Genomic DNA, 43,128 nt, shown 5'->3' with positions numbered 1-43,128 from the left:
CCCTCTGGCCTGCCGGCCATCTCCCCCACAAGGGGGGGGGAGAAAACAAGCCGCCCCGCCTCCGTCCCCATCGGCACGGAAAACAGCGCGGCAGGTTAAGCCCCTCCCCCTTGTGGGGAGGGGTTGGGGAGGGGAATGCCCTCACACATACCGGTTGACGACGTTCTCCAGATATTCCTGACGGCCGGAGACCGGTTCCGGATTGATGTTTTCGCGCTCCACCATGGCGGCGATCTCATCGAGCTTGTATTCGCCGCGCAGCATCTTCTGGGCTTCCGGGCTTTCCCACTTCTCGTAGCGGGCATCGAGCGGCTTCTTCAGCGCGCCGTCCTCCAGCATCCGGGCGGCTGCCTTCAAGCCCCGCGCGCAGCAATCCATGCCGCCGATATGGCCGATCAGCAGATCCTGCGGATCGAGCGACTGGCGGCGCAGCTTGGCGTCGAAATTGGTGCCTCCGTTCTTGAAACCGCCGCCCGCCAGCACGTGATAATAGGCAAGCGCCATTTCCGGCACGTTGTTGGGGAACTGATCGGTATCCCAGCCGGACTGGTAGTCGTTGCGGTTCATGTCGATCGAGCCGAAAATGCCGAAGGCGTTCGCCATGGCGAGCTCATGCTCGAAGGAATGACCGGCCAGGATCGCATGGCCCTGCTCGATATTGACCTTCACTTCCTTCTCCAGCCCATGCTTCTGCAGGAAGGCATAGACGGTGGAAACGTCGTAATCGTACTGGTGCTTGGTGGGCTCCTGCGGCTTCGGCTCGATGAGGATCGTGCCCTCGAAGCCGATCTTGTACTTGTATTCGACGACGAGGTTGAGGAAGCGGCCCATCTGGTCGAGCTCGCGGGAGAAATCCGTGTTGAGGATGGTTTCATAGCCCTCGCGGCCGCCCCACAGCACATAGTTGGAACCGCCGAGGCGCTTGGTGGCATCGAGGCAGGTCTTCACCGTCGCCGCGGCGAAGGCAAAGACGTCCGGATCCGGATTGGTAGCCGCGCCCGCCATATAGCGGCGGTGCGAAAACATATTCGCCGTGCCCCAGAGGAGTTTCACGCCGGTTTCGGCCTGCTTCTTCTCGAAATAGTCGACGATCTCGTTGAGGTTCTTCGTGTTCTCCGCGAAATTATTGCCTTCCGGGCGAACGTCCGCGTCGTGGAAGCAATAGAAAGGCGCGCCGAGCAGCGAGAAGAATTCGAAGGCGACATCCGCCTTCATCTTCGCCGCTTCCATCGTGTCGGAGAACCAGGGGCGCTGGAAAGTCTGGCCGCCGAACGGATCGCCGCCCGGCCAGGTAAACGAATGCCAGTAAGCGACCGCGAAGCGCAGATGATCCTCCATGCGCTTGCCGGCGACGATCTCGTCCGGATTGTAGAAGCGGAAGGCCAGCGGATTGGTGCTGTCCGGTCCCTCGTATTTGATCTTCGAAATATCGCCGAAAAATCCTGTGCTCATGGTCATATCCTCCTTGGCAACTCGTTAAACTACGAAAAGTCCCCCTCTGCCTGCCGGCATCTCCCCACAAGGGGGAGAGGACCAGAGCATCGCCTGCCCATTCGGGAAAGCGAAGTTCGGGGCACTGGAGCCCCTCCCCCTTGTGGGGAGGGGTTGGGGAGGGGTCTTCACCCTTCCCGATCAGGATCAATTCAATGCGCCAGCGCCTTCAGCGCCGGATAGAGCGCCCGGTAGCGGGCATAAGCCGTCTCGTAGGCTTCCGAGAGCGGCCCGACCGGCTCGATCGTCTCGGCCGTCTCGGGTGCCGAGCACACCGCGAGCGGGTGCGCACCTGTCGCCGCGATGAGGCCGAGGCGTGCCGCGCCGAAGGCCGCGCCGAAATCGCCGTCCGCCGGGATATCCACCGGCACGCCGAGCGAGGTGGCGATCGAGGCAAGCCAGTAGCGGGAGCGCGAACCGCCGCCGATCGCCGTAACGCGGGAGATCGAGGTGCCGGCGGATTTCAGCGCTTCGAGATTATCCCTGATCGCAAAAGTGACGCCTTCCAGCACCGCCTGGGTCAGCACCGCGCGGCTCGATTCGTGCTCGAGCCCGATGAAGGCGCCGCGAATGGCGGCATCGTTGTGCGGCGTGCGCTCGCCGGAAAGATAGGGCAGGAAGGTGACGCCCGTCGGCGCTTTCAGTTTATCGCCGAGCTCGGCGGTAAGATCGGCGGCGGATTTGCCGGTCACATGCGAATGCCAGTTGAGCGCGTCGGTTGCCGACAGGATGACGCCCATCTGATGCCAGGTCTTCGGGAGCGCATGGCAGAAGGCGTGGACGGCGCTTTCCGGCTTCGGCAGATAGGAAGCGTTTGCGGCAAAGAGCACGCCGGAGGTCCCGAGCGAGACGAAGGCATGCCCCTCGCCGACCGTGCCCATGCCGCAGGCCGAGGCCGCGTTGTCCCCTGCCCCGCCGGCCACCACCACGCCTGCGCCCATGCCCCAGTTAAAGGCGAGTTCGCCGCGCAGCCTGCCGGCCTGATCGGTACCCTCGACCAGCGATGGCATCTGCCTTTCGGAAAGGCCGGTCGCAGCGAGCAGTTCGCCGGACCACTTGCGAGCCCCCGTATCGAGCCAGGAGGTGCCGGCCGAGTCCGACATTTCCGAAATGTGCTCGCCGGTCAGCCAGAGGCGCAGATAATCCTTCGGCAGCAGGACCTTGGCCACTTTTGCGAAGATTTCGGGTTCATGCTTCTTCACCCAGACGAGCTTGGGCGCGGTGAAGCCCGGAAACACGATATTGCCGGTGATCTGGCGGAACCGGGAATCGGCGTCGAGAGCCGCCGCCTCTTCATGGGAACGCGTATCGTTCCAGAGGATGCAGGGGCGCAGCACCTTGTCCTCGGCGTCGATGAGCGTCGCGCCATGCATCTGGCCGGAAAGGCCGATGCCCTTCACGGCGGCGAGCTCCTTCGGGAACTTGGCCTTCAGCCCGGCGACAGCTTCTTCGGTCGCGCGGATCCAGTGCGCCGGGTCCTGTTCCGACCAGCCCGAATGCAAGCGCGAGACTTCCAACGAGCCGCTGGCCGAACCGACGATCTTCTGATCGCCGTCGATCAGCATGGCCTTCACGCCGGAGGTTCCGAGGTCGAGCCCTAGATACATGGTGCTTCTCCTAATGGGATGCGCTGCCTCACGGCAGATTGTCTTTCAGGAATATGTCGATACGAATGCGCTCCTGCGCGGCGATCACCGGCAGGCCGTCCGCCTTGGCTTTCAGCACGCGGATCGCGCTTCTCACTTCGTGGCCGGCATCCTGATTGAGCACCGCATCGATCGTCCCATCCATGAGAGCGGCGCGCGTGGAGGCCGTCAGTTCGTGGGCGATCACCACCGGCCGCTCCCGCCTTGTCTGCACAGCCCGGATGAGACCGCGATTGCCCGCTCCGAGGCTGTAGATACCGGCGATATCGGGATGGTTCGCGAATGCTTCGGCAAGCGCCGTTTCGGCAAGCGTCGGGTCGTCCCTGCCCTCAAGCACCGGCAGGATGTCGAGATCGGGAAAAGAGCCCCCGACAACTGCCGAGAAACCTTCCAGCCGCTCGCGATGGTCGCGCACCAGCATGGAACCGGCAAGCACCGCGACCTTTGCCTTTCGGCCGGAGAGGAAACGTCCCATGAGGCCGGCGGCGGTGCGGCCGGCGGCGATATTGTCGATACCGGCATAATGGTCGCGACCCGAATCCGGCAGGTCGGAAACCAGAGTGACGACGGGAATACCGGCCGCCTGCAGCCGCTTGGCCGCCGCGCGCACTTCGGGCGTATCGATCGCCACGAAGGCGGCACCGGCCGGCCTGCTCTCCACCACCGCGTCAAGCGCGCAGACCAGCGCTGCCGGATCGAAGGGCGGCACCTCGATGATGCGGATATCGGTGCGCTCCGCACTGGAGCGGGCGATCGCCCCGCGTACTTCCTCGGCCAAACCGATCATGAAGGAATTGTCGTTGGCGGGAAGGATGAAGGTGAAGGCATAGGTCCGGCCCTTGGCGAGATTGGCGGCGGCGAGATCGCGCACATAGCCAAGCGTCGAGATTGCTTCCTCCACCCGGCCGCGGGTGATCTCGCGCACACCGGGCCGGCCGTTCAGCACGCGGTCCACCGTGGCGAGGCTGACGCCCGCGATCTTCGCGATGTCGTGGACAGTGGGCTTCATGTCTCCTCCGCCGACCTTCGTAGCCGAATTTCTGAGGTACGTAAATCAGAAATCTGAGGTACGCCCTTCAAAAATTGCGGGACGCGCAAAAGCAAAGGGCCGTCGCTTGCGCGGCGGCCCTCCGGCGGTGGATTTCCTTGAAATTCAATGGCCTCCGCCACCGCTTCCGGCCGGCGGCGCCGCGGGTTTGGAGATCAGCATGACGAGCAGGATGAGGCCTGCGAAGAGGCCGGTCAGCGTCAGGAACACGTCGATGAAGGACATCAGCCAGGCCTGCTGGGTAATCATGCCCGAGAGCCTCTGCATGGCCGCGGTGGCGCCGTCGAGGCCGTAGGAATCGAAATTGGCGCCGACGCTGTCGAGCCAGTCGAGAGCAGCCGGATTGCCGTAGTTCACGTGTTCGGAAAGGCGGGCATAGTGCTCGTCGCTCCGCTGGGTCAGCATGGTGTTGATGATCGCAAGACCGACCGCGCCGCCGAGGTTGCGGGTGAGATTAAAGAGGCCCGACGCATTGCGGATGCGGGCCGGCGGCAGCGTACCGAGCGCGATGTTGTTGATCGGCACCATGCACAGCATCATCGAGCAGCCGCGCAGGATCTGCGGGATCAGGAGTTCGTAGAAATCCCAGTCCTGGGTCAGCCCGGTCATCAGATAAGTGCCGAGCGCGAAGCCGCCGAAGCCGATCGCCATCATCAGGCGCGGATCGAGCTTGTTCGACAGAAAGCCCGCGACCGGCGCCGTGAAGAACATGGCCAGCCCCGAGACGAACATGGTCTCGCCGATCATCAGCGAATCGTAGCCGCGGATGCGTCCGAGATAGAGCGGATAGAGATAGGTGAGGCCGTAGAGACCGATGCCCATTACGAAGGAGAAGAGCGAGCCGAAGGCGAAGTTGCGGTTGGCGAAGGCGCGCAGATCCACCACGGGGAACTCCACCTTGAAGGCCCGGAAGAAGAACACCACCGCTCCGATCACCATCACGACGGAGCCGACGACGATATGCTCGTCGCTGAACCAATCCTTGTTGTTGCCCTCTTCCAGCACGTATTCCAGCGAGCCGAGAAAGAGGCCCATGGAGATGAGGCCCCACCAGTCGAACTTCTTCCAGAGGCTCATCTCGGGTTCGTCGAAATCGATCAGCAACCAGGCAAGCGCGGTGACGATGATGCCCGGCACGATGTTGACGAGGAACAGCCAGTGCCAGGAAAAGGCATGGCTGAGATAGCCGCCGACCGTCGGACCGATGGTTGGCGCAAGCGTGGCGACCAGGCCGATGATCGGTGAGACGATGGCGCGCTTGGAGGGCGGGAAGATGGTGAAGGCGGCCGCGAAGACCGAGGGGATCATGCCGCCGCCGATAAAGCCCTGGATCGCCCGATAGACAATCATCTGCTCGATATTGGTCGCGGTGGCGCAGAGCGCCGAGGCAAGGGTGAAGCCCGCCGCGCATATGGAAAAGAGCACGCGCGTGGAAAGGATGCGCGCAAGCGTGCCCGAAAGCGGGATCATGATGACTTCGGCGATCAGATAGGACGTCTGCACCCAGGCGACCTCATCCGAGCCGGCGGAAAGGCCGGCCTGGATTTCGGCGAGCGAGGCCGAGACGATCTGGATGTCCAGGATCGACATGAACATGCCGAGCACCATCGCGAAGAACGCGATGAGCTTGCGTCTGTCCATGGGTTGATCGGCGGAGCCTGCCTGAGAGGGGGCGCCCGCAACGGCCGTCGTTGCCATGGCCGTTCTCCTTGAAGCTTCGTCCGGTTACTTTACCGCCGCCACGGCATTGCCGCCGGCGGGCGCGGTACGGGTATCGACATCGACGACGACGCTCAGGCCCGCGCGCAGATGCTGCTGCTCGAGATCGTCCTTCGGAATGGAGATCCGGACCGGAACGCGCTGCACGACCTTGGTGAAGTTGCCGGTGGCGTTTTCAGGCGGCAGCAGCGAGAAGACCGCGCCCGAGGCAGGCGAAACGGATTCCACCGTGCCGATGATCGGACGATCCTCATAGGCATCCACATGCACGCGGACCTTCGAGCCGACCTCGATATGGCCGAGCTGCGTTTCCTTGAAATTGGCCGAGATGTAGAGTTCGGTCAGCGGAACGAGCGCCGCGAGACGCTTGCCGGCGGATACGAGATCGCCGGTCTGGACCGCCAGATTGCCGACGATACCGTCATAGGGCGCCTTGAGAACCGTGAAGTTCAGGTCGCGCTCGGCCTTGTCGCGGGCGATTTCCTGCACCCGGATGGTGTTGTCGGCCTCGTTGCGCTGGGCATGGAGAAGCTCGATATTGGCGCGAGCGGACGCGACATTCGCCTGGCCGGCGACAAGATTGGCCTTGGCCTCATCCAGCGCGATATTGGCCTTGTCGAGATCGGCCGTGGTGCCGACCGACTTGGAGGCGAGTTCGCTGGCGCGCTTCTGAGTGATCTCGGCGCCGCGGAGAGACGCTTCAAGCGCGCCCTGCTGCGCCTCGGCCTGCTTCAGCGTGGCCTGAGCGCCGACGATCTGGGCATCGATGCGGGAAACGGCGAGCCTGGCGCTCTCGATATTGGCGTTAGCCTGTTCGAGCGCGAGCCGGTAATCGCCGTCGTCCAGGGTAACGAGCGGATCGCCGGCCTTCACGGCCTGGTTCTCGACCACGTCGACCTTCGCGACATAGCCGGAAACCTTCGGCGAGATGATGGCGATATCGCCTTCGACATAGGCGTCGTCGGTGGTCACAAGGAACCGCCCGTCGGTCCACCAGTTGTAACCGTACCAGGCCGCCCCGCCGAGGAGCGCAACGACAAGGACGGGCAGAAGAAAGCCGCGGCGCTTCTTCTTCTGGGGTGGGCTGACGGCCGGCGCCGCGATTGCATCCGCCGGCGGTGCTGCGGTAGGCTGTTCGGCCGCCGGAGCCTGCTTGCGGGCTTCGACTTCAACAGATTCCGCGCTATCATTCGTCACGGCGCGCAGGGCGCCCGTATTATGGGAGGACGTCATTTTGGTTTACCGTCGTCGGAGGTGCTATCGTCTGTCGAACCGCTTGTCTCAATCGAACCGTTCGGTTCAGCGCCGCTTGACATAGGCCCTTCGGTACCACATATCAAGGGCAAATCGAACCGATCGGTTCGAAAAAGTTAAAGGGGCATGAAACATGACCAGAACGAGAAAGGACGAGCTCTGCGGGCAGGGCCCGCCGGGCCGTTTCGCCGCAGGCGAGGACCCGGCCAAACGCGAGCAGATCATTGACGGCGCCAAGCGCATATTCATGAAACTCGGCTTCGATGCCGCCAGCATGAACGACATCACGCGCGAGGCGGGCGTCTCGAAAGGCACCATCTACGTCTACTTCCAGAACAAGGAAGACCTTTTCGCGGCGATGGTGGAGCGTGAGCGGCAACGCATCACCTCTGCGATGCAGGACGTGCTGCAGGGCAGCGAGGAAGTCGAGGACGGCCTCTTCCGCTTCGGCATGGGCTTTGCGGCTCACACCACCTCGCCCGGCGTCATCAGGGCGATGCGGACGATGACCGGAGTGGTCGATCGCATGCCGGGGCTCTGTCAGCAGTTCTTCAGCTCACCGGCGAACATCCGCACAGTGCTGCAAGCCTTTATCGAGCGGCATGTGATGCTGGGCACGCTGAAGGTCGAGGATACGGACCTGGCGGCGCGCCAGTTCATCGAGCTTTCCAGCGGCATGTTCTTCAAGTTCCGCCTGTTCGGCGAACTCAACGACGTGCCGCCGAAGGAAGAACTCGAACGGGTGGTGAGAAGTGCCGTGAAGGTCTTCATGGCCGCCTATGGCACTGTCGAGAAACCCGCAATGGTGAAAATGGCGGAACCAGCCTGAATTCAGGCGGTTCCGCCGCAACTTCCCCTTGTCTTATTCACGCCGATCCTTAAATCGGACGGGGCAATATGCCTTGTGATCGAGAAAGGGACATTGGATGGATATCGCAGCGCTCGTCGCAGACCCCACCGCCTGGGTGGCGCTCGTCACCCTGGTGGTGATGGAAGTGGTACTGGGTATCGACAACCTCATCTTCATATCCATCCTCACCAACAAGCTTCCGCCCGAGCATCGCGACAGGGCACGCAAGATCGGCATCGGGCTTGCTCTCATCATGCGCCTGGCGCTTCTCGGCACCATCGCCTGGATCGTCCAGCTCACGCAGCCGGTCTTCACGCTGTTCGATCACGCCTTCTCCTGGAAGGACATGATCCTGATCGCCGGCGGTCTCTTCCTCGTCTGGAAGGCAACCAAGGAAGTTCATCACACCGTCGATCCCGTCGATCATAAGGAAGACATGGTCGGCGGCACCGCGGCCATGACCTTCGGCTCGGCGATCACACAGATCCTGATCCTCGATCTCGTCTTTTCGATCGACAGCATCATCACCGCCGTCGGCATGACTCCGCATGTGCCGATCATGTTCGTCGCCGTGATCGCGGCGGTCACCGTGATGCTGCTGGCGGCAACCCCGCTCGCCAACTTCATCGAGCGTAACCCCACCATCGTGATGCTGGCGCTCGCCTTCCTGCTGATGATCGGCACGACGCTGATCGCCGAGGGCATGGGCTTCCATGTGCCGAAGGGCTATGTCTACGCCGCTATGGCCTTCTCGGCGCTGGTCGAGGTCCTGAACATGTGGGCGCGCAACGCCCGGGAGAGAAAAAAGAAGGCAGGGCAGACGACGGTGCATTGATGCCTCTCACCTCCCCTTGAGGGGGGAGGTCGCCGCAAAGCGGCGGGTGGGTGACAAAACCCATAGACCGCTACTCGCACATATTACGGGTCACCCCACCCCGGACCTCCGGTTCTCAGGGGCGAGCCGCGTGTCTCGCCCCGTCCTCCGGACCCCACCTCAAGGGGAGGGTAAAAGCCCTTATCTCCGCGCCAGTTCCCGGTCGATCGCCGAGACGAGGCGGCTGTCGTCGGCCGTCACGTCCGGCGCGAAGCGGGCGGCGATCTCGCCGTTGCGGCCGATCAGGAACTTCTCGAAATTCCAGAGGATTTCGTTGTCGTCGGCAACCTCCATGCCGAGGCTGCGCAGACGCTCTTTCATGGGGCCATCCCCGGTCACCGGCGTGCCGGATGCCGTAAGTTGCTTGTACAGCGGATGCTTGTCCTCGCCCTTGACCGAAACCTTGGAAAAGATCGGGAACTTCACGTCATAGGTGGAGGTGCAGAATTCGACGATTTCGGCATCCGTGCCGGGCTCCTGGCCCTTGAAATTGTTGGCCGGAAAAGCAGCGATGACGAAGCCGCGCTCGCGCTTGTCCTCGTAAAGCTTCTCGAGGCCTTCGTATTGCTTGGTCAGCCCGCATTTCGAGGCGACGTTCACGACGAGCAGGACATTGCCCTTGTACTCGTTGAGCGAGGTCTCGCGCCCATCGGCAAGCTTTACCGGCACTTCCAGAATTCCACTCATTCGCAATCTCCATTAAACATGCGGCCGGGCCAAGTTATCCGGCTCCCGCCGAATGTCCAGCAACGTGACTGCACGCACCATGGCATTGATAACCGACGCAAAAGCGGCAAGTATCCCGCCGACAGCCCCATCACTTCCTCACCGCCCGGAGCAGCATGACCACAGACCAGATTTTCGCCTTCGCCGTCATCGCCGCGATGATGGCGGTCTTCATCTGGGATCGTTTCCGCTATGATGTCGTTGCCTGTTGTGCGCTGGTTCTGGCCGTCGTGCTGGGCGTCGTGCCGTTCGACAAGGCGTTTTCCGGATTTTCGGACGATATCGTCATCATCGTCGGCAGCGCGTTGATCGTCAGCGCCGGCGTGGCCCGTTCCGGCGTGGTCGATACCGCCATCAAGAAATTCTTCCCCAATCTGAATTCGGTGCGCACCCAGCTTGCGTTGCTGATGATCGTCGTCGCCGTGCTTTCCGCCTTCATCAAGAATATCGGGGCGCTGGCGATCATGATGCCGGTCGCCTTCCAGTTCTCGCGACGCTCCGGGGTTTCGCCATCGCTCTACCTGATGCCGATGGCCTTTTCCGCCTTGCTCGGCGGGCTGATGACGCAGATCGGTACCTCGCCCAATATCGTGGTCTCGCGGCTTCGCGAGGAGATGACCGGCACCTCCTTCACCATGTTCGACTTCACGCCGATGGGCGCGCTGCTGACGATCGTCGGCGTCACCTTTCTCCTGTTCTTTCACTGGCTGGTGCCGAGCCGCACGAAGCAGAACACGTCCATCGAAGACGTCATGGAGATCGCCAACTATACGTCGGAAGTCACCGTCACCGCCCAGTCCTCCGTAGTGGAAAAGCCTGTCAGCGCGCTCCTGAAGCTCGGCGACGGAGAGGTCATCGCCACAGCCGTGCTGCGCGGCACCACCCGCATGTCGCCTTTCCCGGACCTCACGCTGAAAGAGGGGGACGTGGTGCTGCTGGAGGGCTCGTCGGCAGCACTCGACCGCACGGTTTCGAGCGGCAGGCTGAAACTCTCCGGGAAACCGCTGACGGAGCGGGGCCAGGTACAGGCCGACATCATTTCCGTCGAGGCGATCATTTCGCAGGAATCCTCGCTGAAAGGGCTCTCGGCCAGGGAACTTGCGCTCTCCTACACCCGCGGCGTCAACCTGCTCGCCATCAGCCGGCGCGGCGAAAGGCTCACCGAGCGACTGGGCAGCATAACGCTGATGGCCGGCGACATTCTGGTTCTGCAGGGCAACCGCAGGAACCTGACCGCCGTGCTGCAGGATTTCTCGCTGCTGCCACTCGCCCAGCGCGAAGTGCTGCTCGGCACGCGCCGCCGCGCCTTCATTCCGCTCGTCATCCTGGCGCTCGCCATGGCGGCGACGGCGGTCGGCATCGCTCCGGTCTCGGTGGCATTCTTCGTGGCCGCGCTCGGCATGCTGGTCTTCCGCGCCATCCCGCTTGCCGACATCTACAAGTCCATCGACGGGCCGATCCTGGTCATGCTCGCGGCGCTGATCCCGGTTTCGGATTCGCTGCGCACCACCGGCGGTAGCGAGCTGATCGCCGGCTGGCTCGGCAATGCCGCGGCAAGCCTGCCCGCCTGGGGCGCGCTGGGCTTGATCCTGGTGACGACCATGGCGGTCACCCCCTTTCTCAACAATGCCGCGACGGTGCTGGTGATGGGGCCGATCGCGGCGAGCTTCGCCACCAATCTCGGCTTCAAGCCGGAGGCCTTCCTGATGGCGGTGGCGATCGGCGCGGGCTGCGACTTCCTCACTCCCGTCGGCCACCAGTGCAACACGCTGGTCTTCGGGCCGGGCGGCTACCGGTTCTCCGATTATCCACGCCTTGGACTGCCGCTTTCGTTCATCATCGTGCTCGTCAGCGTGCCGGCGCTGCTCTATGTCTGGCCGGTAGGGTAGCCATGCCGGCCAAAAACCTTGACGCCCGCGGCTGAATATGCGCTAAGGCCTGCCCAAATCGACATTCCCGCAAGCATGCACGCGCCGCTGAGGCGCCTGAAATCGAGCGACAATTCATGATCAATCCGACCCCGCGCGTCCGCATCGCCCCCTCGCCTACCGGCGAACCGCATGTCGGCACCGTCTACATCGCGCTTTTCAACTATCTCTTCGCCAAGAAGATGGGCGGCGAGTTCATCCTGCGCATCGAGGATACCGATGCGACGCGCTCGACGCCGGAATTCGAACAGAAAGTGCTCGACGCGCTGCGCTGGACGGGATTGACCTGGGCGGAAGGTCCCGATGTCGGAGGCCCCTATGGCCCCTACCGCCAGTCCGACCGCAAGGCGATGTACCAGCCCTATGCCCAGGAGCTTCTGGACAAGGGTCATGCCTTCCGCTGTTTCTGCACGCCGGAAAGGCTCGAACAGATGCGCGAGGCGCAGCGCGCTAGCGGCAAGCCGCCTAAATACGACGGTCTCTGCCTCAACCTCAAGGCCGAGGAAGTGACCGCGCGCTTGGGCGCAGGCGAAGCCTCCGTCATCCGCATGAAAATCCCGACCGAGGGCAACTGCGAATTCCATGACGGCGTCTACGGCGATGTCTCGATCCCGTGGGATTCGGTCGACATGCAGGTGCTGATCAAAGCCGACGGGATGCCCACCTATCACATGGCGAACGTCATCGACGACCACTTGATGAAGATCACCCATGTGGCGCGCGGCGAGGAATGGCTGGCGTCCGTGCCGAAGCACATCCTGCTCTACCGCTATTTCGAGTGGGAACAGCCGGTCTTCATGCATCTGTCGCTGATGCGCAATGCCGACAAGTCCAAGCTTTCGAAGCGCAAGAACCCGACCTCGATCTCCTACTATTCGGCGCTCGGCTATCTGCCGGAAGCGCTGATGAACTTCCTCGGCCTCTTCTTCATCCAGATTGCCGAGGGCGAGGAGCTTCTTTCTATGGAGGAGCTGGCGGAGAAGTTCGATCCGGACAACCTCTCCAAGGCCGGCGCGATCTTCGATATCCAGAAGCTCGACTGGCTGAACGGCCGCTGGCTGCGCGAGAAGCTGTCGCCGGAGGAATTCGTGGCGCGCACGCTCGAATGGGCATCGGAAAACAGCCGCCTGACGGAAGGCCTGAAGCTTTCGCAGAGCCGCATTTCCAAGCTCGGTGAACTGCCGCAGCTCGCGGGCTTCCTGCTTTCGAGCGATGTCGGCCTGGCGCCGGCCTCCTTCGCGGGTCTGAAGACCAGCCCGGCCGAGACGCTGGAGATCCTCAACACCGTGCAGGCCGATCTCGAAAAGATCCTGGAATGGAATGTCGAGACGATCGATGCGGAACTGCGCGCCGTTTCCGACAAGCTCGGCAAGAAGCTGCGCGTCGTTACCCCGCCGCTTTTCGTTGCCATGTCCGGGTCCTCGCGCTCGCTGCCGCTGTTCGACTCTATGGCGCTGCTCGGCCGCTCGGTCGTGCGCCAGCGGCTCAAGGTGGCCGCGACGGTAGTGGCGCAGATGGTGGGTGAAGGAAAGTAAAGGCATGCGCGACGGGTTCCCTCCCCCTTGTGGGGAGGGTTAGGGAGGGGTCTTTCTTTCCTAGTCGGAAACCCCTCCCCGTCGCTTCGCTCCGACCCTCCCCACAAGGGGGAGGGTTAAGCCCAGCCAGCCGCACCGGCGAAACAAGACAAACTTGCCTAAAGGCGAAACACGATGACCGAAACAAAGACCGAAACCGCCCTCTCCTCCGACGCGACGGAAGTCCGCGCCCAGAAGCTCAAGCTCCTGCGTGAGAAGATCGGCGACGTCTATCCGGCGCATTTCCACCGCACCATGACCAATGCGGAACTCGCGGAGAAATACCAGAACCTCGAGGCGGACGTGGAAACGCAGGATGTCGTGACGGTCGCCGGCCGCGTCTATTCCTCGCGCAATTCTGGCATGTTCATGGACATCCATGACGCATCCGGCAAGATCCAGATCTTCTCCCACAAGGATGTGACGCCGGAAGAAGCCCGTGACATGCTTCCGATGATCGATATCGGCGACATCATCGGCATCACCGGCACCGTGCGGCGCACCAAGCGCGGCGAGCTGTCGATCAACGCCCAGTCGATCATCATGCTCACCAAGTCGCTGCTGCCCATGCCGGAGAAGTGGCACGGTCTTTCCGATATCGAGCTGCGCTACCGCAAGCGCCATCTCGACATCATGACCAACGAGGAATCGAAGCTCCGCTTCCAGCAGCGTTCGAAGATCGTTTCCGGCATCCGCCGCTTCATGGAAAACGACGGCTTCATGGAAGTCGAGACGCCGATGCTGCAGGCGATCTACGGCGGCGCCACGGCCGAGCCCTTCAAGACGCATCACAACACGCTGAAGCTCGACATGTACCTGCGCATCGCGCCGGAACTGTTCCTGAAGCGCACGCTGGTCTCGGGGCTTACCGACAAGGTGTTCGAGATCAACCGCAATTTCAGGAACGAAGGCGTCTCCACCCGGCACAATCCGGAATTCACCATGATGGAGTGCTACTGGGCCTATGCGGATTACGAGGACATGATGGACCTCGTGGAGCGCATGTTCGCGCAGCTCGCCATGAGCATCCACGGTTCCACCGAGTTCAAGTTCCAGGACAAGGAGCTCTCCTTCAAGGGCCCGTTCAAGCGCGTTCCGATGCCGGACGCGGTGAAGGAAGCGACCGGCATAGACTTCCTCGCGATCAAAACCGACGAGGAAGCCCGCGCCGCTGCCAAGGGCGCCGGCTTCGAGGTGGAGAAGGACTGGACCTGGGGCGAATGCCTCGCCTTCATCTTCGAGGAGAAGGTCGAGGGCACGCTGATCCAGCCTTCCCACGTCACGCATTTTCCGAAGGACATCTCGCCCTTTGCCAAGGAAGTGCCGGGCGAGCCGCGCCTCGTCGAGCGCTTCGAGACCTATTGCAACACCTGGGAACTCGGCAACGCCTTCTCCGAGCTTAACGATCCGGAGGAGCAGCGCCGCCGCATGGTGGAGCAGCTCGATCAGGCCCATGTCCGCGGCGAAAAGGACAAGCAGCTCGATGACGAATTCCTCGACGCCATGGACCAGGGCATGCCGCCCGCCGGGGGCCTCGGCATCGGCGTCGACCGGCTGGTGATGCTGCTGACGGATTCTCCCTCGATCCGCGACGTGATCCTCTTCCCGGCGCGTCGCGCCAAGGCGGATTGAGCCGGTCTCGGCTGCAAGACGTACAATTCGAATGACTGAAGGCTCGTGCGTCTGAAGGCGCGCGAGCCTTTTCTTTTGCGTTCATCGCCGGTTCAGCGCCGAAGGCCGACCATGTTGCAATGGAAGGAGAAGGTCATGCGAACGCTTGTCCTGCTTGCCGCCGCCGCGATGACCGCAAGCCCGGCTCTGGCCGGAAGCCAGTCGTCGAACTCGAGTTCCAACAGCTCATCCGACAACGGTGTCGTGCGGGAGCGGCTGGTCGAAACCCATTGTGAAGACGGCTACTGCGAACGCTACGTCCGCAAACGCGTGTCCCGCGACGACGGACGACGCTACGAAAGCGAGCGGCTCCGGCGATATCGCGCCTATGACGATTGACGCCGGCAAGCTCTACCCGAGCCCGAATTCCCGTCAGCCGTCGTGCCCCGGCACAGGCTCTCCATGAGCGGTGACCGGCGCGCCATGCTCCGCCGTCACCGCTACCGCGTTCGGATCGATGCAATCCGCATCGTCGGTAAACGCCGCCACCATCGGCTTGACGTCCTCCAGCGGAAGATCGAAGCGGATTCCGTAATATTCTCCGGCCTCGCTCGCCGGACCGTCGAGATAATAGGCGGTATAGACTTGCGAGGCGGCGCCTTCCGGCACCTTCGAGAGATCGGGAATGTAGACGACCTGCGCGCCGATCATCCTTCCGCGCATCAGCGCTCGGTCCTTCGGACCGGCAGGGTCGAGCACCGTGACCTGGACGAGATCCGCCTTTTCATGCGCCTGAACGCTACGAGCCACGCGCAACGCCGTCCTCACCCGCGACATACCGTCGGCCCGCTTGTCCGCCGTCACGTATTTGCGCACCCAATACGTGCCGTCCCGCTTGATCCGGGCGGTCTGGACGGTGGTGCATTTGAGGCCGTTCGTCCCGGAAAAGGATGGACCGAGAAGCCGGTCGGCGCCGATAAATACGGCCGCCGTTCCGCTTGCGCTGCAAAGCACGAGAACGCCGCCGAAGGCGAGGAAGAGCGTCCGCGAGAAATTCAATCTCCGGACATTCACGGGCCGGACTCCGGCATGGTCAACTCCAATCTACGCAACACAAAGGTCATGGAACGGAGCGATCCTGCCGCATTCTAATTGAGGAAGCTTTAATTCATCCGCGGTTCGTATTTTCTGGAACTTCCTTTTTGCGAATGAGTTGCAATAGCATTGACAGCACGAAAAAGGTCGCTAGTTTGGATTGCGAATGAATTGCAAAAGGAGTTCAGCCCGCCATGGGTGCCAGGAAGTTCGTTATTGCCTTTGCCGCCCTGCTTCTTTCCCCGCTTGCCGCCTGGTCGCAGGAAGAAAAGCCGAAAGTGGTCACCACCTTCACCGTCATCGCCGACATGGCGAAGAATGTCGCCGGCGATGCGGCCGATGTGGAAAGCATCACCAAGCCTGGCGCTGAAATCCATAACTACCAGCCGACCCCGCGCGACCTTTTGCGCGCCCGCGATGCGGACCTCGTGCTGCGCAACGGGCTGAACCTCGAACTCTGGTTCGAAAAATTCCTCACCAATCTCGGCGACGTGCCGAGCATCACCGTGAGCGACGGCGTGGAGCCCATGTCGATCGCCGGCGGCGCCTATCAGGGCAAGCCCAACCCGCATGCCTGGATGTCACCGGAAAATGCGGTCATCTACGTGGAGAACATCCGCAAGGGGCTGACGGAGATCGATCCCGCCCATGCGGAAGTCTATGCCGCCAACGCCAAGGCCTATACGGACAAGATCCGCGCCGCGATCCAGCCGATCCGCGACGAGCTCGCCGCCCTTCCCGAGGATCACCGATGGCTGGTGACGAGCGAAGGCGCCTTCTCCTATCTTGCCCGTGATTTCGGCCTGAAGGAGCTTTACCTCTGGCCGGTCAATGCCGACGCTCAGGGCACGCCTCAACAGGTGAAGGCCGTGATCGACGCCATGCGCGAGCACAAGATCAACGTGATCTTCAGCGAAAGCACGGTTTCCGCCGAGCCCGCCGAGCAGGTCGCCCGCGAGACCGGAGCGAAATATGGCGGCGTTCTCTATGTCGACTCGCTGAGCGAGGAAGGCGGGCCGGTGCCCACCTATCTCGACCTTCTGCGCGTCACTTCGGAGACCATTGCAAAGGGACTTGCCCAATGATGATGGGAAAGACGAGGCCGGCCAGCGCCGGCCTCAGGATCGACAACATCACGGTCGCCTACCGCACGGGCCTCACGGCCCTGCGGCAGGCGAGCTTCACTGTTCCGCGCGGCACGATCACCGCGCTCGTCGGCGTTAACGGGGCTGGCAAATCGACGCTCTTCAAGGCGATCATGGGCTTCGTGCCGCTGGCCGAGGGCTCGGTGGAAATTCTCGGAATGCCCGCCCGCGAGGCGCTGAAGAAGAACCTCGTCGCCTATGTGCCGCAGGCCGAGGAGGTGGACTGGGACTTTCCGGTTCTCGTCGAGGACGTGGTGATGATGGGCCGTTACGGCCACATGAATTTCCTGCGCATTCCTTCCCGCCGCGACCACGAGATGGTGACCCAGGCGCTGCGGCGCGTGAACATGGAAGAATATCGTAAGCGCCAGATCGGCGAGCTTTCCGGCGGCCAGAGGAAACGTGTCTTTCTCGCCCGCGCGCTCGCCCAGGAGGGGCAGATCATCCTGCTCGACGAGCCCTTCACCGGCGTCGATGTGACGACCGAGGAGCAGATCGTCACGCTCCTGAAATCGCTGCGCGACGAGGGCCGGGTGATGCTGGTCTCCACCCATAACCTCGGCAGCGTGCCGGATTTCTGCGACCGCACCGTCTTCGTGAAGGGCACCGTGCTCGCCTACGGCAAGACGGAGGACACGTTCAACGAGGCCAATCTGGAAAAGGCCTTCGGCGGCGTGCTGCGCCACTTCATCCTCGGCGGCTCCGACCTGCACGAGGATGCCGACGAGCGGCGCGTGAAGGTCATCACCGACGACGAGCGCCCCTTCGTGACCTATGGCAGCAACGGCAACAAGCCGAAGGAGAAGGCGGATGCTCCAGACGCTTCTTGAACCCTTCACCTACGGCTACATGACCAACGCCATCTGGGTAAGCGCGCTGGTCGGCGGCGTCTGCGGCTTTCTCTCCGCCTACCTGATGCTGAAGGGCTGGTCGCTGATCGGCGATGCGCTCTCCCACTCCATCGTGCCGGGCGTTGCCGGCGCCTATATGCTAGGCCTCCCCTTTTCGCTCGGCGCCTTCATTTCCGGCGGGCTCGCGGCCGGCGCCATGCTCTTCCTCAACCAGCGAACAAGGCTCAAGGAAGACGCCATTATCGGCCTCATCTTCACCTCCTTCTTCGGCCTTGGCCTCTTCATGGTGTCGCTCTCGCCGACCTCGGTGAACATCCAGACCATCGTTCTCGGCAATATCCTCGCCATCACGCCGGCCGATACGCTGCAGCTCGTCATCATCGGCGGCGTCAGCCTCGCCGTCCTCGCGCTGAAATGGAAGGATCTGATGGTGGCCTTCTTCGATGAGAACCATGCCCGCACCATCGGCCTCAATCCGGATTTCCTGAAAGTGCTGTTCTTTACGCTGCTTTCGGCCTCCACCGTCGCGGCGCTGCAGACGGTCGGCGCTTTCCTTGTCATCGCCATGGTGGTGACGCCGGGCGCGACCGCCTACCTGCTCACCGACCGGTTCGAGCGGCTGATCCTGCTGGGGCTGGTGATCGGCGCGGCCACGAGCTTCATCGGCGCTTATCTCAGCTATTTCCTGAACGGCGCGACGGGCGGCATCATCGTCGTGCTGCAGACCGCGCTCTTCCTGATCGCCTTCCTGTTTGCGCCCAAGCACGGCATGCTGGCCGCCCGCCGACGGCTGCGCAGGACGCTCAAGGAGACGACATCATGAGCGGCTTTCTCGATTTCATCGATCTCGCGACCTTCCCCTTCCAGATCGATTTCATGCAGCGCGCCTTCATCGTGACGCTGATGATCGCCATACCCATGGCGATGCTCTCCTGCTTCCTGGTGCTGAAAGGCTGGTCGCTGATGGGCGACGCGGTCTCGCACGCCGTGCTGCCAGGTGTGGTGATCGCCTATATGCTGTCGATCCCGTTTGCGATCGGCGCCTTTGTGGCCGGCATGATCTGCGCGCTGGCGACGGGGTTCCTCAAGGAGAACAGCCGCATCAAGGAAGATACGGTGCTCGGCATCGTTTTTTCCGGCATGTTCGGGCTGGGTCTGGTGCTGTTCGTGAAGGTGCAGTCTGACGTGCACCTCGACCATATCCTCTTCGGCGATATGCTCGGCATCCTGCCTTCCGATCTCGTGGAGACGGGGCTGATCGCGCTTGTTGCAACACTCTTCCTCGTCATCCTGCGCAAGGACCTGCTGGTGCATTCCTTCGACGAACAGCATGCGAGGGCGATAGGTCTGCCCGTCCGGCTTCTGCATTACGGGTTGCTCGCGGTGCTCTCGCTCGCCGTCGTCGGCGCGCTGAAGGCGGTCGGCATCATCCTGTCTGTGGCCATGCTGGTAGCGCCCGGCGCCATCGCCTTCCTCCTGACACGCCGCTTCACCGCCATGCTGCTGACGGCCGTGGCGATTGCCGCCGGCTCTTCCGTTCTCGGCATCTATGTGAGCTTCTTCCTCGACAGCGCCCCTGCCCCGACCATCGTTCTTCTGATGACCGCGCTCTTCATCTTCGCTTTCGTGAAGACCACCATGACGGCCCGCACGGCAAGTTCGCGCTGACCCTCTTGCGCAGCTCAAGTCGCGGGTATATACCCGCGTCATGCCAAGCGAAACCTGCCACTGCATCGTGCTGCGCCAAGCCTCCCGGAAGGTCTCGTCCTACTATGACGAGGCGCTGGCTCCGCTCGGCGTGAACATCGGCCAGTTCAGCCTGCTACGCAATATCAACCGGCTGGCGCCCGTCTCGCTCACCGAGCTTGCCGGCAAGGTGGATCTCGATCGGTCGACAGTCGGCCGCAATGCGAAAGTGCTGGAGCGCATGGGTCTGGTCGCGATCGGTCACGGAGAAGACCAGCGGGAAGCCATGCTGACCTTGACCGAAAAGGGCCGCCATCTGCTCGAGAAAGGCGCGCCCCTCTGGGACGGCGTTCAGGAAGATATCGAGGTTCGGCTCGGGCCGGACAAGACGAGGCAACTGCTGGAGCTGCTCAAGGAGCTCTGATTCTTTTATTCAAAAGCGGGCATATACCCGCAAATCCCGCTGCAGCCGCGGCAACGATCAGGAAAGGGACGACAAGATGATCTCCACCAGCGCCGCCCGATGGATGGCCGGCAGAAACCTGCACTACGGGTGGGTGGTCGCCGCCACCACCTTCCTCACCATGCTGGCGACGGCGGGCGCCATGGGCTCGGCAGGCGTGATGATCCAGCCGCTGCACCAGGAATTCGGCTGGGATATCGCCGATATTTCCTCGGCCATGGCGGTCCGTCTCGTGCTCTTCGGCCTGCTCGGGCCTTTCGCCGCCGCCTTCATGAACCATTTCGGCATCCGCCAGGTGGTTTCGACGGCACTCGGCATGATCATGTTCGGCATCGTCGCGTCCTTCTTCATGACCGAGGTCTGGCAACTGCTGTTGCTCTGGGGCGTCGTCATCGGCATCGGCACCGGCATGACGGCGCTGGTTCTGGGCGCAACCGTCGCCGCCCGTTGGTTTTCGAAGCGCCGCGGTCTCGTCGTCGGTTTGATGACGGCGAGCAACGCTACCGGCCAGCTCGTCTTTCTCCCTATTCTGGCGGCCCTCACCGAAGCCTATGGCTGGCGCACCGCGCTGACGCTTGCGGTCGCCATCATCGCCACCGCCATGGTCCTCGTGCTTCTGCTGATGCGCGACTACCCGGCGGATGTCGGCCTGCCGGCCTATGGCGAAACGACGGTTTCGAAGCCCCCGAAGCAGGACCACAAGCTGCTGACGACGCTCGCTTCCCCGATCGTCACCCTGTACAGCGTCTCCGGCAACCCCGTTTTCTGGGTTCTGTTCGGCACGTTCTTCGTCTGCGGACTTTCGACCAACGGCCTGATCCAAACTCACTGGATCTCGATCTGCGGCGATTTCGGCATGGCAGCGGTAACGGCCGCCGGCACGCTTGCCGTCATCGGCATCTTCGATTTCTTCGGCACGATCTTCGCCGGATGGCTATCCGACCGGTTCGACAACCGTTTCCTGCTCTTCTGGTTCTACGGCCTGCGCGGTCTGTCGCTGATCTATCTCTCCTTCTCGGGCTTCAGCTTCGTGGAACTGTCGATCTTCGCGGTCTTCTACGGGCTCGACTGGGTGGCGACCGTTCCGCCGACCGTAAAGCTCGCGGCGGAGAACTTCGGCCGCGAAAAGGCGGGCCTCGTCTTCGGCTGGGTGTTTGCGGGCCATCAGCTTGGCGCGGCGACCGCTGCCTTCGGCGCGGGCTTCTTCAAGAGCGACTTCAATACCTACATGCCCGCACTGCAGATCGCCGGCGTCGCCTGCATGATCGCGGCGATTTCGGTCCTGCTGCTCAGAAAGCCCGGCTCCACGACGGCAGTGCCGCAGGCGGCTTGACCCATCCAAGCTCCTGGCGGCCAAATCGCGGCCGCCGGGAGGCCTGTTGCCAAAGACAGAATTCGCCGCCAGATTCGACGCAAGAACTACCGCTCGGACTGGAGGAACCATGTCGTCGATCGTCTCAGGCACCGCCGCACAATATGCCGACAGCCGCAGGCTCGCGGCCCGCGGGCGCCTCAACAGGGAATATACGATCGCGGAGATCGGCTGGTTTTCCTGGGTCGCACGGCAACTCCCGCTTGATCCCGGTGATCGCGTTCTCGATATCGGCTGCGGACCCGGCTGGTTCTGGGCTTCCGTCATCGGCGATGTGCCCGGAAATCTCGACCTGACATTGGCCGACCAGTCTGCCGGCATGGTCGAGGAAGCGGTGAACCGCTGCCGGACCTTGCCCTTCGGTTCAGTGGCAGGCCGGCAGGCCGAGGTCACCGCCCTCCCTTTCGATGACGGTTCTTTCGATGCCGTCATCGCCATGCACATGCTTTACCATGTGCCCGATCCAGTTACCGGAATGGCGGAAATGTTTCGCGTCCTGAAACCCGGCGGCGTGCTTGCGGTAACGACAAACGGTATCGGCAACATGCGCGAAATCTACGAACTGACGACCGTTTTCGGTAGCTCGCCGGTTGATCCCGGCGGCGCAGCTTTCGGGTACCAGAAGGCCGAGGAACTGATGGCCGCTCAGTTCGGCAACGTTACTTTCTCCGAGCATCCGGCACGCATGCGGATCACCGAGCCGGAGGACGTGTTCCTGGCGCTGACATCCTACCCGCCGGGAGACGGCGCAAGCGAAACGCAGCTCGCCGCCTTCCGCGAGGCGATTGCCGAAGCCTTCGAACGTGGCGGCGGCGTGCTCGAGGCTAGGAAGGAGACCGGCCTGTTCCTCAGCAGAAAAGCTTAGGCCATAGGCGCCATCCCGCCAAAAAGAAAAGGCCCGGAGCGATCCGGGCCTTTTGCCTTTCAGTACCTTCTGCTCGCTCAAGCCGCAGCGAGCGTCAGTTCCTTCTTGACCATGCTGCGCAGCGCCACAAGATCCTTGGCGAAGAGGCGGATGCCTTCGGAAAGCTTTTCCGTCGCCATCTGGTCCTCGTTGAGCGCCCAGCGGAACTGCTTCTCGTCGAGCGACTGGAGCGGCTCGGCCTTGAAGGTTTCCGGCGAAAGCTTGCGGTCGAGCGTGCCGTCGGCCTTATCCAGTTCTTCCAGAAGCGCGGGGCTGATCGTCAGACGATCGCAGCCGGCCAGAGCCTCGATCTCGCCAATGTTTCGGAACGATGCGCCCATGACGATCGTGGAGATGCCGTTCGCCTTGTAATAGTTGTAGATCTGACGGACGGAAACGACGCCCGGATCGGTCTCGGCGGTGTAATCCTGGCCGGTCGACTTCTTGTACCAGTCGAGAATGCGGCCGACGAAAGGCGAAATCAGGAAGACCTTCGCTTCCGCGCAGGCGATTGCCTGTGCCATGGAGAAGAGAAGCGTCAGGTTGCAGTCGATGCCTTCTCGCTGCAGCACTTCCGCCGCGCGAATGCCTTCCCAGGTGGAGGCGAGCTTGATGAGAATGCGCTCGCGCTCGATGCCGCGCTCCTTGTAGGCGGCGATGATCGAACGCGCCTTAGCGATCGACGCTTCGGTGTCGAAGGAGAGGTCGGCATCGACTTCCGTCGATACGCGGCCGGGCACGATTTCCGCAAGCGCCGCACCCACATCGATGGCGAGCCTGTCGGCAACCGCCGCGACGACCGCATCGTCCTGGCTGCCCTGCTTGCGGCCCCAGGCGATCGCGTCCTTCACCTTGTCGGCAAAGGCCGGCGTGCCAAGCGCTTTCAACACGATCGTGGGGTTCGTGGTGCAATCCACCGGTTTCAGGCGTGCGACCGCTTCGATGTCGCCGGTATCGGCGACGACCGTGGTCATGGAACGAAGTTGCTCAAGTTTCGACGTCATCCGAATAGTCCTCGATATGGAGATAAAACGCCTGTCGCGCGATTTTGCTCCCCCGGCGCCCTGCACAAACTATCGTCTGCGAGCCGCAGGGAAGTCAAGACATTTGTACATCGGAATTGACATATGTTTCACCTGTGGTGATATCATGGCCTTTATCGGGAAAGATAGAGGCTTCCGCCAGGGCGGAAAGATATCGGAGGTGTTTTGGCAAGGCTTAGACGGGAAACCCACACCGCATATTCCGACGCCGCCTCGCTGAGGCTGCGGGCCGCCTGGCTCTATTACAACCAGGGCCTGACGCAGAAGGACGTGGCCGAAAGGCTCGGCATCAGCCGTTCGACGGTGATCCGCATGCTCGACGAGGCGCTGAAGCGCTCCGAGGTGCAGATCTGGATCAGCGAGGGCATCGACGGCTGCGTGGAACTTTCGACCCGGCTGGAACAGGCCTATGGCCTGGATGAGGCAATCGTCGTGCCCGCGCCGCGCGATGACAGCCCGGCGGCGATGGCAAGCGCGGTAGGGTTGGCTCTCGGGCAGTTCCTGTCGGAAGTCGTGCAGGACGGTATGACGCTCGGGGTGGGCTGGGGCCGAACCATGACGGCCTCGCTCGCAAGCTTCCGTCCGCCGCGGCGCCAGGATTGCAAGGTGGTTTCCCTGCTCGGCGGGATCGTCGCCGTGCACCAGACCAACCCGATCGATTACACCTGGCGGCTCGCAAGCCAGCTCGATGCGGAATGCTACATGTTCCTCGCGCCGCTCCTGGTGGATTCGGTCGCCACCAAGCGGGCGCTGATCGAGGAATGCGGGCTGAAGACCCTCTACAATCTGGCAGAAAACCTCGACCTTGCGGTGGTGAGCTGCGGGGATATCGGCCCGCATTCGACCTCGCTTTCGGAAGGCTTCATTTCGAAGCGGGAACTTCAGGATTTGATCGCCGCCGGCTGCGTCTGCGACACCATGTTCAACTTCCTCGATGCCGAAGGCCGGTCGATCGCCCACCCGATCAATGAGCGGGTGATGTCCATCGATCTCGACACGCTGAAGAAGGCCCGGCACATCGTGCTCTCCTCCGGTGGGGCGCACCGGGCGGTCGCCATCCGCGCCACCATCCGGCGGATCGGCTGCAATACGCTGATTACCGACGAGAGCGCGGCACGGGAGCTGTTGAGGCTGGCGGAAGCTGAAACAAGGGCCGTAGTGTGACCCCCTCTGGCCTGCCGGCCATCTCCCCCACAAGGGGGGGAGAAAACCCGCGGCACGACCTCACCTCAACAGCGACCGGAGAACGGGGCAGTCAAGCCCCTCCCCTTGTGGGGAGGGGCTGGGGAGGGGATTTCAGAAACTCAAGCATTCCCCGCTTCCCAGCCGAGGATCGCCCGCTTGCGGGTGAGACCCCAGTGATAGCCGGTGAGCGCGCCGCTTTTGCCGAGCGCCCGGTGACAGGGCACCACGAAGGAAAGCGGGTTGCGGCCGATGGCGGCGCCCACCGCGCGGCTGGCGCTCGGCTGGCCGATATCGCGCGCGACGTCGGAATAGGTGACCGCCTTGCCGAAGGGGATCTTCAACAGGCTCTGCCAGACGCGTATCTGGAAGTCCGAGCCGATCAGCACGACGTTCAGCGGCTGCTCGGCCGACCATTTCGAACGGTCGAAGATGCGGCGAATGTAATGTGCGGTATCTTCGCGGTCCTCCACGAAATTCGCATTCGGCCAGCGGCGGGCCATATCCTCGAAACAGGGCTTCTCGCCGCCCTGATCGGCAAAGGCGAGGCCGGCCAGGCCGCGATCGGTCGCCATGACCAGCGCTATCCCGAAGGGCGAGGGATGGAAGCCGTAGCGGATGGTGAGCCCCTCGCCGCGCGCCTTCCACTCGCCGGGCGACATGGCCTCATGGGTGACGAAGAGATCGTGCAGCCGGCCGGGGCCGGAAAGGCCAAGTTCGTAGGAGGTCTCCAGCAGCGGCAGGCCCTCCTTGCCGAGCAGCCGCTTGGCATGGTCGAGCGTGACCGCCTGCAGGAAGGCCTTGGGTGACAGGCCCGCCCAGCGGGTGAAGACCTTCTGGAGCTGGGTCGGCGACTGGTCGAGTTCGGCGGCGATCGCCTCCAGCGACGGCTGATCGCGATAATCGAGCGTGATCATCTCGATCACGCGGCGCACGGTCTCGTAATCGGAGCCATCCGGCGTCACGTCGATGGCGGGTGCGTCGATCTGGGCAAGAGCATTCATGGTCTTTCTCCTTTGCCCCTAAAATGATCGCTAAGGACCGTCAAAACCACCCGTTTCTTGCCGATTTCCCTCATTTTGCACGTTTCTACAGCTTCTGTTTCACCGTCGCGAGCGCCCCGCCGAAGGCTTTGGCGAAGCTCTCGCGGTCATCCGGGTTGAGGAAGGAGCCGACATCCGTTCCGCGTCCCTCGCCCGTCACCTGCATGGAGGTGATGCCGAATTCCTCGTGCCGGTTGACGCGGAAGCGCGCCCAGAACGGGTTGAAACGGTGCTCCACCATGCGCCCACGTGGCGAGAACTTGCGGATCGACAGATTGGTGCGCGAAACGCTGACTTCCTCGCGCGCCTTGCCCGACCAGTAGCTCAGCTTGAAAGCTCCATAGAGCAGCAGGAAATCCAGCCCGAAGAAGAAGCCGATCGGCCAGGCGCCGGTCGCCATGAAGAAGACGCCGTAGAGGAAGCAGATGCCGCCGGAAAGAACGAGCAGCACGCGAAAACCCTTCCGGCCGAGCGAACGGTGAGGCGTGAGCTCGGCGGCGAAAACAGGCCTGTCTTCCGAAACGTCCACGTTGCTTTCCCTCATGCAAGCTGGGTATTAGACGGATATGGCGACTCCGAAATCCAAATCCAGCATCAGCATGTCACAAAAGTCAAACGGTGCTACGGCCCGCAAGCCGAAGCGGTATAAGTCCGCCTATTCGAAAGCCGAGCTGGAGGAGATCTTCCGCCGCTTTTCCGTGCAGCGGCCGGAGCCGAAGGGCGAGCTCGAGCATGTGAACCCCTTCACGCTGGTGGTGGCGGTAGCGCTTTCGGCGCAGGCGACCGATGCCGGCGTCAACAAGGCGACGCGCGGGCTCTTCAAAGTGGCCGACACGCCGGAAAAGATGCTGGCGCTCGGCGAGGAAGGCGTGACCCGGTACATCAAGACAATCGGCCTCTACCGCAACAAGGCGAAAAACGTGATCGCGCTCTCGCGCATGCTGATAGACGAATTCGGCTCGGAAGTGCCGAAGACCCGCGAAGAGCTGATGCGGCTGCCGGGCGTCGGCCGCAAGACGGCGAATGTGGTGATGTCCATGGCCTTCGGCATCCCGACGCTCGCCGTCGATACGCATGTCTTCCGCATCGCCAACCGGCTTCTGATCGCCCCCGGCAGGACGCCGGACGAGGTGGAGGAACATTTCCTCAAGGTCATTCCCCACCAGTATCTTTATCACGCGCATCATTGGCTGATCCTGCATGGTCGCTACACCTGCAAGGCGCGCAAGCCGGAATGCGAGCGCTGCGTCATCGCCGATCTCTGTCGATCGCCGGAAAAGACCTGCGATGTGCCGGCCCCTCTGGTGGAACTACCGCCCCAGCAGATCGGCGTGGCCGAGGCCGTCGAGTAGGGCCGCGATCGCCGCCTCGTAATCCTTCCGGCTTTCCCCGGCATCGATGGCGATCGCCGCGCGGTCGAAGGCAGCCGAGATCAGCGCCGTCAGCGGATCGAGAAGCCTTTGGCTTTCGGTGCCCGCAAGCAGCTCGGAAAGCCCGATCTTGAGGCTGGCCTCGGCCGGTTCGTCGGCAAGCAGCGCCGGCGCTTCGAGCAGCAGAAGCTTCGTGCGGCCGGGCACCGCCATGGCATCGAAATAGGCCGAGGCGCCCTGCAGCAGCGCATCCCGTGCCGACGTCGCATCGGCGGACCTTTCCTCGATCGCCTTGCCCACTTCCGCCGCCTCGCGCTCCACCACAGCGGCAAAAAGCGCCTTCTTGTCTTCGAAATGGTGATAGAGGGCGCCGCGTGTGACGTTCGCCGCCGCGACGATATCCGGCGTGGCGGTCTCGGCGTAACCCTTTTCCACGAAAAGTGCCCGTGCGGCATCAAGGAGGGCCGCGCGGGTGGCATCGGTGCGTTCGCGGTTGCTGCGCGGCATTTTCTTTCCTTCCCCATTTACATACAAACAGAATGTATTTATAAGAAAACATACAGACCGAATGTATCTTAAGGAACGAGGGAGTGAAAGCCATGAAATGCACGAGCTACTATCCCGTCATCATGACAGACGACGTGGCCGCCACGGCAGCCTTCTATCAGGAGCATTTCGCTTTCGAGGCGCTGTTCACTGCTGATTGGTACGTGCACCTGCAATCGAAGGAGAGCGAGCATGTGACGCTGGCGATCCTCGACGGCAGCCATGAAACGATCCCGGAAGACGGCCGCGGCAAGGTCTCCGGCCTCATCCTCAATTTCGAGGTGGAGGATGTGGATGCGATTTACGAGCGCCTGAAGAAGGCCGGATTGCCGATCCGGCTGGATATCCGCGACGAGGATTTCGGCCAGCGGCATTTCATCATCGCCGATCCGAACGGCGTGCTGATCGACATCGTCAAGCCGATCCCGCCGAGCGCCGAATTCGCGGCCATGTATGAGGCTTCGGCGCTGCCGGGTTAGGCTTTAAAGGAAGGATCGCGGCGGGAGATCGCCTTGTGGAGATGTACCATGAGGCCCGCCGCGAAGAGCGGCGTCAAAAGGTTGACGATCGGGATCGCCAGGAAACAGGCGATCAGGAGCCCCGCCATGAAGACGGTGGAGGAATGTTTCGACCGGAAGGCACGAGCCTCGACCGGCGGGCGGAATCGCATGGCCGCGAACTCGAAGAATTCGCGCCCGAGCAGATAGCCGTTCACCAGGAAGAAGGCGACGAGATTAACGCCCGGAATGAAGAGCAGCAGGAGCGCGACGATATTGCCGACGATCACCACGCCCAAGAACTTGATGGAACTGGCGATCGCCTCACCGAGCGGCATGGCCTTGCCGGGTGGATCGTTCGGATAGTCGCGCTTTTCCACCACTTCCGCCACGTCGTCGAGAAAAAGGCCGGCGATCAGCGCGGTGATCGGCGCGATCAGCAGCGCCAACGCGAGCGCCAGGCCGATGCTGGCGAGGATCGCCGCGAAGAAGGTGAACCAGCCCGTCCAATCCGGCGTGGCCGGAAAGAAGCCCGCGAGCCATGGCCAGGCATAAAAGGCGAAAAGCTCGCGCAGGCCGAACCATACGCCGATGAGAACGAGGATGGTGAGCCCCAGCGTCTTCCAGAAGACGGCGCGCGTCTCCGGCGCGAAGAGGTTGGCAAGCGAAAGTCTCGCAGCGTCGAGGATCATCGGCGTCTCCGTGTGTGGCCGCAGAGATGTAGGTGGGAGAAGCCGGAGCGGCAAGGCGATCCGCGAATTAGCTCGCTCCGGGTCCAAAGCGCCCCTCGTCAGTCCGTCGATGCGCCGGTGAAAACCGCCAACTGAGCGTCGAAAGCACGCTTATATGCGGGCCGCGCTTCGCCGCGGGCGACATAGGCGGAGAGGTTCGGATATTCGTCCAGTATATCCGAGCTCTGCAACCGGCGCAGCACCGTCACCATCAGCAGGTCACCGGCGCTGAACGCACCATCGAGCCAATCGGCATCGCCGAGGTGACCGGAAAGGCCGTCCAGCCGCTTCCGTATGTCCTTCTCCAGGGCATGCATGCGCTGCTCGTACCAGGGCTCGTCACGCTCGAGTATCCTGGCAAGGGCGCGCTCGAAGACTGGCGGCTCCACCGTGTTGAGCGCGGCAAACATCCACATGATCGCCCGCGCCCGGGCATTCGCATCGTCCGGCAAGAGGCTCCCATGGCGCTCGGCGATATGGAGCACGATCGCGCCCGACTCGAAGAGGGCGAGATCGCCTTCCTCATAGGTCGGGATCTGCCCGAATGGATGAAGCGCGAGATGCGCGGGTTCCTTCATGGTTTTGAACGAAACAAGGCGAACGTCGTAGGGCTGCCCTGCTTCTTCGAGCGCCCAGCGAACGCGCATGTCGCGCGCCAGGCCGTTGCCACGATCGGGGGAGCGTTCAAAGGCGGTAATGGTGATGGTCATCGTTGTTCTCCATGGCTTGCCTGCCTTGAAGACGGCCGGCTAAGCGAGATTCCGACACCCGATGCTCGCAATAATCCTCGCGATCACCTACCCCAGCTCCTTCAGCTCCTCCCGATGTCTCAGCATCGCGAGAAACCGCCGGTAATCGCGCTCGTATTTCTGCGCCCGCGCCGGGTCGCGCCGCCGCTCCGTGCCGCCGCCATCCATGGCGTGGCCGGCGGCAAAGAGATTTTCGTGGACGCCGCCGGCAACCGCCGCGGCCATGGCGGTGCCGAGCAGCACCGCATCGCGCGTCTCGGGCACGACCACATTGCGGCCCGTCGCATCGGCATAAAGCTCCACGAGGAGCGGATTGTTCACGTGCCCGCCGGTGACGTGCAGCGTCTCGAACCGGTAGCCGTAGCCTTCGAGCGTCTCCAGGATGTGGCGGATGCCGAGTGCGATGCCGACGCAGGAGCGCCAATAGAGCCGGCAGAGCCCGTCGAAGGATGTATCGAGCGTCAGGCCGCTGACGACTCCGGTGGCATGCGGATCGGCAAGCGGCGAGCGGTTGCCGTGGAAATCCGGCAGCACATGGAGGTCGGGCGCGATCTCGCCGCCTTTCTCGGCGCGCAGTTCCGCGATCCGGGTGATGATGCGCCCATGCAGATCGACGGAAGGCTCGCCGCCGGCGGCGTGCATCCGGACGACATGGTCGAGCAGGGCGCCGGTCGCCGATTGCCCGCCTTCCACCAGCCAGTGCTCGGGCAGGACCGCGCCGTGATAGGGGCCCCAGAGGCTGCGGCCGGGCTTCGGTTCATGCGTGAAGGCGACGATGCAGCTCGACGTGCCGCCGATCAGCGCCACGTGACTTTCGAGGCCTCGCCCATCCGCTACCCCGCCGAGCACGCCGCCAAGAACACCAAAAGCGCCGGCATAGGCGTCGATCAGGCCGGGCGCTACATGCACGCCGGTGTCGAGGCCGAGTTCCGCCGCCGCCTTTTCGCCAAGCGTGCCGATGCTCTCCCCTGCCCTTACGGTTTCTTCCGGCAGGCCGGCCTTTTCCCTCAGGTCTTCGAGGCCCGCAAGCCGCAGGAAGTCGGCGTTCCAGCCGGGATTTTCATGGGCGAGATAGTTCCACTTGGCGGTCAGCGTGCAGCGGGAACGCGCCGCCGAGCCGGTCGCCTTCCAGGTGAGGAAATCCGCAAGATCGAAGAAAGAGCCTGCCCTTGCCCAGGTCTCCGGCAGGCGCCTCTTCACCCACATGAGCTTCGGCATCTCCATCTCGGGCGAGAGCGAGCCGCCGGAGAATTCGAGAACCGGATGACCGGTGGCGGAAAGCTCGTCCGCTTCCTCTATCGCCCGGTGATCGAGCCAGACGATGGTATCGCGGCGATCCTCCCCTGTCGTGGAAACGGTGAGCTGATGACCGTCGCGATCCCGCGCCACAAGAGAACAGGTGGCGTCGAAGCCGATCGCGGCAACGCCGGAGGCCGGAATGCCGGCCTCCCTCACGGCCTCTCGGACGGCGCCGCATGTGGCCGCCCAGATATCCTCGGAATCGTGCTCGGCGTGGTTTTCCCTCGGCCGGAACATCAGGATCGGGCGTTTCGCCTTGGCGAGCAGGCGTCCATCGCGATCGAAGACGCCGGCGCGGGCGCTGCCCGTGCCGATATCGACCGCAACGAGATGATCACGCATCCGGATTTGTTTCCTGTCCCATTGTTCGCTGCGGCTAGCGCGACCCTTTTAGGCCCGCTTCGCGGCGATCCTCCAAATGTTTTTGGACAAGGTGGATCAAATCCGGCATCGCGTCAAACACCACCTCGGGCGCCAGCGCTTCTATGCGCTCGCGATAGCCGGGAACGCCGGCATGCGAACCGCCGGTGAAAGCGAAGGTGGCCATGCCGGCGCGATGCGCCGCCTCGATACCGGCCGGGCTGTCCTCGATGACGATGCAGTTTGCGGGGTCCGCATTCATTTCGCTCGCGGCATGCAGGAAAAGATCGGGCGCCGGCTTGCCCCGCGCCACCATGGCCGCGCTGAAAATGTCCGGCTCCAGCCGGTCGATGAGCCCGGTGATCGTCAGCGACAGACGGATGCGCTCGGGCTGGCTGGACGAGGCGACGCAACGCCGCCACGTCATGCGGTCGAGCGTCTCCCCGATGCCGGGGATCGGCCGCAGTTCCTTTCGGAAGCGCGCGTAGAGATCGTGACGCATGTCATCGAGGAAACTCTCGTCGGCTTCGATGCCGAATTCGTCCCGCATGATCCGGGTGACGGTCGCAAGGCTGCGGCCCAGAAAGCGGCGATAGACCTCCTCCTCTTCGATCATCAGGCCCTTGCGGCGGAGCGCATCCATGAGCACACGCACGGAAACGGGTTCGCTGTCGACGAGGACCCCGTCGCAATCGAAGATCACCAATGGTCCCGCCGTATCGAGCACTTTTTCCACCGTTACTTGACGAGCTCGTCCGCCAGATAGAGTTCGAGCGTTTTAGCAGTCCCCTCTTTCCAAAGCGTTTGAAGCGCATGGGCGAAACGCTTGCGGAACAGTTCGGATTTAGAGACCGCCCCGAATATCTCGTCGAAGGCAAGGAAGGCGTCCGGATCGTCCTTGGCCTTCAAGGCAGCCGCATGCAGGCGGTCGGCGCTCGCATCGTTGAAGACGATCGTCTTGCCGCTGTCGGAAGTGCCCGCGAAATAGCGGCACCAGAGCGCCGAGACGAGCGACAAGCCGACGATGTCGAGGCCGTTCGCTAGCCGGTCGGCGGTGGACGGCAGGATGAATTTCGGCTGCCGGTTGGAGCCGTCTTGCGCGAGCCGCGGGATCGTGTCGCCGATCTTCGGGTTCAGGAACCGCCGCTCGATCAGCGCGAAGTATTCCTCAAGGCTGGTATCCGGCACCGGCGGGATGATCGGGATGATCTCCTCCTTCTCCAGCTTGGCGAGGAAAGCGCGGATCAGCGGATGTTCCATGGCCTCATGAACGAAATGCACGTCGAGAAGCGCTGCCGGATAGGCGATCGCCGCATGACCGCCGTTCAGGATGCGGATCTTCATATGCTCATAGGGCGCGACATCCGGCACGAACTGCACGCCCACCTCTTCGAGAGCGGGGCGCCCGGCGGGGAACTTGTCCTCCATCACCCACTGCTTGAACTCCTCGCAGAAGACCGGCCAGTTGTCCTCGATGCCGAAATCATTGCGCAGGATATCGATCTCGCGGGTTCCCGTGGCCGGAGTGATGCGATCCACCATGGAATTCGGAAAGGCGACGTTGCCGTGAATCCAGTGAGCGAAATCCGGATCGGAGAGCTTGGCCAGTCCCACGACCGCGTTTTCCGTCACCTCGCCGTTTCCGGGGATGTTGTCGCAGGACATGATGGTGAATGGCCGGATGCCGCGGCTCTTTCGCAGCTTCAAACCCGCCAGGATCAGCCCGAATACGGTCTTCGGGTTCTCCGGGTTCCTGCCGTCCTCGGCGATTGCCGGATGGGCCGGGTTGAACTGGCCGGACGCGTCGATGAAATAGCCGCCCTCGGTGATCGTCATGGAGACGATGCGGATCGCCGGATCGGCGAGCCTCTCGATCAATGCTTTCTTCTGATCCGGCGCGATGATGTCGATCATCGGCCCGGTGACGCGCGCGGCCGTCTTGTTATTGTCCTGCTCGACGACGGTGGTGAGATAATCCTGAGCCTTCAGCTTGTCGCGCATGGCGGCATCGGAGGGCAGCACGCCGGCGCCCACGATCGCCCAGTCATGATCCCCGCCGAGATTGAAGAGGTCGTCGAGATAGACGGCCTGATGGGCGCGATGGAAGTTGCCTACGCCGAAATGCACGATCCCGGCGGAAAGTGTTTCCCTGTCATAAGCCGGCACGGCGGCGGTTGCCGCGGCATCCTTCAGGCTCGCCAGCGAAAGCTTCACAGTCATTTATCAGTACTCCAGTGTGGACCGAGAAATCTCAGGCCAATAAAACAGGCCAACACCACCCCAACCTCCGTCGCAACGCCCCGGTTTGATGGCACGTTGCATTCCTCTCGCCGTCATCCTCGGGCTTGTCCCGAGGATCTGTCCACGTCGAGACAATCGAGCCGTTTGCAGATGCTCGGGACAAGCCCGAGCATGACGACAGAGCATTCGCAGCCTCGCCACAATCTCAGGCCCTGATGGCCATGCCCTTGTCGTCGAAGCGATGTATCCGGTCCTCATTGGGCGTGAGATAGATCCGGTCGCCGTGATGCACGCCGAACTCGCCGTCGCAGCGGGCGGTGATCGACCCGATGCCCTCCACATCCACATGCAGGAAGGTATCGGCGCCGAGATGCTCGGCGACCGTCACCTTGCCCGTCCACTCGCCGCTGTCCTTCGAAAGACCGATATGCTCCGGCCGCACGCCGGCCGTGCTCGCGCCCTTCGACTGCGCGAATGCGCCCTCGATCAAGTTCATGCGCGGCGAGCCGATGAAGCCGGCGACGAAGAGATTGCGCGGATTGCGGTAGAGCTCCAGCGGCGAGCCGACCTGCTCGATATTGCCGCGGTTCAGGACAACGATCTTGTCGGCCATGGTCATGGCTTCCACCTGGTCGTGAGTGACGTAGACCATCGTCGTCTTGAGCTGGTGATGCAGCTGGCTGATCTCGAGGCGCATGGTGCCGCGCAGCGCCGCGTCGAGGTTCGAAAGCGGCTCGTCGAACAGGAAGGCGGAAGGTTCGCGCACGATGGCGCGGCCGATCGCGACGCGCTGGCGCTGCCCGCCCGAAAGCTGCGAGGGACGCCGCTCCAGATAATCCGTGAGGTTGAGCACGCGCGCGGCATCCTCCACCTTCCTGTCGATGGCCGCCTTGTCGAGCTTGGCCATCTTCAGCGGGAAGGCGATGTTGTTGCGCACGCTCATATGCGGATAGAGCGCATAGGACTGGAAGACCATGGCGAGCCCGCGCTCGGCCGGCGCATTCTCGGTCACGTCCTTGCCGTCGATCATGATCGAACCGCCGGTAACGTCCTCCAGGCCCGCGATCAGGCGCAGGAGCGTGGACTTGCCGCAGCCGGACGGGCCGACGAAGACGACGAACTCGCCGTCATGGATTTCGAGGTCGATCGAGGGGATGACCTTGGCTTCGCCGAAGGTCTTCGACACCTTGTTGAGGGTTATGCTTCCCATGTCGTTCTTGTCCTTGCTTGACCGCGCCGCCTACTTGACCGCACCGAAGGTGAGGCCGCGAACGAGTTGCTTCTGGCTGAACCAGCCGAGGATGAGGATCGGCGCGATCGCCATGGTGGAGGCCGCCGAAAGTTTCGCCCAGAACAGTCCCTGAGGACTGGAGAAGGAGGCGATGAAAGCCGTCAGCGGCGCCGCATTGGTAGTCGTCAGCCGGATGGTCCAGAAGGACTCGTTCCAGGCGAGGATGACGTTGAGGAGCAGCGTCGAGGCGATGCCGGGAACCGCCATCGGCGTCAGCACGTAGACGATCTCCTGCCAGAGCCCTGCCCCATCCATCCGCGCCGCTTCCAGGATCTCGCCGGGGATTTCGCGGAAATAGGTGTAGAGCATCCACACCACGATCGGCAGGTTAATGAGGGTGAGCATGACCGTGAGCCCGATGCGGCTGTCCAGCAGGCCGAAATCGCGGAACATCAGGTAGATCGGCACGAGCACTGCGACCGCCGGCATCATCTTGGTGGAGAGCATCCACATCAGGATGTCCTTGGTGCGCTTGGTCGGCGAAAACGCCATCGCCCAGGCGGCCGGGATCGCGATGATGAGCGCCAGGATCGTGGAGCCCACCGACAGCACGACCGAGTTCATGAACGGCTTCAAGTAATCGCGCTGCGTCTGCACCGTGACGTAGTTCTCGAAGGTGCCGGAGGGGATGAGGCTGAAGCCCGCGATCGCTTCCGGCTCGGTCTTGATGCTGGTGATGAGCGTGTAGAGGATCGGGAAGAAGATCACCAGCGCGACGATCCAGGCGGCGATCGTGGCGGTGACCTTGTGGCGTGTCGTGACTGAGCGAGCCATGAAGTGACCTCCTTACCGGTCCAGGTTGCGGCCGACGGCGCGCATCAGGAAAAAGGCGACGATATTGGCGAGGATGACCGCGATGATGCCGCCCGCTGATGCCCCGCCCACGTCATAGCCGAGAAGCGCGGTGCGGTAGATTAGGAAGGCAAGATTGGTTGACGCGTAGCCCGGGCCGCCATTGGTGGTGACGAGAATTTCCGCATAGACGCCGAGCAGGAAGATCGTCTGGATCAGGATCACGACCGTGATGGCGCGGGCAAGATGCGGCAGCGTCAGATAGATGAAGCGGTTGAGGAAATTGGCGCCGTCCATCTCGGCCGCTTCCTTCTGCTCGCTGTCGAGCGATTGCAGCGCGGTGAGCAGGATGAGGGTCGCGAAGGGCAGCCATTGCCAGGCGACGATGATGATGATCGCCAGCAGCGGATATTGCGCAAACCAGTCGACCGGCTGGAACCCCAATGCCTTGTTGATATCGGCCAGCACCCCATAGCCCGGATGCATGATCATGTTCTTCCAGATCAGCGCCGCGACCGGCGGCATGACGAAGAACGGCGAGATGACGAGGATGCGCACGATCCCGTGCCCGAAGATCGGCTGATCGAGAAGGAGCGCGATCGCGATGCCGCCGATGACGGTGATCAAGAGCACGCCGCCGACGATCATGAGAGTGTTCCAGATCGACTGGAAGAATGCCGGATCGGTGTAGAAGAAGCGGTAGTTGAACAGGCCCGTGAAGCTCACATTGGCGGGATTCAAGAGATTGTAGTTCTGAAACGAGAACCACAACGTCATCGCCAGAGGAACGATCATCCAGACCAGGAGAAGCAAAACGGAGGGCGCCATCATGAGCCGCGCCAGAGTCCTGGTGTTCTGCGTTGCCATTCTGCACCCTCCCTGAATTGGCCGCGCATCTCATTTGGGCGGGAGACGTGGCGCGGCCGGGCTTTTCTTGTTGTTTCGGCAGAGTTTGAAAAGGGGTCGCCCGACCCGAAGGCAGGCGACCCAGGCTCGGGAGGAACTACTTGATGTAGCCGGCGCGAGTCATTTCACGCACCGTGGCGGTTTGCGCCTGCGTGAGCGCATCATCGACCGAGGATTGACCCGCCACAACCGCCGAGAAGAGCTGGCCGACATTCGTGCCGATCGCCTGGAATTCCGGGATCGCCACGAACTGGCCGCCTGTATAGGGCACCGGCTTCACGGTCGGCTTGGTGATGTCGGCTGCCTGCATGGCGGCGAGCGTCGGCTCGGCGAAGGAGGCGGCCTTCTTGTATTCCTCGTTCTCATAGAGCGAGGTGCGGGTGCCCGGCGGCACGTTCGCCCAGCCCTCCTTCGAAGCGACGAGCTCGGTATATTCCTTGCTGGTCGCCCAGGCGATGAACTTCTGCGCGGCCTCGCCCTTCGTGGAGCTTGCCGGGATTGCGAGGTTCCACGACCACAGCCAGTTGCCGTGGTTGTTCACGCCCTCCTTGGTCGGGAAGATCGCATAGCCGACCTTGTCGGCGACCGTCGAATCCTTCGGGTCGGAGACGAAGGAGGCCGCGACCGTCGCGTCGATCCACATGCCGCACTTGCCCTGCTGGAAGAGGGTGAGGTTCTCGTTGAAGCCGTTGGAGGAAGCACCGGCCGGGCCTGCATCCTTCATGAGATCCACATAGAACTGCAGCGCGTCCTTCCATTCGGGCTGATCGAACTGCGGCTGCCAGTTTTCGTCGAACCACCGGCCGCCGTAGGAATTGGCGAGAGCCGTGACGAAGGCCATGTTCTCGCCCCAGCCGGCCTTGCCGCGCAAGCAGATGCCGTTGATGTCGGCGGAACGGTCGGTGATCTTGCGGGCGGCCTCGCCGATGAAGTCCCAGGTCGGGTTTTCCGGCATCTTCAGCCCGGCCTTCTCGAAGAGGTCCGTGCGGTACATGATCATCGCGGATTCACCGTAGAACGGCGAGGCATAGAGCTTGCCGTCCACGGTGAGGCCGCCGCGGATCGACGGCAACAGGTCATCCACGTCGTAGGCATCGCCCAGATTGTTGAGTTCCAGAAGCCAGCCCTGCTTGGCCCAGATCGGAACCTCGTAGTTGCCGATCGTCAGGATGTCGTACTGTCCGCCCTTGGTGGCGATGTCGGTCGTGACGCGCTCGCGCAGGACATTTTCCTCAAGCGTCACCCATTCGACCTGAATATCCGGGTTCTTCGCGGTAAACTCGGACGTCAGACCCTGCATACGGATCATGTCGCCGTTGTTGACCGTCGCGATCGTGAGAGTTTCGGCCGAAGCCCCGGTGGAAAAAACTCCGGCAAAAACCAGCGCCGAGCAGGCGCCCAGCAAAACCGTCTTCAATGTCATATCTTCCTCCCAGAAGATGAGTAACGAGCATTCGCTTTGCTCATGAGCAATTACCCACTAGCGGGCAGTCAAAGTCAATCTCCATTCGTCGCTGCAGCGCAACGGCAAACATAATCTCTTGATTTTAAACCGGTAATTTTTGCTCACATGGAGAGCAATTGCTCCGCGGTCGCCTCATCGGTGATGACGCCGTTGATGAGCCTCCCGTCGAGGGCGGCGCCAAGCGCGACCACCTTCTTGCGCCCCTGCGCGATGCCGATGACGGACGAGGTCTCCCGCGAAGGAATCGGCACGCTCGCAACCCGGTCGTTTATGGAGCTTTCCACCAACCTGCCCTTATGGTCGAAGATCCAGCCGCAGATCTCGCCGGCGGCCCCCTCCTCCACCAGCTTCATCATCTCGTCGCGGCCCAGGAAGCCGTCGACGCAGAGCGGACCGTCCACCCCGAGTTCGCCGATGCCTACGAAGGTGACATCCGCCTTGGCGCCGAGCGCGATGGTGGAGCGCACCAGCGCCTGGTCATGCAGCGTCTCGCGCTCTTCCGCCGAAGAGCACAGAACCGGCAGCGGCATGGGAAAATGCCGCGCCTTGATGGCATCGGCCATGGAAAAGATGACGTTGTAGAAGGCCGCCGACCCGTCCGGCCCGATATTGCCGGTGAGCGACACGATACGGTGCTGCGGGCATTCCATCGGCGGCAACTGGTCGACCGCGGCTTTCAGCGTGCGGCCCGTGCCGATCGCGACGATGATCGGGTCCGGACGTTTCAGCCAGCGCTCGATCTCGGCCGCCGCCGCTTCCGCGATGCCGACCGTGGTGGAGACGCCGGCCGGATCGCTCGGCACCACCTCTGCATGCTTGAGATCGTATCTTTGCCTGAGAGCCTCGGCCAGCTCCAGACAGGCCGAGATCGGATGGTCGAGCCGCACCTTGATCAGCCGTTCGGCAACCGCAAGCGACACCAGCCGCTGCGCCGACTGCCGGGAAATGCTCATGGCCGCGGCGATTTCGTCCTGGGTGCGGCCCGCCACATAATAGAGCCAGCCGGCCCGCGCCGCATCATCGAGCCGCCCTTGCGTATCAGACCGTTTTGCCATGGCAGAAATTCTCCTCCGCCCGTTGCTGCCATGTTTTCGGAGTTTCTGTCAAACGGTTGGCGGCGTCCGACGCAAGGCATCGCCTATCACCTGCCCCATGAGATCGTAACGAGCGCGATGCGCTTCTTTCGATGCAGCCAGCCAGCCCGCAGCTTCGATCTTGGTAAGGTCGAGAGGATGCCCGGCCTGTTCCGCAAGCTGTTTGAGATACAGCAGCTGCGTGCGGCCGTTCCCCTCCCGGAATGGGTGGACATAATTGACATCGCCGATGATTTTACCGGCTTCGGCCGCGAAGACCGATTGCTCGAGACCTCGCAGAAAATCCGATTTCATGAGGCGGCGGTGAACATCCGCCATGCCTGTTTCGATATACTGCTGGAACTGGAACTGGCTGCCGCCCTTGGATATCTCGACGGTGCGAATTTGCCCCGCCCATTCGAAAATGTCCTGGAAAAGATGGCGATGGATCGCCTTGAGATGCTGAAGGTCGAAGTTGCCTGACGGGATGCCCTCACCCACCCGCATTGTGACTATTTCGCGCTCGTAATAGTCAAGCTTCTCGGCATCCTGAATGCCGAGTTTGTTTCTGAGAACACCGGTTCCGGGATAGACGTATGGGTCGCTCATTCCGCCGCGTGAGGTGTGGCGGCAGCACGCGCCCGCTCAAGGATATACGCACGGCGCTTTTCCTGGGACCACCCCTCGCGAGCAAACATTTCAAACATGGCGATCTGCTCCGCATCGAGGGGATTTCCCTCGATCGCCTGGAGATGAGCGGCTTCGCGGGTGCGTAGCCGGATCGTGTTCTTGTCGTTCATGTCGGAGCTTTTCCTCCTGGCCAAACCGCCGGGTCATCCGGATATCAACTGATTGAAGGATATCAGAAATCCGGATGCCCGGCAAACTCACGCCACCTGCACCAGATGCCCCTCCGAAACCTCCCGGTACTCCCGCTTCGGCGGCACGTAGTCGACGGACCGGATCGGGCTCTTGATCTCGTCGGTGGACATGTTGCGCTTGATCTTGCGGCGCGAGGGATCAGGCACCGGAACCGCCGACATCAGCTTCCTCGTATAGGAATGCTGCGGGTTGTCGAACACCGCCGCACGCGGACCGATCTCGACGATCTCGCCGAGATACATCACCGCAACACGATGGCTCACCCGCTCCACCACCGCCATATCGTGGCTGATGAAGAGGAAGGCAAGGTTGAGGCTCTGCTGCAGGTCGAGGAGCAGATTGCAGACCTGCGCCTTGATGGAGACGTCGAGCGCCGAGACCGCCTCGTCTGCGACAATCACCTTCGGGTCAAGCATCAGGGCGCGGGCGATCGCGATGCGTTGGCGCTGACCGCCGGAGAACTCATGCGGGAAGCGCTTCATCATGTCGGCCGACAGGCCGACCTTTTCGAGCAGATTGGCCGTCTTTTCGCGGGCCTGGGCTTTCGTACCGAGATTGTGCTCGATGAAGGGCTCCATCACCGCCGCGCCGATGCTCATGCGCGGATTGAGGCTGGCGAAAGGGTCCTGGAACACCATCTGGATCGACCGCCGCATGCTGCGCAAGCTCGACTGATCGAGCTTCATGACGTCATAGCCGTCGAGAGTGACGTCGCCGCTCGTCGGCGTGATGAGCCGCGTGACGGAACGCCCGGTGGTGGATTTTCCGCAACCCGATTCGCCGACCAGCGAAAGCGTCTCACCCTCGAACAGGTTGAAGGAGACTTTCTCCACCGCATGCACGGCGCCTGTCTTGCGGCCGAACAGGCCGGAGCGGATGTCGAACCGGGTCGTCAGTTCCTTGACGTCGAGGATCGGCGTCCTGCCCTTGCCGACCGTATCATCGACATCCTTGAGGGGTTGCTGCTCGCCGGTCTTCACATCGATGATCGGAAACCGCTGCGGCAGCACCCGCCCGCTCATGGAGCCGAGCTTCGGCACCGCCGAAAGAAGCGCCCGCGTATAGGGGTGCTTGCCGCGATGGAAGATGTCGTCCGTGGAGCCGGTTTCCACCGCTTCGCCGCGATACATGACGATAGTTCGATCGGCGACCTCCGCCACCACGCCCATGTCGTGGGTGATGAAGAGAACCGACATGCCTTCCTCTTCCTGCAGCACTTTGATGAGATCGAGGATCTGGCCCTGGATCGTCACGTCGAGTGCGGTCGTCGGCTCGTCGGCGATCAGGAGTTTCGGTTTCGAGGCGAGCGCCATGGCGATCATCACGCGCTGGCGCATGCCGCCGGAGAACTGATGCGGATATTCGTCGAAACGATTTTTCGCGTTCGGAATTCTCACCTTTTCGAGGAGCCGGACCACCTCCGCCTTGGCCTCGGCCTTGGTAATGTCCTTGTGGACGGTCAAGGCTTCCGCGATCTGCTTGCCGATCGGGAAGATCGGGTTGAGGCTCGTCATCGGCTCCTGAAAGATCATCGAGATCTCGTTGCCGCGTACATGCCGCATCTGCTCCTCCGGCAGCGCCAGGAGCTCCCGTCCGCTTAAGAAAACCTTGCCTTCGATCCGGCTCGAATTCTTCGGCAGGAGCCGCATGATCGAGAGCGAGGTCACGCTCTTGCCGGAACCGCTCTCGCCCACGATCGCAACCGTCTCGCGCGGCGCCACATCGAAGGAAATGTTGCGCACGACGGACTTCCATTCGTCGCCGACGCGGAAGGAGGTCGTGAGGTTCTGGACCGAAAGCACAGGCGCGACCGAGCCGCCGGTCTGCTCCATTGCCGTTGCACCAAGCAGCATGGGATTCTCCTTGTTCGAACGGTTGGAAGGATCAGGCTGCGAGCGCCGTTTCGGCAAGCGTCACCCAATAGCTGACGCCATAGGGGATGGCCTCGTCGTTGAAATCGTAGGCCGGGTTATGGAGAGTGGCCGTATCGCCGTTGCCGATGAAGATGAAGGCGCCGGGCCGCTTCTCGAGCATGTAGGAGAAATCCTCCGCTCCCATATGCGGCGGCGCATCCGTCGTCACCGCCTTGCCGCCCGCGATCCTGCTGGCGATCTCGATCGCGAAATCGGTCTCGTCGGCATGGTTGAAGGTGACGGGATAGCCGCGGCGATAGACGACCTCTGCCGTCGCGCCATGGGCGATCGCCGTCGACTGCGCCACTTCGGTCAGGCGCTTTTCGGCGAAATCGCGGGTTTCTGGAAGCAGCGTACGCACCGTGCCCGTCAGCTTTACGAAGCCGGGGATGACATTGTTCGCCTCCCCGCCATGGGTCGTCGCCACGGTGACGACCAGCGATTTCAGCGGATCGGTCTCGCGCGACACGATGGATTGCAGCGCGATGATGATATGGGCCGAGGCAAGCACCGGATCGACGGAAAGATGGGGCTGCGCGGCATGGCTGCCGCGGCCGTGAATGGTGATCTCGAAAGAATCGGCTGCGGCCATGACCGAGCCCTTGCGGATCGAGAAATGGCCGACCGGCAGGCGCGGCTCGTTGTGCATGCCATAGACCTGTTTGATGCCGAATTTCTCCATGAGCCCGTCGTCGATCATGGCAAGCGCGCCAGCGCCGCCCTCTTCGGCAGGCTGGAAGATTACCGCGACGGAGCCGGAGAAGTTGCGGGTCTCGGCAAGGTACTGCGCCGCGCCGAGCAGCATGGCGGTGTGCCCGTCATGGCCGCAGGAATGCGCCTTGCCGGGCGTCTTCGAAGCCCAGGGCTTGCCGCTCGTCTCCAGGATGGGCAGCGCATCCATGTCGGCACGGAAGCCGATCACCGGGCCGTCGCCCCGCCTGCCCTTGATGATCCCGACGACGCCGGTCTTGCCGATGCCCGTTTCCACCACGTCGCAGCCGAAGGATTTCAGCTTCTCGGCCACGAATTTCGCCGTCTCGTGAACCTCGTAGAGGATCTCGGGATTCTGGTGGATGTGGCGCCTCCATTCAGCGACTTCGTCCTGCATTTCGGCGACGCGATTGAGTACCGGCATAGGTGCAAACTCCGCAATTTTTGGTGTTTCCCATTCTTGTTTGGCGGGATATTGCGATGCGAAGTTGGGTTTTTGCAAGCTTCAATTTTCCGGCTTGAACGGAAAATAGGCCTATGCTTAGATAGCTCAAAATTTGGTCACGCCTGACTGGGAAGGCGCGATCCTCGCTGTGCCAAAACCTGCTTGAACGGAGGGAGGACAGTTAATTCCACTGTAAAATCAAAAGCTTGATAAAGCTGCCTTGCAGTGCGAACAGCTATAGCACCGGCTTGCGCCGGACTGGCAAACCATGCAACCCAACGAGAAAATAAAGGGGAATACTCGCATGAACAAGCTCAATATCCTTCTGGCAGGCTCCGTGGGGGGGGGGGGG

41 protein-coding genes are annotated in these 43,128 nt (G+C 62.5%); 16 read left to right on the top strand and 25 right to left on the bottom strand.

What is annotated here, in order from left to right:
- Window positions 1–141: 141 nt before the first annotated feature.
- From xylA to ACE04I_RS22655, 5 genes are all read right to left on the bottom strand, one after another.
- Window positions 142–1,452, bottom strand: a complete 1,311-nt coding sequence (gene xylA / locus ACE04I_RS22675; RefSeq protein WP_046794752.1) for a xylose isomerase — start codon at window positions 1,450–1,452, stop codon at window positions 142–144.
- Window positions 1,453–1,643: 191 nt separating this feature from the next.
- Window positions 1,644–3,098, bottom strand: a complete 1,455-nt coding sequence (gene xylB, locus ACE04I_RS22670) for a xylulokinase (RefSeq protein ID WP_046794753.1) — start codon at window positions 3,096–3,098, stop codon at window positions 1,644–1,646.
- Window positions 3,099–3,126: 28 nt separating this feature from the next.
- Window positions 3,127–4,146 carry a LacI family DNA-binding transcriptional regulator gene (locus ACE04I_RS22665; protein ID WP_046794754.1) on the bottom strand — a complete coding sequence of 340 codons (1,020 nt, stop codon included), beginning with the start codon at window positions 4,144–4,146 and terminating at the stop codon, window positions 3,127–3,129.
- Between the two features lie 144 nt (window positions 4,147–4,290).
- Window positions 4,291–5,883 (bottom strand): DHA2 family efflux MFS transporter permease subunit, encoded by a 1,593-nt coding sequence (locus tag ACE04I_RS22660; protein WP_046794755.1) that lies wholly within the window; start codon window positions 5,881–5,883, stop codon window positions 4,291–4,293.
- Between the two features lie 27 nt (window positions 5,884–5,910).
- Entirely contained in the window at window positions 5,911–7,137 is a 1,227-nt protein-coding gene (locus tag ACE04I_RS22655; protein WP_046794756.1) for an HlyD family secretion protein, read from the bottom strand.
- A gap of 154 nt (window positions 7,138–7,291) precedes the next feature.
- On the opposite strand from ACE04I_RS22655, the gene ACE04I_RS22650 reads away from it, so the two are divergent.
- Together ACE04I_RS22650 and ACE04I_RS22645 are read left to right on the top strand one after the other, a co-directional pair.
- Window positions 7,292–7,987 (top strand): TetR/AcrR family transcriptional regulator, encoded by a 696-nt coding sequence (locus ACE04I_RS22650; RefSeq protein ID WP_046794757.1) that lies wholly within the window; start codon window positions 7,292–7,294, stop codon window positions 7,985–7,987.
- A 97-nt stretch (window positions 7,988–8,084) separates the two neighbouring features.
- Complete coding sequence (locus tag ACE04I_RS22645; protein ID WP_046794758.1) at window positions 8,085–8,843, top strand: TerC family protein; 759 nt, start codon at window positions 8,085–8,087, stop codon at window positions 8,841–8,843.
- Between the two features lie 180 nt (window positions 8,844–9,023).
- On the opposite strand, the gene ACE04I_RS22640 is transcribed toward ACE04I_RS22645, so the two are convergent.
- The gene (locus ACE04I_RS22640; protein WP_487207617.1) at window positions 9,024–9,569 is read right to left on the bottom strand and encodes a glutathione peroxidase; all 546 of its coding nucleotides are present in this window, start codon (window positions 9,567–9,569) and stop codon (window positions 9,024–9,026) included.
- 155 nt (window positions 9,570–9,724) lie between these two features.
- Here ACE04I_RS22640 and ACE04I_RS22635 point away from each other — a divergent pair, with 155 nt between their 5' ends.
- The 4 genes from ACE04I_RS22635 (at window position 9,725) to ACE04I_RS22620 (ending at window position 15,120) form a co-directional block, all read left to right on the top strand.
- Window positions 9,725–11,497 carry an SLC13 family permease gene (locus ACE04I_RS22635; protein ID WP_046794760.1) on the top strand — a complete coding sequence of 591 codons (1,773 nt, stop codon included), beginning with the start codon at window positions 9,725–9,727 and terminating at the stop codon, window positions 11,495–11,497.
- 116 nt (window positions 11,498–11,613) lie between these two features.
- Window positions 11,614–13,071 (top strand): glutamate--tRNA ligase, encoded by a 1,458-nt coding sequence (gltX, locus tag ACE04I_RS22630; protein ID WP_046794761.1) that lies wholly within the window; start codon window positions 11,614–11,616, stop codon window positions 13,069–13,071.
- Window positions 13,072–13,245: 174 nt separating this feature from the next.
- The gene (lysS, locus tag ACE04I_RS22625) at window positions 13,246–14,742 is read left to right on the top strand and encodes a lysine--tRNA ligase (RefSeq protein WP_487207616.1); all 1,497 of its coding nucleotides are present in this window, start codon (window positions 13,246–13,248) and stop codon (window positions 14,740–14,742) included.
- Window positions 14,743–14,877: 135 nt separating this feature from the next.
- Window positions 14,878–15,120, top strand: a complete 243-nt coding sequence (locus tag ACE04I_RS22620) for a hypothetical protein (protein WP_046794763.1) — start codon at window positions 14,878–14,880, stop codon at window positions 15,118–15,120.
- A 33-nt stretch (window positions 15,121–15,153) separates the two neighbouring features.
- Here the strand turns inward: ACE04I_RS22620 and ACE04I_RS22615 are convergent, their stop codons facing one another.
- Window positions 15,154–15,795: a hypothetical protein gene (locus tag ACE04I_RS22615; protein ID WP_137326630.1), complete on the bottom strand. Its 642-nt coding sequence runs from the start codon at window positions 15,793–15,795 to the stop codon at window positions 15,154–15,156.
- A gap of 215 nt (window positions 15,796–16,010) precedes the next feature.
- Here ACE04I_RS22615 and ACE04I_RS22610 point away from each other — a divergent pair, with 215 nt between their 5' ends.
- The 7 genes from ACE04I_RS22610 to ACE04I_RS22580 all read left to right on the top strand — a co-directional run bounded on the left by ACE04I_RS22610 (window position 16,011) and on the right by ACE04I_RS22580 (window position 22,198).
- The gene (locus ACE04I_RS22610; RefSeq protein WP_046794764.1) at window positions 16,011–16,901 is read left to right on the top strand and encodes a metal ABC transporter substrate-binding protein; all 891 of its coding nucleotides are present in this window, start codon (window positions 16,011–16,013) and stop codon (window positions 16,899–16,901) included.
- The gene (locus ACE04I_RS22605) at window positions 16,898–17,791 is read left to right on the top strand and encodes a manganese/iron ABC transporter ATP-binding protein (RefSeq protein ID WP_046794765.1); all 894 of its coding nucleotides are present in this window, start codon (window positions 16,898–16,900) and stop codon (window positions 17,789–17,791) included. The genes ACE04I_RS22610 and ACE04I_RS22605 overlap by 4 nt, the downstream gene beginning before the upstream one ends.
- Window positions 17,772–18,635 (top strand): metal ABC transporter permease, encoded by an 864-nt coding sequence (locus ACE04I_RS22600; protein ID WP_046794766.1) that lies wholly within the window; start codon window positions 17,772–17,774, stop codon window positions 18,633–18,635. The genes ACE04I_RS22605 and ACE04I_RS22600 overlap by 20 nt, the downstream gene beginning before the upstream one ends.
- Complete coding sequence (locus tag ACE04I_RS22595) at window positions 18,632–19,480, top strand: metal ABC transporter permease (protein ID WP_046794767.1); 849 nt, start codon at window positions 18,632–18,634, stop codon at window positions 19,478–19,480. Before ACE04I_RS22600 ends, ACE04I_RS22595 begins: the two co-directional genes overlap by 4 nt.
- 40 nt (window positions 19,481–19,520) lie before the next feature.
- On the top strand, window positions 19,521–19,922 hold the full coding sequence (locus ACE04I_RS22590; RefSeq protein ID WP_046794768.1) for a MarR family winged helix-turn-helix transcriptional regulator: 402 nt from the start codon (window positions 19,521–19,523) through the stop codon (window positions 19,920–19,922).
- A gap of 76 nt (window positions 19,923–19,998) precedes the next feature.
- Window positions 19,999–21,294 carry an MFS transporter gene (locus ACE04I_RS22585; protein ID WP_046794769.1) on the top strand — a complete coding sequence of 432 codons (1,296 nt, stop codon included), beginning with the start codon at window positions 19,999–20,001 and terminating at the stop codon, window positions 21,292–21,294.
- A gap of 109 nt (window positions 21,295–21,403) precedes the next feature.
- Window positions 21,404–22,198, top strand: coding sequence for a class I SAM-dependent methyltransferase (locus tag ACE04I_RS22580; protein ID WP_046794770.1), 795 nt, complete (start codon window positions 21,404–21,406; stop codon window positions 22,196–22,198).
- A gap of 77 nt (window positions 22,199–22,275) precedes the next feature.
- On the opposite strand, the gene tal is transcribed toward ACE04I_RS22580, so the two are convergent.
- Complete coding sequence (gene tal / locus ACE04I_RS22575) at window positions 22,276–23,241, bottom strand: transaldolase (RefSeq protein WP_046794771.1); 966 nt, start codon at window positions 23,239–23,241, stop codon at window positions 22,276–22,278.
- A 204-nt stretch (window positions 23,242–23,445) separates the two neighbouring features.
- Here tal and ACE04I_RS22570 point away from each other — a divergent pair, with 204 nt between their 5' ends.
- Window positions 23,446–24,444 carry a sugar-binding transcriptional regulator gene (locus ACE04I_RS22570; protein ID WP_046794772.1) on the top strand — a complete coding sequence of 333 codons (999 nt, stop codon included), beginning with the start codon at window positions 23,446–23,448 and terminating at the stop codon, window positions 24,442–24,444.
- A 140-nt stretch (window positions 24,445–24,584) separates the two neighbouring features.
- Here the strand turns inward: ACE04I_RS22570 and ACE04I_RS22565 are convergent, their stop codons facing one another.
- Entirely contained in the window at window positions 24,585–25,466 is an 882-nt protein-coding gene (locus tag ACE04I_RS22565) for a methylated-DNA--[protein]-cysteine S-methyltransferase (RefSeq protein ID WP_046794773.1), read from the bottom strand.
- Between the two features lie 85 nt (window positions 25,467–25,551).
- The gene (locus ACE04I_RS22560; RefSeq protein ID WP_046794774.1) at window positions 25,552–26,049 is read right to left on the bottom strand and encodes a DUF2244 domain-containing protein; all 498 of its coding nucleotides are present in this window, start codon (window positions 26,047–26,049) and stop codon (window positions 25,552–25,554) included.
- 22 nt (window positions 26,050–26,071) lie between these two features.
- On the opposite strand from ACE04I_RS22560, the gene nth reads away from it, so the two are divergent.
- On the top strand, window positions 26,072–26,857 hold the full coding sequence (nth, locus tag ACE04I_RS22555; protein WP_046794775.1) for an endonuclease III: 786 nt from the start codon (window positions 26,072–26,074) through the stop codon (window positions 26,855–26,857).
- On the opposite strand, the gene ACE04I_RS22550 is transcribed toward nth, so the two are convergent.
- Window positions 26,816–27,382, bottom strand: a complete 567-nt coding sequence (locus ACE04I_RS22550; RefSeq protein ID WP_046794776.1) for a TetR/AcrR family transcriptional regulator — start codon at window positions 27,380–27,382, stop codon at window positions 26,816–26,818. The two genes, nth and ACE04I_RS22550, sit on opposite strands and share 42 nt — an antisense overlap.
- A gap of 92 nt (window positions 27,383–27,474) precedes the next feature.
- On the opposite strand from ACE04I_RS22550, the gene ACE04I_RS22545 reads away from it, so the two are divergent.
- Window positions 27,475–27,900, top strand: coding sequence for a VOC family protein (locus tag ACE04I_RS22545; RefSeq protein WP_046794777.1), 426 nt, complete (start codon window positions 27,475–27,477; stop codon window positions 27,898–27,900).
- On the opposite strand, the gene ACE04I_RS22540 is transcribed toward ACE04I_RS22545, so the two are convergent.
- From ACE04I_RS22540 to ACE04I_RS22475, 14 genes are all read right to left on the bottom strand, one after another.
- Window positions 27,897–28,610 (bottom strand): sulfate transporter family protein, encoded by a 714-nt coding sequence (locus ACE04I_RS22540; RefSeq protein ID WP_046794778.1) that lies wholly within the window; start codon window positions 28,608–28,610, stop codon window positions 27,897–27,899. The genes ACE04I_RS22545 and ACE04I_RS22540 overlap by 4 nt on opposite strands.
- A 98-nt stretch (window positions 28,611–28,708) precedes the next feature.
- The gene (locus ACE04I_RS22535; RefSeq protein ID WP_046794779.1) at window positions 28,709–29,359 is read right to left on the bottom strand and encodes a glutathione S-transferase family protein; all 651 of its coding nucleotides are present in this window, start codon (window positions 29,357–29,359) and stop codon (window positions 28,709–28,711) included.
- An 87-nt stretch (window positions 29,360–29,446) separates the two neighbouring features.
- Entirely contained in the window at window positions 29,447–31,039 is a 1,593-nt protein-coding gene (locus ACE04I_RS22530) for an FGGY-family carbohydrate kinase (protein WP_487207615.1), read from the bottom strand.
- A gap of 34 nt (window positions 31,040–31,073) precedes the next feature.
- Window positions 31,074–31,784 (bottom strand): HAD family hydrolase, encoded by a 711-nt coding sequence (locus ACE04I_RS22525; protein WP_046794781.1) that lies wholly within the window; start codon window positions 31,782–31,784, stop codon window positions 31,074–31,076.
- Between the two features lie 11 nt (window positions 31,785–31,795).
- Window positions 31,796–33,277: a mannitol dehydrogenase family protein gene (locus ACE04I_RS22520; protein WP_137326632.1), complete on the bottom strand. Its 1,482-nt coding sequence runs from the start codon at window positions 33,275–33,277 to the stop codon at window positions 31,796–31,798.
- Between the two features lie 226 nt (window positions 33,278–33,503).
- Window positions 33,504–34,508 (bottom strand): ABC transporter ATP-binding protein, encoded by a 1,005-nt coding sequence (locus ACE04I_RS22515; RefSeq protein WP_046794783.1) that lies wholly within the window; start codon window positions 34,506–34,508, stop codon window positions 33,504–33,506.
- 30 nt (window positions 34,509–34,538) lie between these two features.
- A complete protein-coding gene (locus ACE04I_RS22510) occupies window positions 34,539–35,363 on the bottom strand; it encodes a carbohydrate ABC transporter permease (RefSeq protein ID WP_046794784.1) in 825 nt (274 codons plus the stop codon).
- 12 nt (window positions 35,364–35,375) lie between these two features.
- Window positions 35,376–36,248 carry a carbohydrate ABC transporter permease gene (locus ACE04I_RS22505; RefSeq protein WP_487207614.1) on the bottom strand — a complete coding sequence of 291 codons (873 nt, stop codon included), beginning with the start codon at window positions 36,246–36,248 and terminating at the stop codon, window positions 35,376–35,378.
- 136 nt (window positions 36,249–36,384) lie between these two features.
- Window positions 36,385–37,710 (bottom strand): ABC transporter substrate-binding protein, encoded by a 1,326-nt coding sequence (locus ACE04I_RS22500; RefSeq protein ID WP_046794786.1) that lies wholly within the window; start codon window positions 37,708–37,710, stop codon window positions 36,385–36,387.
- Window positions 37,711–37,853: 143 nt separating this feature from the next.
- Window positions 37,854–38,807, bottom strand: a complete 954-nt coding sequence (locus ACE04I_RS22495; protein ID WP_046794787.1) for a sugar-binding transcriptional regulator — start codon at window positions 38,805–38,807, stop codon at window positions 37,854–37,856.
- A gap of 48 nt (window positions 38,808–38,855) precedes the next feature.
- Window positions 38,856–39,332 (bottom strand): Fic/DOC family protein, encoded by a 477-nt coding sequence (locus ACE04I_RS22490; RefSeq protein WP_487207620.1) that lies wholly within the window; start codon window positions 39,330–39,332, stop codon window positions 38,856–38,858.
- Between the two features lie 98 nt (window positions 39,333–39,430).
- Entirely contained in the window at window positions 39,431–39,625 is a 195-nt protein-coding gene (locus ACE04I_RS22485) for a hypothetical protein (protein ID WP_046794789.1), read from the bottom strand.
- 87 nt (window positions 39,626–39,712) lie between these two features.
- Window positions 39,713–41,560: an ABC transporter ATP-binding protein gene (locus ACE04I_RS22480; protein ID WP_137326633.1), complete on the bottom strand. Its 1,848-nt coding sequence runs from the start codon at window positions 41,558–41,560 to the stop codon at window positions 39,713–39,715.
- Between the two features lie 31 nt (window positions 41,561–41,591).
- The gene (locus ACE04I_RS22475; RefSeq protein WP_046794791.1) at window positions 41,592–42,755 is read right to left on the bottom strand and encodes a M20 aminoacylase family protein; all 1,164 of its coding nucleotides are present in this window, start codon (window positions 42,753–42,755) and stop codon (window positions 41,592–41,594) included.
- Window positions 42,756–43,128: the final 373 nt, after the last annotated feature.

Source organism: Rhizobium moroccans, from assembly GCF_057559155.1.
This window is presented reverse-complemented; position numbering and strand designations above follow the sequence as displayed.

Excerpts from the sequence above, each read along its gene's own strand:
- xylA (WP_046794752.1), bottom strand. The coding sequence starts at position 1,452 with ATGAGCACAGGATTTTTCGGCGATATTTCGAAGATCAAATACGAGGGA.
- xylB (WP_046794753.1), bottom strand. The coding sequence starts at position 3,098 with ATGTATCTAGGGCTCGACCTCGGAACCTCCGGCGTGAAGGCCATGCTG.
- ACE04I_RS22665 (WP_046794754.1), bottom strand. The coding sequence starts at position 4,146 with ATGAAGCCCACTGTCCACGACATCGCGAAGATCGCGGGCGTCAGCCTC.
- ACE04I_RS22660 (WP_046794755.1), bottom strand. The coding sequence starts at position 5,883 with ATGGCAACGACGGCCGTTGCGGGCGCCCCCTCTCAGGCAGGCTCCGCC.
- ACE04I_RS22655 (WP_046794756.1), bottom strand. The coding sequence starts at position 7,137 with ATGACGTCCTCCCATAATACGGGCGCCCTGCGCGCCGTGACGAATGAT.
- ACE04I_RS22650 (WP_046794757.1), top strand. The coding sequence starts at position 7,292 with ATGACCAGAACGAGAAAGGACGAGCTCTGCGGGCAGGGCCCGCCGGGC.
- ACE04I_RS22645 (WP_046794758.1), top strand. The coding sequence starts at position 8,085 with ATGGATATCGCAGCGCTCGTCGCAGACCCCACCGCCTGGGTGGCGCTC.
- ACE04I_RS22640 (WP_487207617.1), bottom strand. The coding sequence starts at position 9,569 with ATGAGTGGAATTCTGGAAGTGCCGGTAAAGCTTGCCGATGGGCGCGAG.
- ACE04I_RS22635 (WP_046794760.1), top strand. The coding sequence starts at position 9,725 with ATGACCACAGACCAGATTTTCGCCTTCGCCGTCATCGCCGCGATGATG.
- gltX (WP_046794761.1), top strand. The coding sequence starts at position 11,614 with ATGATCAATCCGACCCCGCGCGTCCGCATCGCCCCCTCGCCTACCGGC.
- lysS (WP_487207616.1), top strand. The coding sequence starts at position 13,246 with ATGACCGAAACAAAGACCGAAACCGCCCTCTCCTCCGACGCGACGGAA.
- ACE04I_RS22620 (WP_046794763.1), top strand. The coding sequence starts at position 14,878 with ATGCGAACGCTTGTCCTGCTTGCCGCCGCCGCGATGACCGCAAGCCCG.
- ACE04I_RS22610 (WP_046794764.1), top strand. The coding sequence starts at position 16,011 with ATGGGTGCCAGGAAGTTCGTTATTGCCTTTGCCGCCCTGCTTCTTTCC.
- ACE04I_RS22605 (WP_046794765.1), top strand. The coding sequence starts at position 16,898 with ATGATGATGGGAAAGACGAGGCCGGCCAGCGCCGGCCTCAGGATCGAC.
- ACE04I_RS22600 (WP_046794766.1), top strand. The coding sequence starts at position 17,772 with ATGCTCCAGACGCTTCTTGAACCCTTCACCTACGGCTACATGACCAAC.
- ACE04I_RS22595 (WP_046794767.1), top strand. The coding sequence starts at position 18,632 with ATGAGCGGCTTTCTCGATTTCATCGATCTCGCGACCTTCCCCTTCCAG.
- ACE04I_RS22590 (WP_046794768.1), top strand. The coding sequence starts at position 19,521 with ATGCCAAGCGAAACCTGCCACTGCATCGTGCTGCGCCAAGCCTCCCGG.
- ACE04I_RS22585 (WP_046794769.1), top strand. The coding sequence starts at position 19,999 with ATGATCTCCACCAGCGCCGCCCGATGGATGGCCGGCAGAAACCTGCAC.
- ACE04I_RS22580 (WP_046794770.1), top strand. The coding sequence starts at position 21,404 with ATGTCGTCGATCGTCTCAGGCACCGCCGCACAATATGCCGACAGCCGC.
- tal (WP_046794771.1), bottom strand. The coding sequence starts at position 23,241 with ATGACGTCGAAACTTGAGCAACTTCGTTCCATGACCACGGTCGTCGCC.
- ACE04I_RS22565 (WP_046794773.1), bottom strand. The coding sequence starts at position 25,466 with ATGAATGCTCTTGCCCAGATCGACGCACCCGCCATCGACGTGACGCCG.
- ACE04I_RS22560 (WP_046794774.1), bottom strand. The coding sequence starts at position 26,049 with ATGAGGGAAAGCAACGTGGACGTTTCGGAAGACAGGCCTGTTTTCGCC.
- nth (WP_046794775.1), top strand. The coding sequence starts at position 26,072 with ATGGCGACTCCGAAATCCAAATCCAGCATCAGCATGTCACAAAAGTCA.
- ACE04I_RS22550 (WP_046794776.1), bottom strand. The coding sequence starts at position 27,382 with ATGCCGCGCAGCAACCGCGAACGCACCGATGCCACCCGCGCGGCCCTC.
- ACE04I_RS22545 (WP_046794777.1), top strand. The coding sequence starts at position 27,475 with ATGAAATGCACGAGCTACTATCCCGTCATCATGACAGACGACGTGGCC.
- ACE04I_RS22540 (WP_046794778.1), bottom strand. The coding sequence starts at position 28,610 with ATGATCCTCGACGCTGCGAGACTTTCGCTTGCCAACCTCTTCGCGCCG.
- ACE04I_RS22535 (WP_046794779.1), bottom strand. The coding sequence starts at position 29,359 with ATGACCATCACCATTACCGCCTTTGAACGCTCCCCCGATCGTGGCAAC.
- ACE04I_RS22530 (WP_487207615.1), bottom strand. The coding sequence starts at position 31,039 with ATGCGTGATCATCTCGTTGCGGTCGATATCGGCACGGGCAGCGCCCGC.
- ACE04I_RS22520 (WP_137326632.1), bottom strand. The coding sequence starts at position 33,277 with ATGACTGTGAAGCTTTCGCTGGCGAGCCTGAAGGATGCCGCGGCAACC.
- ACE04I_RS22515 (WP_046794783.1), bottom strand. The coding sequence starts at position 34,508 with ATGGGAAGCATAACCCTCAACAAGGTGTCGAAGACCTTCGGCGAAGCC.
- ACE04I_RS22510 (WP_046794784.1), bottom strand. The coding sequence starts at position 35,363 with ATGGCTCGCTCAGTCACGACACGCCACAAGGTCACCGCCACGATCGCC.
- ACE04I_RS22505 (WP_487207614.1), bottom strand. The coding sequence starts at position 36,248 with ATGGCAACGCAGAACACCAGGACTCTGGCGCGGCTCATGATGGCGCCC.
- ACE04I_RS22500 (WP_046794786.1), bottom strand. The coding sequence starts at position 37,710 with ATGACATTGAAGACGGTTTTGCTGGGCGCCTGCTCGGCGCTGGTTTTT.
- ACE04I_RS22495 (WP_046794787.1), bottom strand. The coding sequence starts at position 38,807 with ATGGCAAAACGGTCTGATACGCAAGGGCGGCTCGATGATGCGGCGCGG.
- ACE04I_RS22490 (WP_487207620.1), bottom strand. The coding sequence starts at position 39,332 with ATGCGGGTGGGTGAGGGCATCCCGTCAGGCAACTTCGACCTTCAGCAT.
- ACE04I_RS22485 (WP_046794789.1), bottom strand. The coding sequence starts at position 39,625 with ATGAACGACAAGAACACGATCCGGCTACGCACCCGCGAAGCCGCTCAT.
- ACE04I_RS22480 (WP_137326633.1), bottom strand. The coding sequence starts at position 41,560 with ATGCTGCTTGGTGCAACGGCAATGGAGCAGACCGGCGGCTCGGTCGCG.
- ACE04I_RS22475 (WP_046794791.1), bottom strand. The coding sequence starts at position 42,755 with ATGCCGGTACTCAATCGCGTCGCCGAAATGCAGGACGAAGTCGCTGAA.